This window comes from Sphingomonas sp. IBVSS2 (assembly GCF_002127225.1).
In the GTDB taxonomy this organism is placed as follows: Bacteria; Pseudomonadota; Alphaproteobacteria; order Sphingomonadales; family Sphingomonadaceae; genus Sphingomonas.
The window spans coordinates 225,871-280,694 of the sequence record NZ_NFUR01000003.1 but is presented as its reverse complement, the minus strand read 5'-3'; the positions used below and the strand labels follow the sequence as shown (position 1 = coordinate 280,694).

Below are 54,824 nucleotides of genomic sequence, written 5' to 3'. Positions count from 1 at the left end.
GCCTTCGCGGCGGCGCCGGTCCAGATCTCGAGATAGCCGAGCAGCGGCCAGCCCAGCGGCGAGATCACCACGGCGGCAAGCGCCAGCAACGCGCCCTCGACCGGGTCGGTGCGGCCGCCAAAGGCCGGCGCCGGCTCGTCGAAATACATCACCTTGACGATGCGCAGATAATAATAGGCACCGATCGTCGAGGCTGCCGCGGCCACCGCAGCGAAGACGTACAGGCCCGCATGTACTGCCGCCAGGAACACCTGCAGCTTCGAGAAGAAGCCGAGCAGCGGCGGGATACCGGCCAGGCTGAACATGAAGATCGCCAGCGCCACGGCGAGGCCGGGCCGCGTGCGCGACATGCCCGCCAGGCTCGAGATCGTTTCCACCGGGCGGCCCTCGTGATCGCGCATCTGCAGCACCACCAGGAAGCTGCCCAGCGTCATCACCACATAGATCGCGACGTAGTAGAGCACGCTCGACACGCCCGCCTCGCCGCCGGCGGCAAGGCCGACCAGCGCGAAGCCGACATTGGCGATCGACGAATAGGCGAGCAGCCGCTTGATGTTCTCCTGGCGGATCGCCGCGACCGAACCGAAGATGATGGAGGCCAGCGACGCGAAGATCACGATCTGGCGCCAGTCGGCGATCGCCGGGCCCATCGCATCGATCGCCACGCGCACGGCAAGCGCGATCGCGGCGACCTTCGGCGCCGAGGCGAAGAAGGCAGTCACCGGCGTGGGCGCGCCTTCATAGACGTCGGGCGTCCACATGTGGAACGGCACGGCCGACATCTTGAAGGCGAGACCGGAGAAGACGAACACCAGGCCGAACAGCAACCCGATCTTCTGGTCGCCCGAGGCATAGGCGTCGGCGATGCCCGAGAAGAGCGTCGTGCCCGAGAAGCCATAGACCAGCGAGATGCCGTAGAGCAGGATGCCCGAGGCCAGCGCGCCGAGGACGAAATATTTCAGCCCCGCTTCCGCCGAACGCGTGTCGCGGCGCATGAAGCTGGCGAGGATATAGGCCGAGAGGCTCTGCAGCTCGAGGCCGACATAGAGGCTCATCAGGTCGCCCGCCGAGACCATCATGCCCATGCCCGTCACCGCGAGCAGGATCAGCACCGGATATTCCGGGCGCAGATCGTCACCCGAGGTCTGCTGGAAGAAGCGCGGCGCGATCAGGATCGAGACGCCGGCGGCCAGGAAGATCAGCGCCTTGGCGAAGGCGGCGAACATGTCCGGACGGTAAAGCCCGCCAAAGGCCTCTCCGCCCGCCGAAGCCGGGCCTGCCAGCGCGATGCCCGCGCCGGCCAGCACCGTGATCGCGGTCCAGCTGACCAGCCTGGTCGACTGGGCACCGCCCCATGCGGCAACGAGCAGGAGGAGGATGGCGCCCAAGGCGAGCACCAGCTCGGGCAGCGCCATCATCAGTTGCAGCGAATAGTTCATTAGTGCGCCCCCTTGTGCGCGGAGGCTTCTGCCGGAGCGCCTTCGGGCGCGTGCGCGGCAGGGGCAGCGGCGTGGGATCCGCCATGTTCAGCAGCGGCGGGCGCAGGCCTGCCGACGGTCGGAGCCGAGTCACCGGCGGGCGCGGCGCGCTCGAGACGGGCGACCAGCTTCTGCACGTCGCCGCGCATCGGCTTCATGAAGCTCTCCGGATAGACGCCCATCCAGAGCGTCACCGCCGCCAGCGCGCCGAGCATCGCGAACTCGCGCAGGTCGAGGTCCGGCATCGCCTTCACATCGTCCTTGGTCAGGTCGCCGAACGCCACGCGGCGATAGAGGTACAGCATATAGGCCGCGCCCAGGATGATGCCGGTGGTGCCGAGCAGCGCATAGAGCGTCGAGACCTGGTACAGGCCGGCAAGGCTCAGGAACTCGCCGATGAAGTTGCTGGTGCCCGGCAGGCCGACCGAGGCCATGGTGAACAGCAGGAACAGCACGGCGTAGCGCGGCATGTTGATCGCGAGGCCGCCATAGCGATCGATCTCGCGGGTATGCAGCCGGTCATAGATCACGCCGACGCAGAGGAAGAGCGCGCCCGAGACCACGCCGTGGCCGAGCATCACCATCATCGCGCCCTCGATGCCCTGCGCATTGAACGCGAACAAGCCGAAGGTGACGATCGCCATGTGCGCGACCGACGAATAGGCGATGAGCTTCTTCATGTCGCTCTGCACCAGGGCGACGAGCGAGGTGTAGATCACGGCGACGGCCGACAGGGCGAAGACCAGCCAGATGAACTGGGCCGAAGCCTCGGGGAACATCGGCAGCGAGAAGCGCAGGAAGCCGTATCCGCCGAGCTTCAGCAGCACGCCCGCCAGGATCACCGAACCGGCGGTCGGCGCCTGCACGTGCGCGTCGGGAAGCCAGGTGTGCACCGGCCACATCGGCATCTTCACCGCGAACGAGGCGAAGAAGGCCAGCCATAGCCATGTCTGCACATGCGGCGGGAAATCATGCGCCATCAGCGCCGGGATCGAAGTCGTGCCGGTGGTCAGGATCATGTAGAGGATCGCGATCAGCATCAGCAGCGAGCCGAGCAGCGTGTACAGGAAGAACTTGTACGACGCGTAGATGCGGTTGGCGCCGCCCCAGATGCCGATGATCAGGAACATCGGGATCAGGCCGCCTTCGAAGAAGACGTAGAACAGCATCAGGTCCTGCGCCGCAAAGGTGCCGATCATCAGCACTTCGGTGGCGAGGAAGGCCGCCATATATTCGGGCACGCGCTTCTCGATCGAGAGCCAGCTCGCCCCGATGCAGATCGGCATCAGGAAGACCGACAGCACGATCAGCAGCAACGCGAAGCCGTCGATGCCCAGCGCCCAGGCGAACTCGGCACCGCCGATGCCGAACAGGCGGACATGCTCGACGAACTGCCATTGGGCAGCACCGTCGCCGGTCTGGAACCCGGACCAGAGCAGGATGCCGAGAGCCAGGTCGACAAAGGTGGCGGCAAGCGCCAGCCAGCGGGCCGATTGCGCGTTGAGGAACAGGCAGGCGACTGCGGCGAACGCGGGCACCGCCAGCATGACGGTGAGGATCGGGAAGCCGCTCATCGCGCGATCACCCAGGTCAGCGCGGCAGTGAGGCCGATCAGCATGATGAAGGCATAGGCGTAGACATATCCGGATTGCAGCCGGGCAGCGCCGAAGCTGCCGAGCTGGACGACCCTGGCGGCACCGTTGGGGCCGAACCGGTCGATCGTGGCTTCGTCACCCTTCTTCCAGAACAGGCGGCCGATCGCGAAGGCGGGGCGCACGAACAGGAAGTTGTAGAGCTCGTCGAAATACCATTTGTTGAGCGAGAAGAGGTATAGCGGGCGGAACGCCTCGGCGAACTTCGCGGGGAAGCCCGGCGACACGATATACGCGCCATAGGCGATGGCCAGGCCGCTCAGCATCGCGATCGTCGCGCTGAGCTTCACCCACACCGGCACCTCGTGCATCGCGTGCATCAGATGCTCGTTGAAGGCGATGGCGCCGCGCCAATAGCTCTCGCCCGCGCTCGGCTCGATGAACGCGCCGTGGAAGACGAAGCCGGCGAAGATCGCACCCAGCGTGAGCAGCACCAGCGGGATCAGCATCACGATCGGGCTCTCGTGCGGGTGATAGCCCGCCGTGCCCTCGGCATGATGGCCGTGCAGGATCTCGTCCGCGCTCGGCGCGTGATCGCTGATCTCCGCCTCGCTGTCGTGATGATCATCATGGCCATGGCCGTGATGGTCATGGACGGCATGCTGGATATGCTCCGAGCCTGCCCAGCGCGGCTTGCCGTAGAAGGTCAGGAACACCAGGCGCCAGCTGTAGAAGCTGGTGAGCAGTGCCACGAGCACGCCGACCCAGAAGGCGCTGGTCTGCCCGGCGGCATAGCTCGCCTCGATGATCGCATCCTTCGAATGGAAGCCGGCGAAGCCGAAGGCGACCGGATTGCCGAACAGCGCCGGGATGCCCACGCCGGTGATCGCCAGCGTGCCGAACAGCATCGTCCAGAAGGTGACCGGGATGTGCTTCCTGAGGCCGCCATAGAAGCGCATGTCCTGCTCATGGTGCATCGCATGGATCACCGAGCCGGCACCCAGGAACAGCAGCGCCTTGAAGAAGGCGTGCGTGAACAGGTGGAACATCGCCGCGCCATAGGCGCCGACGCCGGCGGCGAAGAACATGTAGCCGAGCTGCGAGCAGGTCGAATAGGCGATGACGCGCTTGATGTCGGTCTGCGTCGTGCCGACGGTGGCGGCGAAGAAGCAGGTCGCGGCGCCGACGAAGGTCACCACGCCGAGCGCGACGGCGCTCTGCTCGAACATCGGCGACATGCGGCACACCATGAACACGCCGGCGGTCACCATGGTCGCGGCGTGGATCAGCGCCGACACCGGGGTCGGGCCTTCCATCGCGTCCGGAAGCCAGGTGTGCAGGCCGAGCTGCGCCGACTTGCCCATCGCGCCGACGAACAGCAGCAGGCAGAGCACCGTCATCGTGTCGAAGCGGTGACCGAGGAAGCCGATGGTCGAGCCGTGCATGTTCGGCGCGGCGGCGAGGATCGTCGGGATGTCGATCGTGCCGAACACCAGGAAGGTGCCGAAGATGCCGAGCATGAAGCCCAGGTCGCCCACGCGGTTGACCACAAAGGCCTTGATCGCGGCGGCGTTGGCCGACGGCTTGCGGAACCAGAAGCCGATCAGCAGGTAGGACGCGAGGCCCACGCCTTCCCAGCCGAAGAACATCTGGACCAGGTTGTTGGCCGTCACGAGCATCAGCATCGCGAAGGTGAAGAGCGAGAGATAGGCGAAGAAGCGCGGCTGGTCCGGCTCCTCGCTCATATAGCCCCAGCTATAGAGGTGGACGAGCGCCGAGACGCTGGTCACCACCACGAGCATCACCGCCGTCAGGCTGTCGACGCGCAGCGCCCAGTCGACCTGCATCGAGCCGCTCAGCATCCAGGTGAACACCGGCGAAATCGTCGGCTCGGCATTGCCGCCGAGATACTGGAGGAAGATCGGCCACGACAGGGCGCACGCCACGAAGAGCGAACCCGTGGTGATCACCTTGGGGAACGTGCTGCCGAAGGACTTGTTGGAAAGCCCGGCCACGGCTGCCGCGAGCAGCGGCAGGAATACGATGAAATGGATCGCCGACATCAGCCCTTCATCCGATTGACGTCTTCGACCGAGATCGTGCCGCGGCCGCGGAAGTAGATAACGAGAATGGCGAGGCCGATCGCGGCCTCGCCGGCAGCGACGGTGAGCACGAACATCGCGAAGACCTGGCCGACCAGGTCGCCGAGCGCATTCGAGAACGCCACGAGGTTCAGGTTCACGGACAGCAGGATCAGCTCGATCGCCATCAGGATGACGATGAGGTTCTTGCGGTTCATGAAGATGCCGAGCACGCCCAGCGTGAACAGGATCGCGCTGACGACGAGATAGTGCGTAAGGGTGATCACAGCTCGACCCCCTGCCCCACGGGATGGTTCACGTTGCGGGTCGCGTCCTTGGCGCGGCGTTGGACCTGACGGCTGATCTTCTGCGGCTTGACGTCGGTGCGCGGACGCAGCGTCAGCACGATCGCGCCGATCATCGCGACGAGCAGCACCAGGCCGGCGCCTTCGAACACGAACAGGTAGCGGGAATAGAGAAGCTGGCCGATCGCCTCGATGTTGGGCAGCTTGGCGTCGACCGGAGCGACCCGGCGCCCGAGCTGAAGCGCGCCGGCGCTATAGGCGCCCACCGCGATCAGGATCTCGGCGACCAGGGCGACGGCGAGCGCCACGCCCACCGCGGCATAGCGCATCACCCCGGCGCGCAGCTCCGCGAAATCGATGTTGAGCATCATGACCACGAAGAGGAACAGCACCGCGACCGCGCCGACATAGACGATGACGAGCAGCATCGCGATGAACTCGGCATGGGCGAGCACCATCAGGCCGGCGGCGTTGAAGAACGCCAGGATGAGCCAAAGGACGGAATGAACCGGGTTGCGCGACAGGATCGTCATGGCGCCGGAGGCGATGACGACTGCCGCGAACAGGTAAAAGGCGAGAAGCTGGATCACGGAATCGGATGGCCCCTGTAGATTGGCGTGCGCTTAACGGTACGGTGCATCGGCGGCAAGGTTCGCGGCGATGGCGCGCTCCCAGCGGTCGCCGTTCTCGAGCAGCTTCTCCTTCTGGTAGATCAGCTCCTCGCGGCTTTCGGTGGCGAACTCGAAGTTCGGGCCCTCGACGATGGCATCGACCGGGCAGGCCTCCTGGCACAGGCCGCAATAGATGCACTTGGTCATGTCGATATCGTAGCGCGTGGTGCGACGGCTGCCGTCCTCGCGCGGCTCGGCCTCGATCGTGATCGCCAGCGCCGGGCACACCGCCTCGCACAGCTTGCACGCGATGCAGCGCTCTTCGCCGTTCGGATAACGGCGCAGCGCATGCTCGCCGCGGAAGCGGGGCGAGATCGGGTTCTTCTCGTACGGATAGTTGATCGTCGCCTTGGGCTTGAAGAAATACTTCAAGGTCAGCGCGTGCGCCTTGACGAACTCCCAGAGGGTCCAGGTGCGGATGAAATGGGCGACGTTCATGGTATTATCACCATCAAAATTAGGCGTTCGAAGTTTGCCGCGATCAGCACCGCAGCCAAGCAGGCAGTCAAGCACAACATCTTGATCTTGAAGGACATTCGCATCGGCCGACGCCCGTCTTCCATGCGTTTGCGAAGCGATCTCACCATGGCAGCCCCACCCGCTGGATCATCAGCCAGCCAGAGACCAGGAACACGAACAGCAGCGACAGCGGCAGGAAGATCTTCCAGCCCAGGCGCATCAGCTGGTCGTAGCGGTACCTGGGCACCGTGGCCTTCACCCAGCTGAAGCAAAAGAAGAAGAAGCACATCTTGGCGAGCAGCCAGATGATCCCCGGCACATAATAGAGCGGCGCCCAGTCGAACGGCGGCAGGTAACCGCCCCAGAACAGCGTCGCATTCAGCGCGCACATCAGGATGACGTTGGCATATTCGCCCAGCCAGTAGAGCGCGAAGGCCATCGACGAATATTCGGTCTGATAGCCCGCGACGAGCTCGCTCTCGGCCTCGGTCAGGTCGAACGGCGCGCGCTGCGTCTCGGCCAGCGACGAGATGAAGAACACCACCGCCATCGGGAAGAGCAGCGGGTTGGCGAAATAGCCGTTGACCCAGCCAAAGATCGCCGAGCCCTTCTGCGCCTCGACGATCCCGCCGACATTGAAGGTGCCGGCCCACAGCACGACCGAGATCAGCACGAAGCCGATCGACACCTCATAGCTCACCATCTGCGCCGCGGCGCGGATCGCCGAATAGAAGGGATATTTCGAGTTGGACGCCCAGCCCGCCAGGATGATGCCATAGACGCCGAGCGACGAGGCCGCGAGCACGTAGAGCAGGCCGACATTGATGTTCGACAGCACTACCCCGGCCTGGAACGGCACCACCGCCCAAACGATCAGCGCCACGGTGAAGGTGATGATCGGCGCGAGCAGGAACAGCGTCTTGTTGGCGCCCGACGGAATGATCGTTTCCTGCAGGAAGACCTTCAGGCCGTCGGCGAAGGACTGGAGCAGGCCGAGCGGCCCGACCACGTTCGGGCCGCGGCGCAGCGCCATCGCCGCCCAGATCTTGCGGTCGACATAGATGATCATCGCCACGGCGAGCATCAGCGGCAGCGCGATGACCAGGATGCCGACGATCGTCGCCACGAACCACGCCCATTCGAAGGGCAGGCCGAGCCATTCAAAAAACCAGGTCATTCTGCGGCCTCTGCGAAGTCTTCGCCGTGGATCAGTTCGGCCGAGCAGCGCTGCATCGTCGGCGACGCACGGCAGATGGCGTTGGTGAGATAGAAGTCGGCGATCGGATAGCCGAGCGCGCCCTTGGCCTTGGCGGCCAGCTTGGGCGGCGAGAAGTCGTAGCCGGCCAGGCCCTCGCGGCCCAGCGCCGGCACCTCGCCCGCCATTTCCGCACGCAGCTGCTCGAAACTGTCGAACGGCAGCGTATGGCCGAGGCGATCGGAAAGCGCGCGCAGGATCGTCCAATCCTCGCGGGCGTCGCCGGGAGCGAACACCGCGCGATCGGCGCGCTGCACCCGGCCTTCCAGGTTCACATAGGTGCCCGGCTTCTCGGCATAGGTGGCGCCGGGCAGGATCACGTCGGCATGGTGCGCGCCGTTATCGCCGTGATGGCCGATATAGACCTTGAAGCTGGTCTTGAACGCGTCGAAATCGACTTCGTCGGCGCCCAGGAAGAAAGTAAGCTTCGGCGCAGCGGCGACGATGTCCGCAATGCCGCCCTTCTGGGCATAGCCGAGCATCAGCCCGCCCATGCGCGCCGCGGCGGTGTGGACGACGTTGAAGCCGTTCCAGGCGCTTTCGGTTTCGGTAGCGGGCCGCTGGAAAGCCTGGGCCATGGCGAGCGTGGCGCCCTGCCCTTCCTTGAGCGCGCCAGGGCCGACGATCAGCACAGGCTTCTTCGCGGCGTCGATCGCCTCGGCCGCACGGTCCGGCAGCTTGCCGAGGATCGACAGGTCGTTGCCCAGCCACTCGACCTTGTAGGTCAGGTCGGTCTCCGGCCCGATCGCGAACACCTTGGCGCCCCGCTTGATCGCCTTGCGCACGCGGGTGTTGATCAGCGGCGCCTCGAAGCGGAGGTTCGAACCGACCAGCAGGATCGCGTCCGCGTCCTCGATGCCGGCGATCGTGGTGTTGAACGCCACGGAGCCGAGGTTCGACACGTCATAGGCGAGGCCGGTCTGGCGCCCCTCGAGCAGGTCGGAGCCAAGCGCCTTCACCAGCGCCTTGGCGGCATACATCGTCTCGCAATCGACCAGGTCTCCGGCGATCGCGGCAACGCTCGAGCCGGCAGCCTTGGCAGCGGCGGCAATCGCGTCGAACGCTTCGTCCCAGCTCGCTTCGACCAGCTTGCCGTCCTTGCGGACATAAGGCTTGTCGAGGCGGCGGCGGACCAGCGCGTCGACATGGTAGCGGGTCTTGTCGTGCGCCCACTCTTCATTCACGTCTTCGTTGATCCGCGGAAGCACGCGCATCACCTGGCGGCCGCGGCTGTCGAGGCGGATATTGGTGCCGACCGCGTCCATCACGTCGATCGACAGGTTCTTCTTGAGCTCCCACGACCGATATTCGAAGGCCACCGGCTTGTGGGTAAGCGCACCCACCGGGCAAAGGTCGACGGCGTTGCCCGAAAGCTCGCTCTTGAACGCCTTTTCCAGATAGGTGGTGATCTGCATGTTCTCGCCGCGATAGATCGCGCCGATATCCTCCACGCCGGCCACTTCCTCGCCGAAGCGGACGCAGCGGGTGCACTGGATGCAGCGGGTCATGATCGTCTTGATGATCGGACCCATGTACTTCTCGGTCACCGCACGCTTGTTCTCGGTGTAGCGCGAGTGGCCACGGCCATAGGCGACCGACTGGTCCTGCAGGTCGCACTCGCCGCCCTGATCGCAGATCGGGCAATCGAGCGGGTGGTTGATCAGCAGGAATTCCATCACGCCCTCGCGCGCGGCCTTCACCATCGGCGAGTCCGTGCGGATCTCCTGGTTGTCGGCGGCGGGCAGCGCGCACGAAGCCTGCGGCTTGGGCGGCCCGGGCTTCACTTCGACCAGGCACATGCGGCAATTGCCGGCGATCGACAGCCGCTCATGATAGCAGAAGCGCGGGATCTCCTTGCCCGCGGCCTCGCAGGCCTGGAGCACGGTGGCGCCCGCGGGCACCTCCACTTCGATTCCGTCGACGGTTAGCTTCGGCATTCTAGTTCGTTCCCCGCGCGGCCGAACCGCGCATCTTGTAGAGTCCCTCGGCGAGCACGCCGTGGATCTCGGCGCCGCTCAGGTTCAGCTTCTTCCTGCCCGCGCAGGCGTTGATCGCCGGCACGATCCGCTTGAAAGCCGTCGCCTCGGCGGGCGAGCGCCGCGCGCTACGCACAAACGCGTCGCTGGCCACCGGATCGCGCCCCGCCACGCAGGCGCCGAGCGCGCTGCTGCTGGCCGCGCCGTCCGTCACGGCATTGGCCGGCGCAGGCACGGCCGGGCTGGCCAGATAGAGCTGCTCGATCAATGCCCAGCGCACGAAGCGCCCGCCGGCACTGATCTCTTCCGCCCGCGCCCCGCAATTCGCTTCGGCGAACAGGCCCAGCACCGCCGCGGAAGGATGTTCGCCCGGAAAGCCCAGCGCGACCACCCTGCCCGCGTCGCGCGGTTCCTTCGCCACCGCACAGACGGCAAGCGCGTGCAGTCGCGCCTCGCCGGCAGTGCTGACGGCCCAGGCGGCATCCTCTTCAGGCCGGTCGAGGCGCGCATTGCCCTGGGCGGACATCTGGCCCATGTCGACGCCCCAGGGCGTCTGGGCGTGCGCGCTCGCGCCCGCAAGGACGCAAAGGGCCGCAGCCAGGCCGAGAAGCCGCCTCATCGTGCGGCCATGCCCTTGCGATAGGTCCACAGTCCCTCGGCGACCCCGGCGCGAAGCTGCGCCTTGCTGAAGCCGATCTTGGCGCTGCCCGGCGTGCAGCGGCCGACCGCGTTGACGACGGCCGGGAGCGCCGCACGCTCCTCGGCCGAGCCCTCGGCGGTGCGGACCAGCGCATCGGCCGCGACCGGGTCGCGGGTCACGGCGCAGCTGGCGAGATCATATTGGACCAGGTTCGGATCGCCGCTGCCCTGGAAGGGCGCCGGATCGCCGGTCAGCGCCGCCGGAGCAGCCGCATAGGTTTCGGTGTAGAGCTGTCCGGCGATCGCGCCGCGAACGACTTCCTCGCCACGATCGCGGCCGATGATCGCGCCACAGGCGGTCTTCTTGTCCGCCAGCTTCTTCGCCGCGTTCTTCGATTCTCCGCTGCCGATCCTGGTGGCGAGCAGCGCGGTGGCGGCGGCGCGATCGCCATCGACCGCGCATTTGCCAAAGGCCGCGGGGCCCTCGGCGTTCTGCGCATGCGCCGCCGGCAGGATCGCCAGCAGCGCCGGGACGGCGAGCATCATCATGGCCTTGGTCATTCCGCTGCCTCCTGCATGCCGGCACCTGCCTGGCGTTCGTTGATCCGGCGCTCCAGCTCCGGACGGAAATGACGGATCAGGCCCTGGATCGGCCACGCCGCGGCGTCGCCGAGCGCGCAGATCGTGTGGCCCTCCACCTGCTTGGTGACCTGCTGGAGCGTGTCGATCTCGCTGATATCGGCGTCGCCGGTGCGCAGCCGCTCCATCACGCGCCACATCCAGCCGGTGCCTTCACGGCACGGCGTGCACTGGCCGCAGCTCTCATGCTTGTAGAAGTAGCTGAGACGCGAGATCGCGCGGACGACGTCGGTCGACTTGTCCATGACGATCACGGCGGCGGTGCCGAGGCCCGAGCCGAGCGCACGCAGGCCGTCGAAATCCATCGGGCAGTCCATGATCTGCGCCGCCGGCACCAGCGGAACCGATGAGCCGCCCGGGATCACCGCGAGGAGGTTGTCCCACCCGCCGCGGATGCCGCCGCAATGCTTCTCGATCAGCTCGCGGAACGGGATCGACATGGCCTCCTCGACCACGCACGGCTTGTTCACATGGCCCGAGATCTGGAAGAGCTTGGTGCCCTTGTTGTTCTCGTTGCCGAAGCTCGCGAACCATTCCGGGCCGCGCCGCAGGATCGTCGGGACGACCGCGATCGACTCGACGTTGTTCACCGTGGTCGGGCAGCCATAAAGGCCCGCGCCCGCCGGGAACGGCGGCTTCAGGCGGGGCTGGCCCTTCTTGCCCTCGAGGCTCTCGAGCATCGCGGTCTCTTCGCCGCAGATGTACGCGCCGGCGCCGCGATGGACGAACACGTCGAAGTCATAGCCCGACTTGCACGCGTTCTTGCCGAGCAGGCCGGCGTCATACGCTTCCTTCACGGCCGCGAAGAGCGTCTCGGCCTCGCGGATATATTCGCCGCGGATGTAGATGTACGCCGCACGCGCGCGCATCGCGAAGCCGGCGACCAGCGCGCCTTCGATCAGCTTGTGCGGATCGTGGCGGATGATCTCGCGGTCCTTGCACGAGCCCGGCTCGGATTCGTCGGCGTTGATCACCAGGAAGTTCGGCCGGTCCGGGCGCGGCTCCTTGGGCATGAAGCTCCACTTCATGCCGGTCGGGAAGCCGGCGCCGCCACGGCCGCGCAGGCCCGACGCCTTGATCTTGTCGATGATGGCGTCCTGTCCGATCGCCATCAGATCCTTGGTCTTGTCCCAATCGCCGCGCTTCTGGGCAGCCGGCAGGTTCCACGGCTGGAAGCCGTAGACATTGGTGAAGATGCGGTCCTTATCCGCGAGCATTTATCGGCCCTTCCCCACCATGTTCTGAATGAAAATATACGCGAGCACTGCAAGCCCGAGCACGATTGCGATGCCGACCAGCTTGAAGGCGATCTTCAGCGCCCAGCCGAGCACGACGATGCCGCCGATGATCGCGAGAATGACGAAGACGAGGTTCTTGGTCTCGGGCTTCATCACCATTCCCCCCGGTAATCGTGGTTCCCGGTCTCCATCGCGGCCAGGTTGGTCGGCTCGCCGAGCGGTTCCACGGTATGGCGGCCGGGCTCCTGCGTGCCGGTCTTGGGGCTCTCGCCCCGCGCCAGCGCGTCGAGGATCACCAGGGTCCGGTCGTAATCCAGATCCTCATAGTTATCGTCGTTGATCTGCACCATCGGCGCCGAGGAGCAATTGCCCATGCACTCGACTTCGGTGAGCGTGAACAGCCCGTCCTCGGTGGTGTGGCCCTTCTTCAGCCCCCGCGCCTTGCAGGCGGCCATCACGTCGTCCGAGCCGCGCAGCATGCACGGCGTCGTGCCGCAGACCTGCACGTGATAGCGGCCGACCGGCACCAGGTTGAACATGGTGTAGAAGGTCGCGACCTCGAAGATGCGGATATAGGGCACGCCGAGCTCGCGCGCGACGAACTCGATCACCGGGATCGGCAGCCAGCCCTGGGTGTTGGTCTCCGCCCCCACCTGGCGCTGGGCCAGGTCGAGATAGGGGATGCTGCACGAGAGCTGCCGGCCCGCCGGATAGCGGCCCATGATTTCCTGCGCCTTGACGGCATTCTCCGCCGTCCAGGCGAAATTGCCCCAGCGCGCGCGGGTTTCCGCTTCGTTGGGAAGTTCGGGTGCGTCGGCCATTAACGGATGAACTCCACGCGATCGACCAGGTCGTCGGCGAAAGAATAGATGGACATGACTTCGAAAGGCTCGCTCTCGGGCGAGCGGGCGACCTTCTCGTGGAGCACCACGGTGTCGCCCAGCGCATAGCTGCCCAGGATGTCGGCGCGGTTCTGCGGGAATTCGGCGAACATCGCCTTCAGCCCGGAGCGGACGCCTTCCCGGCCCTCGCGCAGCACCGCGCCGCGATAGCCCGCCTCGCAGGCGCTATCGGTCATCAGCGCGACATAGGCGTCGGCGTCCTGCGCGTTGTAGTGCGCGATCATTTCATGCGCGATCGCGATGCGGTCAGCGATCACCGGTCGCACTCCCCGAACACGATGTCGAGCGCGCCCAGGATGGCGGTGATGTCGGCGAGCATATGGCCCTTCGACATGAAGTCCATCGCCTGGAGGTGGCTGAACGCGGTCGGGCGGATCTTGCAGCGATACGGCTTGTTGCTGCCGTCCGACACCAGATAGACGCCGAACTCGCCCTTCGGGCTCTCCGTCGCGACATACACGTCGCCCGCGGGCACGTGATAGCCTTCGCTGAACAGCTTGAAGTGGTGGATCAGCGCTTCCATCGACTGCTTCATCTCGCCGCGGCGCGGCGGCGCGATCTTGCGGTCGAGCGTGAGCACCGGGCCCTCCGGCATCTGCTGGAGGCACTGCTTCATGATGCGCGCGGACTGGTAGACTTCCTCGACGCGGACCATGAACCGGTCATAGCAGTCGCCGCGCGTGCCGACGGGAATGTCGAACTCGACCCGGTCGTACACGTCATAGGGCTGCGACTTGCGGATGTCCCAGGGGATGCCCGCGCCGCGGATCATCGGGCCCGAAAAGCCCCAGGCCACGGCGTCCTCGCGGCTCACCACCGCGATGTCGACATTGCGCTGCTTGAAGATGCGGTTCTCGGCGACCAGGCTGATCGCGTCGCCGAACAGGCGCGGCAGGCGCGTGTCGAGCCATTCCGCGATGTCCGTGAGCAGCTTGAGCGGCACGTCCTGGCGGACGCCGCCGACGCGGAACCAGTTCGAGTGCATGCGCGCGCCCGACGCGCGCTCCAGGAAGTTCAGGCAGTCCTCGCGGATCTCGAACATCCACAGGTTCGGCGTCATCGCGCCGACGTCCATCACGTGCGAGCCGAGGTTCAGCATGTGATTGCAGATGCGGGTCAGCTCGGCGAAGAACACGCGCAGATACTGGCCACGCAGCGGCACTTCGAGGTCGAGCAGCTTCTCCACCGCCAGCACGAAGCTGTATTCCATGCCCAGCGGCGAGCAATAGTCGAGCCGGTCGAAATAAGGCAGCGCCTGGGTGTAGGTCTTGTACTCGATCAGCTTCTCGGTGCCGCGGTGGAGCAGGCCCACATGCGGATCGATGCGCTCGATGATCTCGCCGTCCAGCTCGGTCACGAGACGCAGCACGCCATGCGCCGCCGGGTGCTGCGGGCCGAAGTTGATCGTGTAGTTCGCGATCTCGGTGTCGCCCTTCTCCGGCTTGCCGCCGTCGGTGACGCCTTCGATCTCGTCCAGATAATCAGCCATTACGCTTCACCCTCCGGCGCCTTCTTGGCGCGCGGCTTGCGGGGTTTCTTGACCGGCTCCGCATCGGCGGCGCCGTCGCTGCTCTCGGTCTTGGCAGCCTTTGCCTTGGTCGCCTTGGCGGCGGGTGCCGGCTTGGGAGCTTCTTCCGCGACCGCAGGAGCAGACGCGCCCTTGGCCTCGGGCTGCGGCTTGGGAGCCGGAGCGGGTGCAGGCGCGGGAGCCGGCGCCGCGGGGGCGGCCGCCTTCTCGTCGCCCGGCAGCACGTATTTCGCGCCTTCCCAGGGGCTCATGAAGTCGAAGTTGCGGAAATCCTGGGCCAGCGTGACCGGCTCATAGACCACGCGCTTCGCCTCTTCCGAGTAGCGCAGCTCGACATAGCCCGTCAGCGGGAAGTCCTTGCGCTGCGGATGGCCGACGAAACCATAGTCGGTCAGGATGCGGCGCAGGTCGGTGTTGCCCGAGAAGAGCACGCCGTACATGTCGTAGACTTCGCGCTCGAGCCAGCCCGCGACCGGCCAGATCCCCGTCACGGACGGAACCGGCTTTTCCTCGTCGGTGCTGGTCTTCACCTTGATGCGGTGGTTCCGCGTCAGGCTGAGCAGGCAATAGACCACTTCGAACCGCTCCTCGCGGTCCGGATAGTCGACGCCGGCGATCTCCATGAGCTGCTGATATTCCAGCCCCGGCGTGTCGCGCAGCAGCGTCAACCCCTCGACCAGGCGAACCCGGTCGAGGACCAGGTTCACTTCGCCGACGCTGTCCTCGGCGAACAGCAGGATGCCGCCGAGCGCGGCCCTGGCCCTGTCGATCACGCCCTCGTTCGAGGCGAAGCGCGGCGCGGAGGTCTTCACTACGCTCATCGCTCGATCGTCCCGACGCGGCGGATCTTGCGCTGGAGCTGCATCACGCCATAGAGCAGCGCCTCGGCAGTCGGCGGGCAGCCCGGGACATAGATGTCCACCGGCACGATCCGGTCGCAACCGCGCACGACGCTGTAGCTATAGTGGTAATAGCCGCCGCCATTGGCGCAGCTGCCCATTGAGATGACGTATTTCGGCTCCGACATCTGGTCATAGACGCGGCGGAGCGCCGGGGCCATCTTGTTGCAGAGCGTGCCGGCCACGATCATCACGTCCGACTGGCGCGGAGACGCGCGCGGCGCGGCGCCGAAGCGCTCCATGTCGTAGCGCGGCATGTTGACGTGGATCATCTCGACCGCGCAGCAGGCGAGACCGAAGGTCATCCACCACAGCGAGCCGGTACGGGCCCATTGGAACAGCTCCTCGGTGGAGGTGACCAGGAAGCCCTTGTCGCCGATCTCGGCGTTGATGTCGTTCAGGAAGCCGACGTCCGGGAGCGTTCCCGGCGGCGGCGCGCCGATCAGGCCGCTGCCCGGCAGAGGCGACGACGACGGGGCGAGTTCTACTCCCATTCGAGCGCTCCCTTCTTCCAGGCGTAGACGAGGCCGAGCGTGAGCTCGGCGATGAAGATCATCATCGAGATCCAGGCGGTCCAGCCCAGCGAGAAGACCGAGACGGCCCAGGGGTAGAGGAACGCGGCTTCGAGATCGAAGATGATGAACAAGATGGCGACGAGGTAGAAGCGCACGTCGAACTGGCTGCGCGAATCCTCGAAGGCCGGGAAGCCGCACTCATACTCGCTGAGCTTGGCCTCGGTCGGCTTGTGCGAACCCGTCAGCCGGCTGACCAGCATGGGCAGGAACACGAAGGCGCTGGAAAGCGCGAGAGCGACCCCGAGGAACAACAGGATCGGCAGATATTGTGACAGGTCGACCAAGGGCCTTCTCTTCTCGCGGATGCGGAATCTGAGGGGGCTTCTAGGACTCACTTCCCCGGGACGCAACGCCTCGACGGGTGAGAATGACTCGCAAGAAGAACCGGTTGTGGATGCCTTGCCCCCGAAGCCTTTCGAAACGGCGCTCCGGACGGCTCCGGTATCGTGCAAACCGCACCGCAGCGGCACAATCACCGGTTGCCAGCAGGTGACTTATGTGCACAATACACTGGCTATTGTGAAATATTGTGAACGGGGGTTTCTTCACATGATCGCACGGAATCTGCTGCTCGGGATCGGGCTGGCAATGGCGGCCTGCCCGGCCATCGCCCAGCCGGGCGCGGCGACGAAACAGGCGGCGGCGCTCGACGAACGCGAGATCGCGGGCTTCCCGCATGCGCGGCTCTATCGGATCGCCGGCGAGGCGCGCCGCCCGGTGGTGGTGATCCTGCCCGGCGCCGAGGGCGGCGACGAAGCCGGCCGCCGCTTCGGGCCCGTCCTCGCAAGGCTCGGCTATGCCGCGGTGAGCCTGCCCTATTATTCGCCCAACTGGGGCAAGTTCGCCCCGGCGCCGGCATTCCCGGACCTGCCGGGCAGCTTCATCGACATCCGCGTGGACCAGTTGGCCGATCTCCGCGCCGCGCTGGCCAAGTTCCCCGGCGTCGACGTCGAGCGATTCGGCCTGTTCGCCGGATCGAAGGGGTCTGAGTTCGCGCTGATCGCGGCCAGCCATTATCCCTGGATCGACGCAGTGGTCGCCTACACCCCGTCGGACCTGGTGTGGGAAGGCTGGGGCCTGGAAATGCTGGAAGCGGAAGGCACCCGCTCCTCCTTCTCCCTTGGCGGGAAGCCGCTCGCCTTCATGCCCTATCGCGGGTTCGTCGCGGGATTGCAGGCCGGGCCCGCCGCCGATCTGCGCGCGATCCACGAGAATGGCCGCGCCGATCACCCCGATCGCGAGGCCGCCGCCCGCATCCCGGTCGAGGCGTATCGCGGCGCCCTGATGCTGATCACCGGCGACGCGGATCGCCTGTGGAATTCGGGCCGAATGGCGCGCAACATCGTTGCGGCGCGCAAGGCGAAGGGGCTGGAAACCCAGGCGCTGATCTATCCGGAGGCCGGGCACGACCTAGGCGGCGGATCGGCGGAACCGCGTGCGGACCCGCGCGGCGGCGGCACGCCCGAGGCGAATGCCAAGGCACGCGCCGATGCCTGGCCCAGGATGCTGGCTTTCCTGGCGGCGACGCTTCGCCCTTAGACTGGGAATCCGGGCAAGTCTTTGAAACTGCCTCCGTCATCCCCGTCAAGGCGGGGATGACGGCGACGAACATAGACCCGCCGCTCAGCGCAGCGCGTTCGCCACCAGCTTGTGCAGCTTGGAATGCAGCACGTCATTGGCCGCGAGATACTGGTTGCGCTCGCGCGACAGGTCCTGTCCGCGATAATCGGTCACGAAGCCGCCGGCCTCGCGGATCAGCAGCATGCCCGCCGCCACGTCCCAGGGCTTGAGGTTCGATTCCCAGAAACCGTCGAACCGGCCCGCGGCGACCCAGGCAAGGTCGAGCGCCGCCGAGCCCAGCCGGCGGATACCGGCCACCTCGGGCGCCACCGCGCCGAAGATGCGGCTCCATTCGGCAAAGTCGCCATGGCCGAGGAACGGGATGCCCGTCGCGATCAGCGCTTCGTCGAGATGACGGCGCGCCGAAACGCGCAGGCGCTGGTCCTGAAGCCAGGCGCCACGGCCCTTTTCCGACCAGAAGCTCTCGTCGGTGAGCGGCTGGTAGATATAGCCGTGCGTCACCTCGGGCTTGCCCTGGGCGCCGTGCGGATCCTCGACCGCGATCGAAATGCAGAAATGCGGGATGCCGTGCAGGAAGTTGCTGGTCCCGTCGAGCGGATCGATGATCCAGCGGGGCTTGTTCGGATCGCCCGCGATCTCGCCCCGCTCCTCGACCAGGAATCCCCAGTCCGGCCGCGCCTTCTGGAGTTCCTCGATCAGCGTGTCCTCGGCGCGCTTGTCGGCGAGGCTGACGAAGTCCGCCGGGCCCTTGCGGCTGACCTGAAGGTGCTGGACTTCGTTGAAGTCGCGACGCAGGCGCGGACCGGCCTTGCGGCAGGCGCGCTCCATGACGGTGATGAGGCCGGAATGCGAAACCATTAGACGGAGCCCTTACGCTCGAAAACCAGGATGCGGGCTTCGCCCACGGGGTGCGCGACATGCTCGTCGCCGATCTCGGCCACGAACATGTCACCGGCAGTCAGGCGCGCCACATGCTCGGTACCGTGCAGACGATAGTGCATGTCGACTTCGCCATCGAGGACGCAGAACAGCTCGGCGCCGTCATTCACGTGCCAGCGATAGGGCTGGTCCGTCCAATGCAGGCGCGCCGTCGCACCCTCGATCTCGACCAGATCGCGCGCGCCCCAGGGCCGGTCGGCCCGGAAGCTGCGCGCATCTCTGATCACGCTGGGCATCAGTCCGCGCGGCGGACGTAAGTCTGCTCGTACACGTCGACGACGATGCGCGTGCCCGAGGCGATGTGCGGCGGCACCATGATGCGCACGCCATTGTCCAGCACGGCCGGCTTGTACGACGACGAGGCCGTCTGCCCCTTCACCACCGCGTCCGCCTCGACGATCGTCGCTTCGATCGTGTCGGGCAGCTGCACGCTGATCGCTTCTTCGTCATAGAGTTCCATGATCACGTCCATGCCGTCCTGCAGGAAGGCGGCGGCATCGCCGAGCAGGTCGCGCGGCAGCGTGGTCTGGTCGTAGGTTTCCTTGTCCATGAACACCAGGCTGTCGCCCTCGGGGTACAGGAACTGGAAATCCTTGGTGTCGAGGCGCACGCGCTCCACCGTCTCCGCCGAGCGGAAGCGGACGTTGTTCTTGCGGCCGTCGCGCAGGTTCTTGAGCTCGACCTGCATGTACGCACCGCCCTTGCCGGGCTGCGTGTGCTGGATCTTCACGGCACGCCAGATGCCGCCTTCATATTCGATGATGTTGCCGGGACGGATGTCCACGCCGCTGATCTTCATGGTCGAGACCTACTGGAACTGAGAAAGAGCTGAGCCGGCGCCTTTAGCCGTGCGCGAGGACTTGGGCAAGCCACCCCGGCCCTTCTCCGGCCGCGCCGGAGGAAGCCGGGGTCTCGTGCCGCATGCTGTCCGATTTGCCGCACGAGATCCCGGCTTCCGACGAGAGGACGGATCACGGCCCGGCATTCCGCAGCAGCGGATAGGGGTTGACGTTCTGCCCCTGCCACCAGCCCTCGCCCGGCCGCATGCGCTTGATCTCGAAATGGAGGTGCGGCGCGCCGCCCGCGGCACTGCCGCTATCGCCCACCGCCGCGATCCGCTCGCCCTGGCGCACCGCCTGCCTCTCTTCCACCTGCCAACTGTCCAGATGCGCATAATAGTGGATCGTTGCGCCGTCCCGGGTGCGGACATAGAGGGTATGCCCGCCGTTCACGCTGTCGAAGACCTTCTCGACCGTGCCGGATGCCGCGGCGAGCACAGGCGTGCCCCTGGGAGCCATGATGTCGATCGCATGATGCGCGCGCGAACCATTGCCGCGGCTCTGGCCCCAGCTGTCGCGCAGCTCGCTCGCGGCCACGCCTTCCACCGGAATGATCAGCGCGGTCGAATCGTCCGGGCCGGCACCGGCCGCGTCCTGGGGGGCGGCAAGCTCCGGCAGGGCGATCGGCGCGGCGGGCTGCACCGTGACCCGCACCAGCGACAGGAACCCCATCGCCAGCAGCGCCAGCAACGCACCCAGACCCCAACCGGCCCGCTTCGCCCAGGGCCGCACGGCCCCTACTCCCGGAACACTGCCCGGGTGCCCGGCTTGACCATCAGCGCGAGCCGGGCCGCATCCCAGTTGGTCAGGCGGATGCAGCCGTGACTCTCGGTGCGGCCGATCAGCTGCGGCTCGGGCGTGCCATGGATGCCGTAATGCTCCTTGGAAAGGTCCAGCCACACCACCCCCACCGGGCCGTTCGGTCCCGGCGGCAGCATCGCCGGGTCACTGCCCTTTTTCGCGTCCCAGAACAGCTTGGGGTTGTAATGGAATTTCGGATTGGTGTCCGCCCCGTTGATCTTCCAGGTGCCGATCGGCAGCGGATCGTGCGCGCTGCCCATGGTCGCGCTGAACTGGGCGACCAGGCGTTCCTGCCTGTCGTACACCTTGAGCACCTTCTCGCTCTTGTCGACCACGATGTGATCGGCCTCGGGCACCCTGGCCTCGACGTTGAGCATGCCGAGCGTCCGCCGCCATTCCGGCTTCAGGTCCGCCGGATAGTCGCGCGAGGCCGGGAGCGCGTTGGGGAAGACGAATTCGGCACCCGGCGCGATCCGACCGCCGCCCGGATTCAGTTCCACCAGCACCTCGGGCGTGGTGTGGAACATCTCCGCCAGCTTCTCGAGCGGGCGCGTATAGGCGAGCGAGGGCAGCTTTGCCTGCTTCTCGGGGTCCCTCGGAATCGGATTGACATACGGCCCCTGGAGCGTGCCGGCGTCGAGCGTCAGCCGGCGGACCGGACGCAGCGAGGCATAGGGCGCAAGCGCGCGCACCGTCGCCGGATCGAGCTTGCCGGTGGCCGGCAGCCCGCGCGCGGTCTGGAACCCCTTCAGGGCCGCGGTGAGCGACTGGCCTTCGCGCCCGTCGAGGATGCCGGGCGAGAAGCCGAGATGATCGAGGATCACCTGGGCATGCAGAATAGAATGATCGAGCGGCGGCCTGCCGGAGGTTCCCGCCTGCCCCGCCGCGGCGGGACCGACCGGGGCAGAGGCGAGGCAAGCTGCTAGTCCGAGAAATTTCCGCACCGAATCAAGCTCCTGCAGATGACGTTCCGCAAGAACAACGGCTGGAACCCGGAGTGTTTCCGTCAGCCCAGGACTTGGGCGAACGCCTTCACCGCAGCTTCCTCGTCCCCGCCCCACACGGCGTTGGACACCGCGAGGAAGTCCGCGCCCGCCTTCACCAGCGGCGGGGCGTTCTCCGGCGTGATCCCGCCGATCGCGACGCAAGGCAGCTCGAACAGCGCCGACCACCAGCTGAGAATCACCGGCTCGGGGCGATGCCGGGTCTCCTTGGTCGTGGTGGGGTAGAAGGCGCCGAAGGCGACATAGTCCGCCCCCGCCTCGCCGGCTTCCATCGCCAGGTGGCGGCTATCGTGACACGTCACGCCGATCTGCACCTGCGGGCCGAGCACCGAGCGCGCCTCACGCGGATCGCCGTCTTCCTGGCCCAGATGCACGCCGTCGGCGCCCAGTCGCTTGGCCAGGCTCACGCTGTCGTTGACGATGAAGGCGACATCGGCATCGGCGCAGATCTTCCGGAGAGGCTCGGCAAGGCGGGCGGCCTCGTGCTGGTCGACCCCCTTCACCCGAAACTGGAACGCCGCCACCGCGCCGGCACCGAGCGCGCGCTTCAATCGCTCCGGGAAGGAGCCCCCCACCTCGAGCGGCGAGATCAGGTAGAGCTGGCAGGGCGGGCGGCGCACGTCCCGTTGGAACTGCGCGGCGAAATTCGGGTCGAGCGGCGGCAGGCCGTCTTCATCCAGGTCGATCATCGCGGGAGCCTTAGCCCAGCTTTCAGCGCTTCACCACTGCCAGCAGGAAGCCATCCCAGCCCTTGTCCCCCACGGTCTGGATCGCGGTGGCATCGAGGCGCGGCTCGGCTGCGACCGCGTCGAACAGCGCCCGCGTGCCGACCACGCTGCGATCGGTGCTGTCCGCCTCCAGCACCCGGCCGCCCCGGACCACATTGTCGACGACGATCACGCTACCCGGCCGGGCCAGCTCCAGCGCGGCTTCCAGATAGGCGACGTTGCCCGGCTTGTCGGCATCGATGAATACCAGGTCGAACGGCCCCTCGCCCGCCGCGATCATCGCCGCGAGCGTTTCCGCCGCCGGCCCGACCCGCACCTCGCAGCGACCGCCGAGCCTGGCCCGCTCCAGATTGGCCCGCGCCACCTCGGCATGATGCGGATCAAGCTCGAGCGTCACCAGCTGCCCGTCCCCGGGCAGGGCGCGGGCGAGGCAGATCGTCGAATAGCCGCCCAGGGTTCCCACTTCGAGGATGCGGCGCGCCCCGGTCATCCGTGCGAGCAATTCGAGCATCCGGCCCTGCGCCGCCGATACGTCGATCGCCGGCAGCCCGCCCGCGGCATTGGCGGCGAGCGCAGCGTCGAGCACCGGGTCCGCGCCGATCAGCTTGCCGGCGATATAGCCGTCCACTGCGGTCCAGTCCTGCGTCATGCCCGTCTCCGTCGCGCCGATTGCCACTTGGCCCAGGATGACCCAAAGTTGCCCCGATGGGGAGAGGCTTGCGCGGATTTGGTCGACGGGGTGCCCTGGCGGGGTCGCTCGCGCTTGCCGCCTGTGGCGCTCCCACGCCCGAGAGATACCCCGCGCCGGTGCCCGCGGCGGAACTGGCCAAGCTGCTGCCCGGGCATCTCATCCGCATCGAACCCATGGCCCCCTGCGATACGGGACCGCTCAGCTTTCCCGCGCCGGGCAAGTTCCTCGCGTACAATGGCTTCGGCAACGCGTCCGGAACCTATCGCGTCGTCGATGGAGGGGTAGAGCTCGACGGCATTTTTGGCGGTCAGCGGGATCGATTTCGGATCCGCTTCGCCCGGGATCCGAAGGGCACCCTCCTCCACGCCTATCCCGGCAACGCATTGCGCCCGGCAGTCCTCGATCCGATCGATGCCAAGACCATGGCGACCGGATGCCACTAGCGCCTAGCCCTTGATCCGGATTCCCGTCACGGGCCGCGTCTCGACATGGGTTTCGAACCCCGCGATCAGCGGCCGCCCCTTGGCAATCGCCGCCTGCACCGCGGGCAGCTTGAGCGAGTCGGCGTGGAACTGCCTGGTCTTCCAGATCTCGGTTATCCAGATGCCGTCGGCATCTTTCAGATCCTCGGCGATCAGATAGGCCAGGCAGCCCGGCATGTCGCCGGTGCCGCCGGAGAGCAGCGCGACCAGCTCGGCCCGCGTGCCCGGCTTGGCCTTGATCTTGCCGATCAGGCCATAGGGTTCGACTTCTTCCATCCGCTTTCCCCGTGCCAGCGCGGGCCCGCCCAGCATCGCCATGGCGAGCCCTGCCAGCACGGGTCGACGACCGATCATTCCTCGTTCTTGTAGATGCGCACGAGCTTGTCGAGCATCGCCAGCGCCTCGTCGCGGGGGCGCTGGAAGGTGTTGCGGCCGATGATCGAACCGTTGCCGCCGCCGTCGCGGATATCGCGCGCATCCTGGTAGACGGCGTCGGCACCCTTCGCCGCGCCACCCGAGAAGACGACGATGCGGCGGCCGGCGAAGCAGCTCTGCGCCACATGCTTCACGCGGTCCGACTGCGCCGACCAATCGGTGCCCTCATAGGCCTTCTGCGCGTCCTTCTGCTCGATATGCGCGCTCGGCAGCTTCACCTTGATGATGTGCGCGCCGAGCAGCGCCGCCATGTGCGCGGCATAGGCACCGACGTCGAGCGCCAGCTCGCCGTCCTTCGAGAGCTTGCCGCCGCGCGGGTAGGACCAGATCACCGTGGCGATGCCGACCGAGGCGGCCTCCGCCCGCAGCTCCTTGATCTCCTCCATCATGCCGAACACGTCGTCGGCGCCCGGATAGATGGTGAAGCCGATCGCCGAGCAGCCGAGCCGCAGCGCATCGTCGACGCCGCCGGTGACGGCCTGGTCGATCGAGGTCGCCCAGCTGTTCGAGCTGTTGACCTTGAGGATGGTGGGAATCTGGCCGGCGAACGTGTCGGCCCCGGCCTCGATCATGCCGAGCGGCGCTGCATAGGCGCTGAGGCCCGCGTCGATCGCCAGCTGATAGTGGTAGTGCGGATCATAGGCCGCGGGGTTCACCGCGAAGCTGCGTGCCGGGCCGTGCTCGAAGCCCTGATCCACCGGCAGGATGATCAGCTTGCCGGTGCCACCCAGCTTGCCCTGCATCAGGATGCGGGCGAGATTGGCCTTCACGCCGGGATTGTCGGACTCGTAATTGGCGAGGATGGCTTTGACAGCGGGCGTGATCGACATGGATTTTCCCTTGTTCGTGTAGTGCTGAACGAGCCCCTATCGCCCGGTTTCGCAAGCGAAAAGCCTGACAACGCTGCCACCGCACGGGCTTTTAGGGGAAGCACCACGAACAGGGGCCCCTGGCCCGTGCTTGACGCCTCCCCCTGCCCGCTACAGCATGAAGCCGGGCAACAGGGGACGGAACATGGGGATCTCTTCGCTTTCCAGGCGACTGGCACTCGCCGCGCTGCCACTGGCGCTGCTCGGTGCGGCGCCGGCCCCGCGGCCGATGTTCGCGACAGTCAAGGAAGGTCAGGCGGCGCCGCCTTTCACCCTGCGGCTGATCAATGGCGGCAAGATCTCGTTCGACGAATTGCGCGGCAATGTGGTCGTGCTCAATTTCTGGGCGACCTGGTGCGTCCCCTGCCGCACGGAACTGCCGACGCTCGATCGCTATTACGAGCTGCGCAAGGACGCCGGCCTTCGCGTCTACGCGGTCACCACCGAGGATTCGCTCAAGCCCTATCAACTCAAGAAGCTGTTCGACGTGATGCACATCGAGCCGGTCCGCTCGATCAAGGGGCCCTATGACGTGCTCGGAGGCGCGGTGCCCACCAACATCGTGATCGATCGCAACGGCGTGGTCCGCTATGCCAAGGCCGGCGCCTTCACGCTGGAGAGCCTCAACAGCCTGCTGGTCCCGCTGCTCAACGAGAAGGCGAAATAGCGCCCCTCCCCGTTCAGTCGCCCGTCCGATGCAGCGCGGCGACGCCCGGCAGTTCCTTGCCTTCCATCCATTCGAGGAAAGCGCCGCCCGCCGTGGACACGAAGGTGAAGTCGCCCGCCACGCCGGCCTGGTTGAGTGCCGCCACCGTGTCGCCGCCGCCGGCGACCGAGACGAGCTGGCCCTCCTTGGTGAGCGCCGCCGCGGTCTTGGCGAGGCTGATGGTCGCCGCGTCGAACGGCGGCGTCTCGAAGGCGCCGAGCGGGCCGTTCCACACCAGGGTGCGGCAGGTCTTGAGCACGTCCGCCAGCGCCTCGGTCGCGGCCGGGCCGATATCGAGGATCATCTCGTCGGGCGCGACTTCATGGACGTTGACCGTGCGCAGGCTGGGCGGATTGGCCGCGAACTCCTTCGCCACCACCACGTCATAGGGCAGGTGCACGGTGCAATTGGCACGATCGGCCGCGTCGAGGATCTCCTCGGCGGTGCCGGCCAGGTCGTGCTCGCACAGGCTCTTGCCCACATCGACACCGCGCGCGGCGAGGAAGGTATTGGCCATGCCGCCGCCGATGATCAGGTGATCGACCTTGTCGACCAGGTGCTTGAGCACGTCGAGCTTGGACGAGACCTTGGCGCCGCCCACCACTGCCGCCACGGGATGCTCGGGATTGCCGAGCGCCTTGTCGAGCGCGTCGAGCTCGGCTTCCATCTGGCGGCCGGCGAATGCGGGCAGCCTGTGGGCCAGCCCCTCGGTCGAGGCATGGGCGCGGTGCGCGGCGGAGAAGGCGTCGTTGACGTAGAAGTCGCCCAGCGCGGCAAGCGCGGCGACGGTCCCGGGTGCGTTCTTCTCCTCGCCGGCGTCGAAACGGGTGTTCTCGAGCAGCGCGATATCGCCCTCACCCATCGCATCGATCGCTTCCGCCGCGCCATCGGTGTCGATGAAGCGGACTTCGCGGCCGAGCACATGGCTGAACGGCCGGGTGACGAGCGACAGGCTCATCTCCGGGTTGCGCTGGCCCTTGGGGCGCCCGAAATGCGCGAGGACCACGACCTTGGCGCCCTTGTCCGCCAGCTCGGCGACGGTCTGCACCGCGGCACGCAACCGGGTATCGTCGGTCACCTGGCCGTCGGCCATCGGCACGTTCAGGTCCTCGCGGACCAGCACGCGCTTGCCGGCGATCTCGCCCATGTCGTCGAGCGTCTTGAAGGGGCGGGTCATGTGCTTCCTCGCAATTGGTCGTTGATGCGGGGGGCGACATGGCCTCCCCTCCCACCGTCACCCTGAACTTGTTTCAGGGTCCAACTCTCCACGGACGATACCGCTTGAGGCGCGTTGGATGCTGAAACAAGTTCAGCATGACGGCAGGTACTGAAGGTGGCGGTTAACCCAGCTTCGCCATCGCGCTGGCGGTGTCCACCATGCGGTTCGAGAAGCCCCATTCATTGTCGTACCAGCTGACGACGCGCACCAGCTTGCCGTCGATCACCGCGGTCTCGAGGCTGTCGACGGTCGACGAGGCCGAGGTGTGGACGATGTCGATCGAGACCAGGGGCTCGTCCGAATACCAGAGGATGCCCTTGAGCGGGCCGCTCTCGGACGCCGCCTTCAGCACCGCGTTGACTTCCTCGACGGTGGTGTCGCGCTTCGGCGTGAAGGTCAGGTCCACCAGCGAGCCGTCCGGAACCGGCACGCGGATCGCCGAGCCGTCCAGCTTGCCCTTCAGCTCGGGCAGCACCTCGGACACCGCGCGGGCGGCGCCGGTGGTGGTCGGGATGATGCTCATGGCGGCGGCACGGGCGCGGCGCAGGTCCGGATGGATCTGGTCGAGGATCTTCTGGTCGTTGGTATAGGCATGGACCGTGGTCATCAGGCCGCGCTCGATGCCGATCGTGTCGTTCAGCACCTTGGCGACCGGCGCTAGGCAGTTGGTGGTGCACGACGCGTTCGAGACGATCGCGTGGCCAGCCTCGAGCTTGTCATGGTTCACGCCGAACACGACGGTGAGGTCGACATTCTTGCCCGGGGCCGAGATCAGCACCTTCCTGGCGCCGGCATCGATGTGCTTCTGCGCCGAGGCACGGTCGGTGAAGAAGCCCGTGCACTCCAGCACCAGCTCCACGCCATTCTCGGCATGCGGCAGGTTGGCGGGGTCGCGCTCCTTGGTCACCTTGATGTGCTTGCCGTCGATGACCAGGTCGTCGCCCTCGGCGGTGACGGTGCCCGGATATTTGCCGTGCACGCTGTCGCGCGAGAACAGCCACGCGTTCGACTTGGCATCGGCCAGGTCATTGATCGTGACCAGCTCGAGCCCGCTGTCGGGGCGCTCGAGGATCGCGCGCGCCACCAGCCGACCGATGCGCCCGAACCCGTTGATCGCAACCTTCGTCATGCCTGTTCTCCGTTCAACTTTTCGACGATCCGCGGCACGATGGCTCCCGCGGTGAGCCCGAAATGCTCGTAGAGCTTCAGATAAGGGCCCGAGGCGCCGAATCCATCCACGCCGAAGTTCAGCCCGTCCAAGCCCGTATATCGCTCCCAGCCCAGCGTCGCGCCGGCCTCGATCGAGACCTTGAGCGCATGCGCCGGCAACAGGTCGCGCTTGTACTGCGCATCCTGTGCGTCGAAGCGCTCCCAGCACGGCATCGAGACGACATCGGCGCCGATGCCCTGGGCTTCCAGTTCATCCCGAACCGCAACGGCGATCTCGACTTCGGAGCCGCTGGCGATCAGCACCACCTGGCGGGGCGCCTCGGCCTCGCGAATGGCATAGGCGCCGCGCGCCGAGCGGTTCTCGGCGGCCTCGGTGCGCAGCTGCGGCAGGTTCTGGCGGCTGAGTGCGAGCAGGCCCGGGCCATCCTGGCGCTGGAGCGCGAGTTCCCAGCATTCGGCGGTCTCGACCACGTCGCACGGGCGATAGACGTCGAGATTGGGGATCAGGCGCAGGCTGGTCAGGTGCTCGACCGGCTGGTGGGTCGGGCCGTCCTCGCCCAGGCCGATCGAATCGTGGGTCATCACATAGACGACACGCGCCTGCTGGAGGGCCGAGAGGCGAATCGCCGCACGGGCATAGTCGGCAAAGACCAGGAACGTGCCGCCATAGGGGATCACGCCGCCATGCAGCGCCATGCCGTTCATCGCCGCCGACATGCCGAACTCGCGGATGCCGTAATAGACATAGCGGCTGGCATAGTTGCCGGCGCTGAACGTGCCCAGGCCCTTGGTCAGCGTGTTGTTCGAGCCGGTCAGGTCGGCCGAGCCGCCGACGGTGTCGGGGATCTGCGCGTTGATCGCCTCGAGCGCCATTTCGCTCGCCTTGCGGGTCGCGACCTTTTGCGGCGCGGCCAGCAGGCCCTGGACATGGTCGGCCATCGAGAACCAGGCCGGCAGCTCGCCGCGCATCCGGCGCTCGAACTCGGCGCGATCCTCATGCTCCGCGAGGCGCTGCTTCCACGCAGCGTGCGGCACGGCGCCGCGCTTGCCGGCTTCCAGCCAGGTCTCGCGGATATCGGCCGGAATCTCGAACGCCGGGTGGTCCCAGCCCAGCGCGGCCCGTGCGGCGGCGACTTCGTCCGCCCCCAGCGGCGAGCCGTGCACCTTGGACGAGCCCTGCTTGTTCGGGGCGCCGAAGCCGATGATCGTGCGGCACTTCACCAGCGACGGCAGGTCGCTGGCAAGCGCTTCGTCGATCGCACGGGCGATATCGGCCCGGTCATGGCCGTCGCATTCGACGACCTGCCAGCCGGACGCACGGTAACGCGCCGGAATGTCCTCGCTCGACGAGAGCGAGACGGCGCCGTCGATCGTGATCTTGTTGTCGTCCCACAGCACGATCAGCTTGCCGAGCTTCAGGTGCCCGGCCAGGCCGACCGCCTCATGGTTGATGCCTTCCATCAGGCAGCCGTCGCCGGCGATCACCCAGGTGCGGTGGTCGACCAGGCCATCGCCGTAAACGGCGTTCAAATGCCGCTCGGCAGCGGCCATGCCGACCGCCATCGCGAAGCCCTGGCCGAGCGGGCCGGTGGTGCATTCGACGCCCGGCAGCTCGAAATTCTCGGGATGGCCGGCGCAGGGGCTGCCGATCTGGCGGAAATCGCGGATGTCCCGCAGGGTTGGCTGCGCATAGCCGGTAAGATAGAGCGTGGAATAGAGCAGCATCGAGCCATGCCCGGCCGAGAGCACGAAGCGATCGCGGTCCGCCCATTTCGGATCGGCCGGATCGAACTTCAGATACTCCTGGAACAGCACCGTGGCCACGTCGGCCATGCCCATCGGCATGCCGGGATGCCCCGAATTGGCCGCCTCCACGGCGTCCATCGACAATGCCCGGATGGCATTGGCGCAATCGGCGAAGCTTGCGGTCACTTGGAGTCCCCTGATGCTGGCGCGGACGCCTTTGGTCACCTTGGACCGCCACGTCAACCGCCTCGACACCTCGACCCCCGGGCCGAACACCGGGCGGACTCGGGCCGGCGCTGCTCCGGTCCACCTCGTCGAACCCGCCCGGCAGCCATTGCCATTCAGGGGTTGCTAGGTTCCGATGGGGTGCGTAACGCTTGCGGCATGGCAAGTACGCCCGCCGATCGTATCGAACAGGCCCTCGTCCGCATCGAGAAAGCCGCCGCAGCGCGGGCCTATGCCTGCGAACGGATCACCCAGCGCCACGCCAAGCTGCGCGCCCGCATCGAGGATGCGGTGAGCTCGCTCGACGCGCTGATCGCGCGCGAAGCCGGGGCGGAGCAGGACTGATGGCGGACATCGACATCTCCGTCGCGGGCCGCAGCTATTCGGTCGCCACGCGCGAGGGCGACGAAGGGCATATCCGCCACCTCGAATCGATCCTGCAACGCCATGCCGACACCGCCCTGCGCGCGTCGGGCGGGCTGAATGCCGAGCGCACGCTCGTCTATCTCGCGCTGATCCTCGCCGACCTGCTCGACGAGACCGAACGCAATCCGCCCGAGGGCGTCTCGCCGCTGCTGCTGGAACGCATCGCCGATCGGCTGGAAGCGGTTGCAGCGGCGCTCGAAGAGGATGCAGGCGAAGCATAGGCTTCCCCTCCGTCATCCCAGGCCACGGAGAAGAAAGCGGGATGACGATTTTGGGCGAAGCCGTTGCGAAGGCCCCGCGAAACTCCTACATCCGTCCATGGCGGGCACTGCCCGGTACGAGCCATAGCAATTATCCCTGAGGCTATTCATCATCCATGGGGGCTGTCCCTGTGCGGATCCTGGTCCGCGGCACATGGTCCCCACCTGACGTAACGGGCGTCAGTGGATATTCTGGCAAACGGCCATGGCGGTCCCGCCACCGCTCCCCTAGAAGCGTGGCATGATCGACAAGCTAGCCTTGCGGGCCCAGCTCCGCGCCGAGCGCGACGCCTTCGCCATCGAAGCGAGCGAAGCGATCCTCGCGCCCGAGGCGTTCGTCGATCGCCTGGCCGCCGGGGCGACCGTCGCCACCTATGTCGCCATCGGCAGCGAAGCCGATCCCACCCAGCTCGCCGCTGCCGCCGCGGAGAAGGGTTGCGCGCTCGCCCTCCCCTTCGTCGTCGATCGCGCGGCGCCGATCCGGTTCCTGGCTTGGCGGATGGGCGAGCCGCTGGTCGATGGCCCGTTCGGCCTGCGCCAGCCACGCGCCGAGAGCCCGGAAATGGCGCCCGACGTGATCCTCACGCCCCTTGTCGGTTTCGACGCCCGCCTCAACCGCCTCGGCCAGGGCGCCGCGCATTACGACCGCGCCTTTGCCCGCTATCCCGATGCCTGGCGCGTCGGCGTCGCCTGGGCGATGCAGGAGGTGCCGGCCATCCCGTCCGACATCTGGGACGTGCCGCTCCACGCCGTGATCACCGAGAAAGGCATGACATGGCACGCCGGGAGGTAGCGCCGAGCTGGCGCAAGCCGGCGGGGGCGCTGGGCATCGTCGCCTGGATCCTGGCGTGGATCATACTGGTGGCGAGCTTTTCGCACTGGATCGGGCAGTTGCACGTGCTCGCCCAGCTGCCGATCTACGTCGTGACCGGCATCGTCTGGATCCTGCCGCTCGGCGGAGTGCTGCGCTGGATGGAGACGGGGCGCTGGCGCCGCGCCTAGCCTTTCCCGCCGTCCTTCGCTTCATCTTTCCCAGCGCCCTGGTCGCCGCGACCGCCGAATTTCCTGATCCCCAGCCAGACGGCACCGGCAGCGCCGATCACGGCCGCCAGCGCGACGAGCATGCCTTTCAGGCTGGTGAGGAATTTCGCCATGTCGTCGAAGAATTCGGGCCAGGTCCGCGGACGCGCCTGCACGTCGATCTCGAACGTCTTGGGCTCGAGCACCGGCTGCCAGACTTCCCCGGCACTCCCCAGAATCGGCACGCCCACGGTCAGGGTCAGCTTGTGCTTACCGGGGACGAGCGCCTCCACGCTCCATTGCCAGACCTGCCGACCCCGGCCCGGCATCGCCTTCACCACGCGCCCTTCGGGGGCGATCTTGAACATGCTGCTGGGAGACGTCAGCTCGGCCGAGACATTTTCGCCGATCGATACCTTTTCGGTCCGGATACTGTCCCCGCCGCCCGCAGCGTCGACAACGTCGACCATGGCATTGCGCACCGCCTCCGCTTCGGCCGCCTTCCCGACCACCAGCGTGATGGTCTCCGGAGCCCCCATCCGCATCGTGCTGGGCGGATCGAACGCGGCGATGCCGTCGGTCAGCGCATTCGCCTGCCGGGTATATTCGTCGCACTGCGCCGGGGAGGCCATCCTGCCGCCAATCGCCTTACAGGCGATTGGCGTGGAATCTACGGCAGCATTGCCCTCCGTAGCCGTCACGTCGATGACATTCTCGCTGGCGACATTCGACGTTCCACCCGCGCAGCCAGAGACGGCGAGCAGCGCAAATACGATCGGGAACATGAGACGGCGCATGGCTTCCTCCATAGGCACAGGGGAAACACGCGACCGTTCGTTGATCTGAGAATGTTTGGGCAAGTCTATGCGCCGCTCGCATCAAGCGCAAGCGCATGGCGCGAGTGACGGGGCTCGAACCCGCGACCTCCGGCGTGACAGGCCGGCGCTCTAACCAACTGAGCTACACCCGCATCTGCGCACGAGAAGGGACCATCCCTGCCACGGCATCGGTCCGCCGGGCTCCGCACGAGCGGCGCCTTTCCGGTCCGGCAATGGGGAATGGCGCGAGTGACGGGGCTCGAACCCGCGACCTCCGGCGTGACAGGCCGGCGCTCTAACCAACTGAGCTACACCCGCTCTCTCGAAGCGAGGAGGCGGGCACTAGACGCGAGATTCGGGGGTGTCAACCGGATTGGTCGCGACTTTTTCGCCGCAGCGGCCGATTATCCACAGGATCGTTCACCAAGGTCCCGTGCTCGAAGAGAAAACCGGCAATGTCCGGCTTGCCCGCCGCATTCACCACCGTCTGGATGATGATCAGCAGCGGCACCGCGAGCAGCGCCCCGGTAGTGCCCCATACCCAGCCCCAGAAGCTCAGCGAGATCAGGATCATGATCGGGCTGATCGTCAGCCGGTGCCCCACGATCAGCGGCGTCACCACATTCGCCTCGATCAGGTGGCAGGCGATCATCACGATCGGCGGCACGAACGCCCAGCCCAGGTCCGGAAAGGTCATCAGCCCGCCCATCGCCAGCAGCAGCGCGGCGAAGACCGGCCCGAAATAGGGGATATAGTTGAGCAGCGCGACGATGCCGCCCCACATCAGCGGTGTCGGCATGCCGATCGCCCACAGCACGCCCGCCACGATCAGCCCCAGCGTCAGGTTGATCAGCGTGATCGTACCCAGATAGGCCGAAGTGTCGTCCACCACGTCCTGGATCACGCGCGCCGTCGCCATCGCGCCGCCGAAGCTCGCCCGGCTGGTGATTGCGTTGCGCCGCAGGCGGGTCCAGCCCGAGAGGAAGAAATAGATGACGAGGATGGCGAAGAACATCTCCACCAGCGCCGAGGGAGCCGAGGTGGCGAACAGGTCGATCAGCGAGCGCGGCGGGGTCGCCGCCATCACTTCGGGCTGCTTCATCGGCGCCGAGGCGAAGTTCATCACCGTCTTGTTCACGAAACTGTCGAGATTCGCATAGAACTCGATCAGCGGCTTCAGATTCTCCTGGATCTGCGGGATCTTGGCGGGAAGATCGCGGATCCACTGCCAGGCCGGCACCACGATCGAGGCCAGCGCCACGTTCGCCGCGATCAGGAACAGCAGCACGCAGATGAACGCCGCGATCGGCGCGGGCACGCGGTGGCGCTCCAGCCATTCGAGCAGGGGCACCAGCGCGATCGCGATCACCAGCGCGGTGGTGAGCGGCAGGAAGAACACCGCGCCCGCCTGCAGCGCGAAGGGCAATGCCAGCAGCAGGCCGATCCCCGCCATCAGCGCCAGCGCCGCCATCAGCCGGTCGCGCTTCTGGCCGTCCCCCATGCTCTCCTGGCTCGAGGGCCCCAGCAGGGGCACCCTTGCCGGTCCGGACGACGTGCCGTCGTCCAGGGGTTCGCCGCCGATGCTGCCGGATCGATCGCTCACTTCTGCCCTTCCCTTTCGCGGCCGACCCTAGCGCGGATTGCAACGGATGTAATCCCGGCTAGTCTGGTGGGGATGGGCGAAAACATACTGGTCATCGACGAGGGCACCACCTCCACCCGCGCGATGCTGTTCGCGCCGTCGGGCAAGTGCCTGGGCAGCCACAGCGCCGACCTTACCCAGCATTATCCCGGCCCGGGCCTGGTCGAGCATGATGCCAACGAGATCTGGCGCCGCTCGCTCGAATGCGCGATGGCCATGGTCCAGCAGGCCGGCGGCGCCCAGGCGATCGCCGCGATCGGCATCACCAACCAGCGCGAGACCATCGTCTTCTGGGACAAGACCACCGGCGAGCCGCTGGCGCCGGCCATCGTCTGGCAGGACCGCCGCTCGGCCGCGATGTGCCGCGCCTGGCGCGAGGCGGGCGAGGAACCGGGCGTCCAGGCGCGCACCGGGCTGCTGCTCGATCCCTATTTCTCCGGCACCAAGATCGCCTGGGCGATGCGCAACTGGCCGCAACTGAAGGGCGTCGGCGATCGCCTCGCCATCGGCACGATCGAGAGCTGGCTGGTGTGGAAGCTCACCGGCGGCCTGCACGTCACCGATGCCACCAACGCTTCGCGCACCCTGCTGATGGGGCTCGGCTCCGGCGGATGGAGCGACGGGCTGCTCGACATGTTCTCCGCCCCGCGCGACGCGCTGCCGGAGATCGTCGATTGCGCCGGCAGGTTCGGCACCACCAGATTGTTCGGCGGCGAGATCCCGATCTGCGGCCTGGCCGGCGATCAGCAGGCCGCGACGATCGGCCAGGCCTGTCTCGAGCGCGGCGACACCAAGGCGACCTATGGCACCGGCGCCTTCGTGCTGACCAATGCCGGCAGCGCCCCGCCCTCCTCCAGGAACCGCCTGCTCGCCACCGTGCTCTGGCAACTGGGCGGGCGGCGCACCTATGCGATCGAGGGTTCCGTGTTCGTCGCCGGCAGCCTGGTCCAGTGGCTGCGCGATTCGGTGAAGCTGATCGAGACCGCGCAGGAGACCGAGGCGCTGGCCCGCTCGGTCAAGGACAATGGCGGTGTATATCTCGTCCCCGCCCTTAGCGGCCTTGGCGCGCCCTGGTGGGAACCGGAGGCCCGCGCCGCGATCTCGGGCCTCAGTTTCGCCGCCACCCGTGCCCATGTCGTCCGCGCCGCGCTGGAGGCGACGGCGCACCAGAGCCATGACCTGAAGGCCGCCTTCGCCGCCGACGGCACCGACTGGTCGCGCCTGCGGATCGATGGCGGCATGGTCACCAACGACTGGATCGCCCAGGACCTGGCCGACATCCTCGCGATTCCCGTGGACCGCCCCGACTTCGCCGAGACCACCGCGCTGGGAGCGGCGATGCTGGCGGGCGTCGGCTGCGGGATGTTCCGCGGGCTGGAGGACGCGGCGGCGATGCGGGGGGCCGGCGTGACGTTCGAGCCGAGGCTGGGTGGCGACGCCCGGCGATCCCGCCTTGAGGGCTGGCGCCAAGCCGTCCTCTCCGTCGTCACCCCCGCCAAAGCGGGGGCCCATCTCCCGGACTGACCGCGGGGGCGACGAAGGGGTTGGCGGGATGCCGCCCCTACCCCAGGAACATCCGTACATATTCCTCGACCGGGCGCCGCAGCAGCGTCTCGTTGACGAAGAACGGGATCGACCCCTTCTCCCATCGCCCGATCCGCACGCCGGCAGCGCGCCCGCGCTCGAGCGCCGCTTCGGCCAGCGCCTGCGGCATCTCCAGCCGGTAGATGTTCGACGCATCCGGGTTCGGCGCGCGCTTCACCTTGCCGCTGTGCTCCAGCGCCGCGAACAGTGCTTCGGCGGCGCCATGCGCCTTGGCGATGCTCTCGGGAAAGCGTTGCAGCCCGTCGAGCGCAAGCAGGGCCGGTGCCCAGCCCTGATAGATCAGCCCGCCATAGAGGTGCCGCCATTCGCGCGCCCGGGCGATCGTCGCCGCCGGCCCGGCCAATACCGCGCCGAACGGGGCCCCCAGATATTTGTAGAGCGAGACATAGACCGTCTCGAACGGCGCCACATACGCCTTGCGGTCGAGCGCGGGCGGCGCAAGCAGCAGCCGCGCGGCGTCGAGGTGCATCCGCGTGCCGTGCGCCGCCGCCAGCGCCGCGATCTCGGCGATGCGCTTCGGCGGGATCAGCTGCCCATCCAGCCGCCGCACGGGACTCTCCAGCGAGATCGCGCCGACCTTCAGCGCATAGGGCCCCTTTTCGGCGGCATCGAACGCCGCCACCAGTTCGTCCTGCGTCGGGGCCACCCGCCCCGCCGCCAGCGGCACCAGGTTGATGCCCGCCAGGCGCTGCGCCATGTTGCTCTCGTCGCGGTAGAGATGGCTGTCATATTGGCAGAGCGCATGCGGCGCGTCACCGCACAGCACCCGCAGCGCGACGTTGTTGGCGAGCGTGCCCGTCGGGAAAAAGGCACAGGCCTCCTTGCCGAGATAGTCCGCAAAGGCCTTTTCCAGCGCCTCGACCGCGCCGCCGTTCAGATAGCCGTCGCGCACCGATCCGCTGCCGGCCAGCGCCGCCAGTCGCGCCGACATGGCGACAGGGTCCGGAGGCGCGGAATCGCCGACCAGCCAGACGCTGCGCGCATCGACGGGAGGAAAGGCCGGTGCCGACTGCCAGCCTGCCGCCCGGGCCAGTGGCGGCATGGCCATGGCGGCAGCGGCGAGCCCCAGGAACGCGCGGCGATCGGAATGCATCGGGTGTCTCCCTTCGGATGCCGATCCTAGCGCGCGCCGCTGCTTCCGCCAGCGCCATTGCGCCTCAGGCCGCGGTCTCTCCGACGAACAACGCCCGCAGGTCCTTCTTCAGGATCTTGCCATTGGCGTTGCGGGGCAGCGTGTCGGCCGCGAAGCGCACCTGCACCGGCACCTTGAACGCCGCCAGCCGCTCGCGGACGAAGCCTTGGAGCTCCGCCTCGGTCGCGCTGGCGCCCGGCGCCATATGGACCACCGCCACCGGCTCCTCGCCCAGGATCTTGTGCGGCACGCCGATCAGCGCCGCGTCCATCACCCCGGGAAAGGCGTAGAGCACATCCTCCACTTCGCTCGAATAGATGTTCTCGCCGCCGCGGATCACGATGTCCTTGGCCCGGTCGACGATGAAGAGGAAACCTTCCTCGTCGAGCCTGGCCAGGTCGCCGGTGCGCACCCAGCCGTCGACAAAGGTCTCGGCGGTCGCCTCGGGCTTGCCCCAATAGCCCTTCACGATCATCGGCCCCTTGGCCCAGAGCTCGCCCACTTCCCCGACGGGGAGCTCGCGATCGCCCTCGACGGTCATGATCTTGAGGTCCGCGGTCGCTACCGGCTGGCCCGCGCTGGTCGGCCGGGTGAGATAATCCTCGCCGCTGTGCTGGGTTACCGTCGCCATCGTCTCGGTCATGCCCCAGCCATTGCCGGGCAGCGCGCCGAATTCCTCATAGATGCGCTTCACCAGCTCCGGAGCCGAGGGCGCGCCGCCATAGGAGATCGCCTCCAGACTGGAGAGGTCGTATTTCTCGCGCGCCGGATGCTCGAGCAGCTGCCAGGCGATCGTCGGCACGCCGCCGGTGAACGTCACCTTCTCGCGCTCGATCAGTCCCATCGCCTGCTCGGCGTCCCAGCGGCGCATGAACAATATCGTCTGTCCGGTCGCGATACCGGTCATCAGGGCGGCGCTGCACGCCGTGACGTGGAACAGCGGGATCACCAGCAGGCCCACCTTGTGCGGGATCACCGCCGGCGGCACCTCGCCCCGCCGCAGCATCGCGCGGGCCGCGCTGTACCCGCTCGACAGGATGTTGGTGCAGATGTTGCGGTGCGTGCCGAGTGCACCCTTGGGGTTTCCCGTGGTGCCGCTGGTGTAGAAGATCGTCGCATCGTCCTCGGGCGAGACCGCCACCTGCGGAAAGGGAATGTCGGGCAGGCCGGCCCAGTCCTTCCGCGTACCGATCAGCACCTCCAGGCGGCTGGCGTTGCCGCCCAGCTCCTCGTCGCAGCGGCTCACCACCACGCGCTCCAGCTCGGGCAGATGCGCGTAGCAATCCTTCAGCCGCGCATGCCGCTCGGCATCGACGAAGAGGATCTTCGCGCCCGAGTCCTTCAGCCCATATTCGAGCTCGCCGCCCGTCCACCATGCATTGAGCGGCACGATGATCGCGCCCAGGCTGGTCACCGCGAAGAAGATCGTCGGCCATTCCGGCAGGTTGCGCATCGCCAGCGCGACGCGGTCTCCCTTCCCCACCCCCATCTCGCTCAACCATTGCGCGAGGTGGCAGACCGCGCGGTAGTTCGCGTCATAGGTGACCCGCTCGTCCTCATAGATGGTGAAGACGCGGTCGCCATAGAGCCGCACCAGCTGCTGGAGCACGCCGAGCGTGGGCGGCGCGTTCTTCCAGATCCGCGTCGGCACGCCGCGAATGTCCACCTCGTCCATCTCGAAGCGCGCGCCCGGCGCGGTGAGCGCGGCCTTCACCTGCGCCAGCGACATCGCCGGCCAATTGGGGTCGAGCGGGACGATCGGTTCGGGGGCCAAGGCGATTCTCTCCAATCTATATGCGTCATGTTTCTAGAATGTTGGGTTTGGCACCGGATGCCGTACCGTAAACAACGTTAGTGTTGATTCATCGCGCGCTCAAGGCAATAGGGGAACCGCATCCGCGCGAAGATGCGAGTCACTGGTTTCGAATGAGAGGTATGCCAGCCGCATGAAACTTGCCAAGCCCGAAAACCAGGGTTTCGATGCTGGCCGGCTGGCGCGGATCGATCCGTATCTGAAGGCCCGCTATCTCGACTCGGGCAAGCTTCCGCACGCCCAGCTGCTGATCGCGCGGAAGGGCGAGATCGTGCACTTCTCCAGCCAGGGTGCTGCCCGCGAAGGCGGCGCGCCGGTGGACGAGGGCACCATCTTCCGCATCGCCTCCATGACCAAGCCGGTCACCAGCCTCGCCTTCATGATGCTGGTCGAGCAGGGGCTGGTCGGCCTTGACACCCCCGTCCACCACGTGCTGCCGGAGCTGAAGAATCTCGGCGTGTTCAAGGCCGGTGGCGACAAGGCGCCGTTCCAGGTCACCCCCACCGAGGAGCCGATGCGGATGGTGGACCTGCTCCGCCACACTTCGGGCTTCACCTACAGCTTCCAGAACCGCACCAATGTAGACGCCGCCTATCGGGCGGGCCGGATCGAGGACTGGCACGGCAATCTCGATCTCGACGGCTTCATCGCGGCCCTGGGCCAGATCCCGCTCGAATTCTCGCCGGGCGCCGAATGGAACTATTCGGTCTCCACCGACGTGCTCGGCGCCGTGGTCGAGCGCGCATCGGGCATGGCGCTCGCCGACTTCTTCCAGGAGCGCATCTTCGCGCCGCTCGGCATGCACGATACCGGCTTCACCATCCCCGCCGGCAAGGCCGATCGCCTCGCCGATTGCTGGGCCATGGTGCAGGGCAAGGGCCGGGTGATGTACGATCGCGGCGCGGAAAGCGCCTGGGCGCACGCCCCACGCCTGGTCTCGGGCGGCGGCGGCCTCCTCTCGACCGCGCTCGACTATCACCGCTTCTGCACCTTCTTCCTGAACAAGGGGCAGCTCGACGGCATCCGCCTGGTCAGCCGCAAGACGGTGGACCTGATGACGGTCAACCACCTGCCCGGCGGCTCGGACCTTCATGCCATGTCGCAGTCGCTGTTCAGCGAGACGACCAATGCCGGCACCGGCTTCGGCCTGGGCTTCGCGATCACCATGGACCCGGCCAAGGCGATGATCCCCGGCTCGGCCGGCGAATATTACTGGGGCGGGATGTTCTCCACGTCCTTCTTCATCGATCCCGTCGAACAGCTCTCGATGGTCTTCATGACGCAACTTTCCCCGTCGATGCTCTACCCGATCCGGCGCGAGCTGAAGACGCTGATCTATTCGGCACTGGCGGACTGATGATGTTTCTCACGCGAAGGCGCGATGGCGCGAAGATCCTGGCTCGCGCAGAGGCGCGGAGGATGCAGAGAGGAAGTCTTGCCGCGCAAGCGACAACCTTCGTCTCGGCCTCCCAGCCTGATCGGCCGCCGACGCGGCGGAATGCCGCCGCCGTGAGCCCATCACCTCTGCGCGAACAATCTCACTTTCTTCTTCGCGTCTTCGCGCCTTCGCGTGAATCAAACTCACACTCTCCACGCCGTCGCGTGAACCATTAACTGGAGACGAACATGACCTCCCCCATCACCACCACTCGCCAGGGCGACGTCCTGATCATCACTTCGGACAATCCGCCGGTGAACGCACTCGGCGCGGCGGTCCGCCAGGGCATCCAGGCCGGCATTCAGGAAGCCAAGGGCGACGACGGCATCAAGGCGGTCGTGATCACCTGCGCCGGCAAGACCTTCTTCGCGGGCGCCGACATCACCGAGTTCGGCAAGCCGATGCAGGAGCCGTCGCTCCCGGTGCTGGTCGACGAGATCGAAGCGCTCGACAAGCCGGTGATCGCCGCCGTCCACGGCACTGCGCTCGGCGGCGGCTGCGAAGTCGCCCTCGCCTCGCACTATCGCATCGCCGTCCCTAGCGCGAAGTTCGGCCTGCCCGAGGTGAAGCTCGGCATCCTGCCCGGCGCCGGCGGCACCCAGCGCATGCCGCGCGTGGCGGGCGTCGAAGTCGCGCTCGAAATGGCGAGCAAGGGCGACCCGATCTCGGCCGAGCAGGCCAAGGCCGCCGGCCTGGTCGATCGCCTCGCGGCCGAGGGCAATCTCGTTGCCGACGCCGTCGCCTTCGCGCAGGAAGTGATCGGCAAGCCGGTCTCGCGTTCGTCCGAGCGTCCGATCACCGTCGATCCGGCGGTGTTCGAGGCATTCCGCGCCAAGAACGCCAAGCGCTTCCGCGGCATGGACGCACCGAACACGATCGTCGACCTGATCGAGCAGACCGCCGGCAAGCCCTATGCCGAAGGCGTCCAGGCCGAGCGCATGGGCTTCATGAAACTGATCATGGGCACCCAGTCCGCGGCGCTCCGCCACATCTTCTTCGCCGAGCGCAAGGCGGCGAAGATCGACGGCATCGCCGAGGACATCGCGCTGCGTGACATCAAGCGCGTCGGCGTGATCGGCGCCGGCACGATGGGCGGCGGTATCTCGATGAACTTCCTGTCGGCCGGCGTGCCGGTGACCATCGTCGAGATGGCGCAGGAAGCGCTCGATCGCGGCACCGGCGTGATCCGCAAGAATTACGAGGCGACCGCCGCCAAGGGCCGCATGACTGCCGAGCAGGTGGAAGGCGCGATGGGCCTGCTCAACCCGACGCTCGATTTCGATGCGCTCGGCGCGTGCGACCTGATCATCGAGGCCGTCTATGAGAATATGGACGTCAAGAAGGACATCTTCGGCAAGCTCGACAAGATCGCCAAGCCGGGCGCCATCCTCGCCTCGAACACCAGCTATCTGAACATCGACGAGATCGCCGCGGCCACCTCGCGTCCGCAGGACGTGCTCGGCCTGCACTTCTTCTCGCCGGCCAACGTGATGAAGCTGCTCGAGATCGTCCGCGGCGCCAAGACCGCCGACGACGTGCTCGCCACCGCCATGGCCGTGTCGAAGAAGATCAAGAAGGTCGCCGTCATCGCCGGCGTCTGCTACGGCTTCATCGGCAACCGCATGCTGATGCCGCGCCAGGTCGAGGCGAACAAGATGCTGCTCGAAGGCGCCACGCCCGAGCAGATCGACAAGGTCCATGTCGCCTTCGGCATGCCGATGGGCCCGTTCCAGATGGCCGATCTCGCCGGTGTCGACATCGGCTGGCACCGCGATCCGAACCGGATCGAGAATATCCGCGATGCGCTCGCCGCCGAGGGCCGCTGGGGCCAGAAGAAGAGCGCCGGCTTCTACGATTATGACGAGAAGCGCACCCCCTCGAACTCGCCGCGCGTCGCCGAGCTGATCGCCGAGTGGCGCGAGAAGCTGGGCGTGCCGCAGCACGAAGTAACCGAGGAGGAGATCGTCGTCCGCACGCTCTACACCATGGTCAACGAAGGCGCGCTGATCCTCGCCGAGAAGATGGCCCAGCGCGCGTCGGACATCGATGTGGTGTGGGTCTATGGCTATGGCTGGCCCCCGTATCGCGGCGGCCCGATGTTCTGGGCCGATACCGAGGGTCTCAAGAAGATCGTCGAGGGCCTGGAGAAATACGGCTTCGAAGTCGCTCCCTTGCTCCGCGAAAAGGCGGAAAAGGGCGAGAAGTTCAACAAGTAAGAGGAACCGTCACCCCGGCGAAAGCCGGGGTCTCGGGGCCCAAGCGCACAGCGAGCGGCACGAGATCCCGGCGTCTGCCGGGGTGACGAGGAGAGGATGAATGGCAGAGGATCTGGACACCTTCCGCGCCGAAACCCGCGCCTGGCTGGAGGAAAACTGCCCGGCGGAAATGCGCACCCCGCCCAAGTCGGAAAAGGAAACCACCTGGGGCGGCCGCAATCCCGAATATGCGCATCCGGACCAGAAGGTCTGGCTCGATCGCATGGCGTCGCGCGGCTGGACCGTGCCCGATTGGCCCAAGGCCTATGGCGGCGGCGGGCTCTCGCCGGCGGAGACCAAGATCCTCCGCGAGGAGCTGAAGGCAATCAAGGCCCGCAACCCGCTCAACTCGTTCGGCATCTCGATGCTCGGCCCGGCGCTGCTCAAATACGGCACCGAGGAGCAGAAGCTCGAGCATCTCCCGAAGATTGCACGCGGCGAAATCCGCTGGTGCCAGGGCTATAGCGAGCCCAATGCCGGCTCGGATCTGGCCGGACTGCAAACCTCCGCGGACGATGCCGGCGATCACTTCGTCGTCAACGGCCAGAAGGTGTGGACCAGCTATGCCGACAAGGCCGACTGGATCTTCTGCCTCGTCCGCACCGACAAGAGCGTCAAGCAGGCCGGGATCAGCTTCCTGCTGTTCGACATGGCTTCGCCTGGCGTCAGCACCAAGCCGATCCTGTTGATCAGCGGCAATTCGCCCTTCTGCGAGACCTTCTTCGACAATGTCGAAGTGCCCAAGGGCAACCTGCTCGGCACGCTCAACAAGGGCTGGGACGTCGCAAAGTATCTGCTCGGCCATGAGCGCGAGATGATCTCGGGCTTCGGCCTGGGCGGCGCTGGCAAGGACCCGCTGGTCGAGGCGGCGCGCAAGGGCGTCGATCCGATCCTGCGCGCCCAGATCGCGCTGTTCGAGGTGCGCTCCAAGGCATTCACCGCGATGTCGGAGAAGTTCATCGACGAGCTGAAGGCCGGCCAAGCGCATCCGGCCCAGCCTTCGATGATGAAATATTACGGCACCGAGCTGAACAAGGCCCGGCACGAGTTGCAGATGGCCGCCGGTGGATCGGATGCGCTGGAATGGGAAAGCGACGCCAGTCATCAGGGCGCCGCGGCGCGCACCTGGCTGCGCACCAAGGCCAATTCGATCGAAGGCGGCACCAGCGAGATCCAGCTCAACATCATCGCCAAGCGGATCCTGGATCTGCCAGCATAGCCGTCATCCCGGCGAAGGCCGGGATCCCAGGCGGCAAGCGAACGACATTCGGCACGAGATCCCGGCTTTCGCCGGGATGACGGAGTGAGAAATGCCCCTCTACCTCAACGACGACCAGACGATGCTCCGCGACACCGCAAAGGATTTCGTCGCCTCGGAAGCCCCGATCGCGCATATGCGCGCGCTGCGCGATGCCGATGACGCCACCGGCTTCTCGCGCACGCTGTGGAAGCAGTTCGCCGAGATGGGCTTCACCGGAATCCTGATTCCCGAAGCGGATGGCGGCCTCGGCCTCGGCCATGTCGAGGCGGGCGTGGTGCTCGAGGAGATCGGCCGCAACCTCTCGCCTTCCCCCTTCCTCGCCACCGCCGTGGCGGCGGTCGAGGCACTGAGGGGCACTGCTGCGGCAGCCCAATGGTATCCCGGCATCCTCTCTGGCGAGACCGTCGCCGCGCTCGCGATCGACGAAGGCGCCAAGCACAACGGCAGGATCGCGATGCAGGCCGAGCGCTCGGGCAACGGCTTCCGCCTCACCGGCGCCAAGCAGTTCGTCACGCATGGCCATGTCGCCGACCTGCTGCTCGTCGCGGCGAAAACCGAGAACGGCACCACGCTGTTCGCCGTCCCCAATGACGCGGCCCACCTCACCGTCACGCCCGAGCGGTTGGCGGATTCGAGCATCGCCGCCCGCCTTCGGTTCGACGGCGTGGAAGTCGATGCCGATGCGGTGATCGGCGAAGTCGACCAGGGCAACGGCCCGCTCGCCCGCCTGCTCGCCGCGGGCCGTACCGGCGCCTCGGCCGAGATGATCGGCGTCGGCGGCGGTGCGATGGACATGACCGTGTCGTATCTGCGCGAGCGCAAGCAGTTCGGCGTCGCCATCGGCAGCTTCCAGGCGCTCCAGCATCGCGCCGCGCATCTCTACAGCGAAATGGAAGTCGCCCACGCCGCCGTGCTCAAGGCGCAGCAGCTGCTCGATGCCGGCCCGGAATACGCCGCCGCCGCGGAGGCCGTCGCCGTCGCCAAGGCGATGACGGGGCTTGCCACCACGCTCGCCGTGCAGGAGGGTGTCCAGATGCACGGGGGCATCGGCATGACCGACGAGTTCGACATCGGCTTCTTCATGAAGCGCGCCCGCGTCCTCGCCGAGATGTTCGGCGACAGCAACTTCCACGCCGATGCGCTGGCGGAAGCATCCGGCTACTAACCCTTCACCGTTCGCCCTGAGCTTGTCGAAGGGCCGTCTTTCTTCTGAGCGGGAAAGAAGAACGGTGCTTCGACAGGCTCAGCACGAACGGTTTTGATCGAATGTCCGAAGACACCCCGGAACGCGCCACCGAGCCTCAGGCCCTGGTCGATCAGCTCACCCGGCTGCTCGACGTCGAGCGCATCGACACCGATCTCTATCGCGGGCCCCGCCAGCCCGGCGGCGTCGGCCGCGTGTTCGGCGGCCAGGTGGTCGCCCAGGCGCTCCAGGCCGCACAGCGCTCGGTCGAGGACGACAAGCTCGCCCATTCGCTCCACGCCTATTTCATGCGCCCGGGCGACGAGAACCATCCGATCATCTACCGCGTCGTGCGCGATTTCGACGGGCGCAGCTTCGCCAATCGCCGGATCATTGCGATGCAGGGCGGCCAGCCGATCCTCAACATGACAGCGAGCTTCCAGCTGCCCGCCGACGGCCTGCACCATCAGTTCGACATGCCCGACGTGCCCGATCCGGACAGCCTCGTCTCCGAACGCGACCTGCGCGAGGCGATCCGCGACGAGGTGCCCGAGAAATTCCGTCGCTTCTTCCTGCGCGCACGGCCGATCGAGATCCGCCCGGTCAACCCGCGCAACTGGTTCAAGCCGGTGAAGAGCGAGCCCGTCCAGCACAGCTGGTTCCGCGTCGTGGCGCCCTTGCCCGACGATCCCGCGCTCCACCGCGCGATGCTCACCTACGCCACCGACATGACGCTGCTCGGCACGTGCATGCTGCCGCACGGCGTCAGCTGGATGAACGGCGGGGTGCAGACCGCCAGCCTCGATCATGCCGTCTGGCTGCACGAGCCGTTCCGTTTCGACGAATGGCTGCTCTATACCACCGACAGCCCCTGGGCCGGTCACTCGCGCGGCTTCAACCGCGGCCGCATCTATGCGCGCGACGGCCGGCTCGTCGCCAGCGTGGCGCAGGAGGGGCTGGTCCGCGTCAAGGACTAAGCCCTTCCCCCGGGTCTAGTCCGGGTGGACGTCCACGCCCAGCGCCGTCAACAGCGCGAACTGCTGATCGGCCGAGACCATCATTCCATCGACGCTGCCGAGCTCCCGCAGCACCATCCCGGCCAGGTCCCCCCCGCGCAGATCGGCTCGCGCAAGCTTCGCGCCGGCGAGCTGGGCGTTGGTGAAATCGCAGCCGCGCAGGTCCGCGCCCTCCAGTTCGGCGTCGAACAGCAGCGCTTCGCGGAGCCGCGAGCCGGTCAGCGTGCAATCGGGCATGCGCAACTCGCTCAGGTCGGCGAGCTCCAGATTGCAATCGGCGATCACCCCGGCCCATTTCACCAGCCGGCGCCCCAGCGCATGGCCGAAATCCACTTTCTGGAAGACCGCGCCCCGCAGGTTGCAGCCCCGGATCTGGGCGGCATGGAGGCTCGATCGCTCGATCCGGGCGAAGGAAAGGTCGCAATGCTCGAACCGTACCTGGTCGAGCTGCGAGAAGGCGAACTGCACGCCGACATGCCCTGCATCGTCGGCGAAGCTGCAATTCTCGAACATGGCGTCGCGCAGATCGGCATTGGCAAAGCGGCACCGGATGATCCGGCAATCGCGGAACCGTGCGTCCTGCAGGCAGGTCCCGGTGAGCCGTACGTCGCGCAGCACGCAGTTCTCGAACCGCGTCCCGGCCAGATCGGCATCGCCGAAATCGCCTGCGGACAGATCCTCGCCCTGCGCCATGCCGCCCGCCTCGAATACCATGCCGATCCCTCTCTTCGCGCACCGGACTAGCCGGCTCACACGAACATATCAAGAACGGGCGCCGGATAGGTGCTCGGACGACAGGGCGACGCCTCCGGAACGTCTCGTTCGATCCGGACGTTGGCAACAAAGGCGTTACGGCAGGGAGCTCTGCAAAATGGCGATCGGCATGTTGCTGGCGGCGCTGCTCGCGCAGGATCTGGCGGTGGTCACCGCCGATGCCGCCGATCCCGTGGCCGTTGCCACCAGGCTCGACATCACGTCCTTCCCCAATTCGATCGGCCCGCGCCGCAAGGAGGGCCTGCGGACGTTCGCCGACTATGACTTCACCAGCGTGGTGCGTGACGGCAACGCCGCCGTGCTCGACGCCGCCGACAAGAGCTGGACCTTCCGGGTCAGTATCCTCGATCGCAGCGACAGGACGATGAAGCTCTGCATCCTCGATCGCGCGCTGAACGGCGGCAGCTATTTCAGCGTGAAGCCGATCGAAGTGGCCCAGGGCAAGGACGGCCTGTTCCGCGCCACCGGAAATTCCGTCGCCGATCCCAATTGCGCCTGAGCCGGGAAGCATTAGATCGCGGAGCATGGAAACCGCCCCGCGCCACTTCGCCTATGTCACGCTCGACGTGTTCACCGACACGCGCTTCGGCGGCAATCCGCTCGCCGTGTTCACCGATGCCCGGGGCATGACCGATGCCGAGATGCAGGCCCTCGCCGCCGAAATGAACTATAGCGAGACGACCTTCGTCCTGCCCCCCGTCGATCCGGCCAACACCGCCCGCGTCCGCATCTTCCACCGCACCGCCGAGATGCCCTTTGCCGGCCACCCCAATGTCGGCACCGGCTTCGTCCTCGCAGGCCTGCGCCCCGATGCGGGCGACACGCTCCGCTTCGAGGAGATCGCCGGGCTGGTCGAAGTCCGCATCGCGCGCGACGATGCGGGCCGTCCGCTCGGTGCCGAGATCGACGCGCCCCAGCCGCTCCAGCTGCTCGGCACGCTCCCGCTGGCCGATATCGCCGCTTGTATCGGCCTCGACATGGCGGACCTGGTCACCACCACCCATGTTCCGACGCGCGCCAGCCTGGGCGTGGATTTCGTCTTCGTCGAAGTGACCGAGGAGGCGCTCGGCCTCGCCCGGCCCGACATCGCCGCCTATCAGCGCCTCGCCGATGCCGAGCGCGACAGCGCCGCGCGCCTCTCGATCTTCCTCTATGCCCGTGAGGGCAATCGCGTCCGTGCCCGTATGTTCTCCCCGCTCACCGGCACCTGGGAAGACCCTGCGACCGGCAGCGCCAACGCCACGCTCGGCGCGCTGCTGCTGTCGCTCGGCGGCGAGGAGGCCGCCCGTTTCGACATCCGCCAGGGCGTGGAGATGGGTCGGCCGAGCAACCTTGCCGTCCGCGCCTGGCGTGCGCCCGGGGGCATCCGCGCCAGCGTGGCCGGCCGCTGCGTGCCGGTGTTCAGCGGCAGCGTCGCGCTCTAGTTCCTCGGCCGCACCACATAGGCGCTGGGCAGATACAGGAATACCTCGGTCAGGCTGGCCCGCGCCCATTCGACCGGCCGGTCCAGGCCCCGCACTTCCACGCCATAGCCCGTGCCGAACTTCGCCGCCGTCGCCTCTGCATCCGCTGCGATCAGCCCGATGATCTGCGGGCGATACTGGTCGGGATTGACCACCGACAAGGTGAGATCCCCCTTCTCGGTCATCTCCGCCCGGCCGACGCTCGGCACCGCCTTCAGGAAGCGCGTGATCCGGTCGAGCGCGGTCTTGGCGTCGACACCGGGCGCGAGGCGCGTCTTGACCAGGAACACCGTCTTGTCGGTGTCCGGCCGCCCGTCGTTCGACAAAGGGAGGTTCCGGTAGTTGGCCGCCGTCAGCGGCTCGACGACATACTCGCCCGTCGCCAGCTCCACGTCATATCTGCCGGCCAGGTCGATCGCGCCGCGGATCATCGCATAGATCTCGTCGCGCCGCTTGCCCGCCTCGCGCGTATCGCCGGCCACCCTGACTTCCTGCACCGCGAAGTCCGCGGTGCGGCGCAGGGTGATGATCGGCATGGTATCGGAATAATCATCCGCCTCGCGCCGCGAGCCGGTCACCACGATCTCCTGCGCGCTCGTGACCGGAGCCCCTTGCTGCGCGAAGGCCGGCGTGACCGATATCAGTGAAAATGCCGCCAACAGCCATTTCATGCCCGCTCTCCCTCTGTTGATCGGAAGAGTGCGAAGCGGCCCGCCCCAAGTCAATCAGAAGGCCGGCTTGCCGAATTCCTGTCGCGTCACCGGGTGGCTCGACGAAAGCCCGCCATCCACTACCCAGGCCTGGCCGTTGACATAGCTCGCCGCGTCGCTCGCCAGGAACAGCGCCACGCGGGCGATCTCTTCCGGCACGCCGGCACGGCGCAACGGGTTCAGGCGCCCCAGCTTGTCTTCCTTGCCGTTCTCGCGCGCATAGTCGAACGCGCGCTGCGTCATCCCCGTCTCGATCAGCCCCGGACAGATCGCGTTCACCCGCACGCCCGATCCCGCGAATTGCTGGGCCGCGGTCTGGACCAGGTTGATCACGCCGGCCTTGCTCGCCGAATAGGCCGGGCCGCCGGCGCCCGATCGCAGTCCGGCCACGCTGGCGGTGCAGAGGATCGCGCCGCCGCCCCGCTCCACGATCCGCGGCCCGGCATGCTTGATCGCCAGCGCCGGGCCGATCAGGTTCACGCGCAGCACTTCGGTCCATAGTTCCACCGGAGTATCGAAGATGCCCGTGGCGCCACCCGAGATTCCGGCATTGGCATAGAAGATGTCGAGCCCCCCGAACCTGTCGACCGCGGTGGCGACCAGTTGCTCGACATCGGCCTCGTCGCCCGCATCCATGCGCACCGCGATCATCCCCTCGCGGCCCGCCACCGTCTCGTCGACCGAGGCGCTCAGATCCGCCGCAACCACCCTGGCGCCTGCCTCGGCGAACGCCCGTGCCGTCGCCCGCCCGATCCCCGAGCCGGCGCCGGTGACGATCGCAACCCTGCCTTCGAACTGCATATTCAACTCTCCGTCATCGGACGTCGCGGGCATCAGATCGTCACGCCCCCGTCGATCACCATCGCCTGCCCGGTCATGAACGCACTGGCCCGGCTCGCCAGATACACCACCGCGCCGGCAATCTCCTCCGGCTCGCCGATGCGGCGCAGCGGCGTGGTCGCGTTGGTCGCCCTGGCCCGCTCGGGATCCTCCCACAGCGCCCGGGCGAAGTCGGTCCGGATCAGGCCCGGCGCGATGCAGTTCACCCGCACATTGTCCGGCCCGAACTCCACCGCATAGTTGCGCGCCAGCTGCAGGTCCGCCGCTTTGGAGACATTGTACGCGCCGATCACCGGCGATCCGCGCAGGCCGCCGATCGACGAGACGATGACGATCGATCCCTCGCGCCGGGCCCGCATCTCCGGCGCCACCATCTGGATCAGCCAGTGGTTGGAGAGGATGTTGTTGTCGAGGATCTTGCGGAACTGGTCATCCGCGATCCCCTCGAGCGGCCCGTAATAGGGGTTGGACGCCGCATTGCAGACCAGCACGTCGATCCGGCCGAACACCCGCCGGGTCTCGTCGACGAGATGCCGGAGCGCCGTCTTGTCCGAGATGCTCGCCGCCACCGCCAGCGCGGTTCCCGCGCCGTGCCTTGCGTCGAGGTCGGCCGCCACCGCGTCGCACGCGTCCTGCTTGCGGCTGGAGATCACCACCTTCGCGCCGTGCCCGGCCAGCGCCTCCGCCGATGCCCTGCCGATCCCGCGCGAGGATCCGGTGACGATCGCCACCTTGCCGGCCAGGTCGAACAATGTGCTCATCCTTCCTCCAACTCTGTCCGTCATCCCGGCGAAAGCCGGGATCTCAGGCGATGGCGGGAAAAGAGCCGCACGAGACCCCGGCTTTCGCCGGGATGACGATCAGGCCCCCGCCTCCCGCGCGAAATGCCAGGCCGCCGCCACCAGTCCGGGAAGCCGCTCCACCGTCGCCGCCGCCTGGGCGCTGGAGGCGTTGCCGTCGATCATCCGCTTCTTGATCCCCTGCACGATGCCGGTCAGCCGGAAGAGGTTATAGGCGAAATACCAGTTGAGATCGGGCACCCCGTCGCGCCCGGTCGCCGCGCAATAGCGCGCGACCACCTGTTCGATCGTCGGGATGCCGGTCTGCGGACCCGTCAGCCCCTTCACGCCCGATCGCCCTTCCGGCTCGGTCACCCAGCTCATCAGGAAATAGGAGAAGTCCGCCAGCGGATCCCCCAGCGTCGACAGCTCCCAGTCGAGCACGGCCGATATCCGAGGTCCCTCGGGCGCGAAGATCATGTTGTCGATGCGGAAGTCGCCATGGACGATGCTGGTGCGCGTCTGCTCGGGCACGGTGCGCGGCAGCCATTCGATCAGCCGCTCCACTTCGAGCAGGTCGTCGGTCTGGCTCATCCGATATTGTTTCGACCAGCGCTCGACCTGCCGCGCGAAATAATTGCCCGGCTTGCCATAGCTGCCCAGGCCCACCGCCTCATAGTCCACTGCATGCAGCGCGGCGAGCGTGTCGACGATCGCATCATAGTGCGCGGTCCGCTCCGCCGGTGCCATGCCCGGCAGCGCGCCGTCCCACAAGGTCCGCCCCTCCACCATCTCCATGATGTAGAAGGGCGCGCCGATCACTCCGGGATCCTCGCACAGCCCATAAGGCCGGGCGACCGGGAAGCCCGTCGGGTGCAGCGCCGCGATCAGCGCATATTCGCGCTCCACCGCATGCGCGGAAGGGAGGATCGGCCCGAACGGCTTGCGCCGCAGCACATAGGCGCCCGCGCCGGCATCGATCCGATAGGTCGGGTTGCTCTGCCCGCCCGGGAACTTGGTCACCGCGATCGGCCCGGCGAACCCGGCGACGTTCGCGGCCAGCCAGTCTGCCAGCCGGGCCTCGTCCAGATCGCTCATGCGAATTCGATCACCGAGCGCACGCTGTCGCCCTTGCGCAGCTTGTCGAGCGCTTCGTTGACCTCCTCCAGCCGGATCCGCTCGGCCACCATGGTATCGAGGTCGAGCAGCCCGTCGAGATACATCTGCACCAGCCGCGGCATGTCGATCGGGAAACGCGTGCTGCCCAGCAGCGAGCCCTGGATCTTCTTGCCGGTCAGGAAGGTCGGCCCGGGCAGGCTCACGCTGTTCCCCGGCGCGATCATCCCCAGGATCGTCGCGGTGCCGCCGCGGCGCAGGATGTTCCAGGCCAGCTCGGCGGTGTTCGGCCGGCCGACCGCCTCGATCGCGTAATGGACGCCGCCGCCGGTCAGCTTGAGCACGTCCTTGGCCAACCCGTCGGCCATCGCGTCCAGCGCATGCGTCGCGCCCAGCTTCAGCGCCAGTTCGCGCTTCTCCGCCACCGGGTCGATCGCCAGGATCATGCCCGCGCCCGCGATCTTCGCGGCATTGATCGCCGCCAGCCCGATGCCGCCCGCGCCGATCACGGCGACGCTCTCGCCAGGGCGGACCCGGCTGTCGTTGAACACCGAGCCCGCGCCGGTGATCACCGCGCAGCCGAGCAAGGCGGCCCGATCGAGCGGCATCTCCTTCGAGATCGCGACACAGGCATTTTCGTGCACCAGCATCTGCTCGGCAAAGGCGGAGAGGTTTAGGAACGGCGCCAACGCGGTCCCGTCGCCCAGGCTCAACCGGGGCTCGGCATCCGCCGGGCGCCGCGTGGAGGGATCGACGCAGAGCGAGGGCCGCCCGGTCACGCACATCTCGCAGCTGCCGCAGAATGCAGTGAAGAAGGTGATGACGTGGTCGCCCACCTTCAGATGCGCGACGTCGCTGCCGACCGCCTCGATCACCCCCGCAGCCTCATGCCCCGGCACCGTCGGCACCGGATGTGGAAAGGCGCCGTCGACGAAGTGCAGGTCCGATCGGCACACGCCCACCGCCTTGGTACGGATCAGCACTTCGCGCGGCCCGGGCTTGGATACGCGGATATCGGTGATCTCAAGCGGCTTGCCCGCTTCGTAGAGAACGGCTGCTTTCACACTACCTCCACTCAATCCGTCATCCCGGCGAAAGCCGGGACCTCGTGCGGCTCTTTCCCGCGCCTTCGCCTGAGACCCGGGCTTTCGCCAGGGTGACGCTCAGCGGCTCACGCCGATCTCGCCGGACGAGGTCCGGTCCGCCTTGAACTCGGCATATTTGCCGAACTCGTTACGCGCGATCGCCCGGCAATGCACTTCGTCCGGCCCGTCCGCCAGGCGCAGCGTGCGGATGCCCGCCCAGTCGTGCGCCAGCGCGAAATCGCCCGAGACCCCGGCCCCGCCATGCGCCTGGATCGCGTCGTCGATGATCTGCAGCGCCATTTGCGGCGCCTGCACCTTGATCATCGCGATCTCGAGCTGCGCGGCCTTGTTGCCGGCCTTGTCCATCATGTCCGCCGCCTTCAGGCAGAGCAGCCGCGTCATCTCGATGTCGATGCGGGCGCGGGCGATGCGCTGCTCCCAGATCGAATGGTCCGAGATGCGCTTGCCGAACGCCACGCGGCTGACGAGCCGCCTGGCCATCGCCTCGATCGCTTCCTCCGCCACGCCGATCGTCCGCATACAATGATGGATCCGCCCCGGCCCGAGCCGCCCCTGGGCGATCTCGAAGCCGCGCCCTTCGCCCAGCAGCACATTCTCCGCCGGCACGCGGACATTCTCGAGCACCACTTCGCCGTGCCCGTGCGGCGCATGATCATACCCGAAAACCGAAAGCATCCGTTCGATCTTCACGCCCGGGGCATCCATCGGCACCAGGATCATGCTCTGCTGGGCATGCTTGGCGGCGCCCGCATCGGTCTTGCCCATCACGATCGAGACCGCGCAGCGCGGGTCGCCCACGCCGGAACTCCACCATTTCCGCCCGTTGATCACATAATGATCGCCGTCGCGCACCATGCTGGTCTGGATGTTGGTCGCATCCGAGCTCGCCACCGCCGGTTCGGTCATCAGGAAGGCCGAGCGGATCTCCCCCTCCATCAGCGGCGCGAGCCACCGGTCCTTCTGCGCCCGCGTGCCATAGCGGTGGAGCACTTCCATGTTGCCCGTGTCCGGTGCCGAGCAGTTGAAGCATTCGGACGCCCAGCCCAGCCGCCCCATCTCCTCGGCGCACAGCGCATATTCCAGGTTGGTCAGCTGCGTGCCCTGGAACGCGAAGCTGTCGTCGACAGGGGCCTGGCCCGAATGCGGCGGCATGAAGAAGTTCCACAGGCCCGCGGCCTTGGCCTCGGCCTTCACTTCCTCGATCACCGGCAGCACCTTCCAGCGATCGCCCTCCTTCTGCTGGGCGCGATATTCGCCGTCGCGGGGGCGGATGCGCGCGTCTATGAACGCCTTCACCCGGTCGCGGAAATAGGTCTCGCGCTCGCTCAGCGTGAAATCCATGGCGCATCCTCTCCGATCTGAGTTTCGCCGACCGGAGTAGAGCATACCGGATATTCGGTAAAGTCGGGCCAGCGCGAAAATCGGCACAACCGCGATTCGAAAAAACGCTTTGGCTTCACACCAAATCCGTTAGACTGGTTGCAATGAATGCACCGGGGAAAGTCGAAATCGCAAGCGCGACGAAACGCTTCCAGGCCAAGCGGGATGCGATCCTCGCCGCGGCCGCGGACGCGATCAACGAGCAGAGCGCCAAGGGCATGACCTTCGCCGACGTGGCCCGCCGCGTCGGCCTCAACACCACGTCCGTAACCTATTATTTCAAGCGCAAGGAAGACCTTGCCGCCGCCGCCTTCGAGCAGACGCTCGACCGGCTGGAGGCGATGCTCGAGGATGCGGCGCGCGAGCCCACGCCCGAGGCCCGGGTCGCGCGCTATCTGAACATCAACATGGAGCGGCTCGCCCGCATCCGCCGCGGCGCCGAGCGCGACTTCGCCATCCTGTCCGACCTGCGCGCCATGGAAGACCCGATCAAGCGCGAGTTGCTCGACCGCTGGCGCGACGTGTTCCGCAAGACGCGCGCGCTCTGGGGCCCCGCCGCCAGCCGGGCCGAGACCGACCTCCACGGCGCCCGCGCGCACGTGCTGCTCGAGAACACCTTCTGGCTCACCGCCTGGCTGCCGCGCTACGAGGTGGACGAATATCCGCGCGTCGAGGCGCGCCTGATGGACGTGTTCCGCACCGGCATCGCCGCCCCAGGCGAAGCCTGGACGCCGGCGATGCTCGACATCGAGCATGACGAGCCCGAGCCTGGCCGCGAGGCCTTCCTGCTCGCCGCCACCCGGCTGATCAACGAACTCGGCTATCGCGGCGCCTCGGTCCAGAAGATCGCCAGCGAGCTCAACGTCACCAAGGGCAGCTTCTACCACCATCTCGACGCCAAGGACGAGCTGGTCATCGCCTGCTACAAGCGCAGCTTCGACATCATCGCCGACGCCCAGCGCCTGGCCGAGAATGCCGGCGGCACGCATTGGGAGCAGCTGGAGAGCACGATCGCCACGCTGCTCGACTATCAGTTCAGCGAGCGCGGGCCGCTGCTGCGCACCACCGCGCTCTCCGGCCTGCCGCCCCAGGTCCGCTCGACGATGATCGACCGC

At 67.1% G+C, this 54,824-nt stretch carries 57 protein-coding genes and 2 tRNA genes (2 of these 59 only partly in view); 16 read left to right on the top strand and 43 right to left on the bottom strand.

Going from position 1 to position 54,824, the window contains the following annotated elements; genetic code table 11:
* From nuoN to CAP40_RS11420, 18 genes are all read right to left on the bottom strand, one after another.
* Nucleotides 1–1,439, bottom strand: the 5' portion of a protein-coding gene (gene nuoN, locus CAP40_RS11505; RefSeq protein WP_086129655.1) for an NADH-quinone oxidoreductase subunit NuoN. Its footprint begins 10 nt before the window's first position; 1,439 of the gene's 1,449 nt are visible here — the first part of the coding sequence; the start codon lies at nt 1,437–1,439; its stop codon lies beyond the left edge, outside the window.
* On the bottom strand, nt 1,439–3,052 hold the full coding sequence (locus CAP40_RS11500) for an NADH-quinone oxidoreductase subunit M (protein WP_086129654.1): 1,614 nt from the start codon (nt 3,050–3,052) through the stop codon (nt 1,439–1,441). The genes nuoN and CAP40_RS11500 overlap by 1 nt, the downstream gene beginning before the upstream one ends.
* Complete coding sequence (gene nuoL, locus CAP40_RS11495) at nt 3,049–5,133, bottom strand: NADH-quinone oxidoreductase subunit L (protein WP_086129653.1); 2,085 nt, start codon at nt 5,131–5,133, stop codon at nt 3,049–3,051. The genes CAP40_RS11500 and nuoL overlap by 4 nt, the downstream gene beginning before the upstream one ends.
* Entirely contained in the window at nt 5,133–5,438 is a 306-nt protein-coding gene (gene nuoK / locus CAP40_RS11490) for an NADH-quinone oxidoreductase subunit NuoK (protein WP_086129652.1), read from the bottom strand. The genes nuoL and nuoK overlap by 1 nt, the downstream gene beginning before the upstream one ends.
* On the bottom strand, nt 5,435–6,046 hold the full coding sequence (locus tag CAP40_RS11485; RefSeq protein ID WP_086129651.1) for an NADH-quinone oxidoreductase subunit J: 612 nt from the start codon (nt 6,044–6,046) through the stop codon (nt 5,435–5,437). The genes nuoK and CAP40_RS11485 overlap by 4 nt, the downstream gene beginning before the upstream one ends.
* A 33-nt stretch (nt 6,047–6,079) precedes the next feature.
* On the bottom strand, nt 6,080–6,565 hold the full coding sequence (gene nuoI, locus CAP40_RS11480; RefSeq protein WP_086129650.1) for an NADH-quinone oxidoreductase subunit NuoI: 486 nt from the start codon (nt 6,563–6,565) through the stop codon (nt 6,080–6,082).
* 142 nt (nt 6,566–6,707) lie between these two features.
* Nucleotides 6,708–7,763 (bottom strand): NADH-quinone oxidoreductase subunit NuoH, encoded by a 1,056-nt coding sequence (gene nuoH, locus CAP40_RS11475; RefSeq protein WP_086129649.1) that lies wholly within the window; start codon nt 7,761–7,763, stop codon nt 6,708–6,710.
* Nucleotides 7,760–9,778 (bottom strand): NADH-quinone oxidoreductase subunit NuoG, encoded by a 2,019-nt coding sequence (gene nuoG / locus CAP40_RS11470; protein WP_086129648.1) that lies wholly within the window; start codon nt 9,776–9,778, stop codon nt 7,760–7,762. The genes nuoH and nuoG overlap by 4 nt, the downstream gene beginning before the upstream one ends.
* A 1-nt stretch (nt 9,779) precedes the next feature.
* Nucleotides 9,780–10,436: a hypothetical protein gene (locus CAP40_RS11465; RefSeq protein WP_086129647.1), complete on the bottom strand. Its 657-nt coding sequence runs from the start codon at nt 10,434–10,436 to the stop codon at nt 9,780–9,782.
* Nucleotides 10,433–11,017 (bottom strand): hypothetical protein, encoded by a 585-nt coding sequence (locus CAP40_RS11460; RefSeq protein ID WP_086129646.1) that lies wholly within the window; start codon nt 11,015–11,017, stop codon nt 10,433–10,435. Before CAP40_RS11460 ends, CAP40_RS11465 begins: the two co-directional genes overlap by 4 nt.
* Nucleotides 11,014–12,312, bottom strand: a complete 1,299-nt coding sequence (gene nuoF / locus CAP40_RS11455) for an NADH-quinone oxidoreductase subunit NuoF (RefSeq protein WP_086129645.1) — start codon at nt 12,310–12,312, stop codon at nt 11,014–11,016. Before nuoF ends, CAP40_RS11460 begins: the two co-directional genes overlap by 4 nt.
* Nucleotides 12,313–12,486, bottom strand: a complete 174-nt coding sequence (locus tag CAP40_RS20465; RefSeq protein WP_167298867.1) for a hypothetical protein — start codon at nt 12,484–12,486, stop codon at nt 12,313–12,315.
* Entirely contained in the window at nt 12,486–13,154 is a 669-nt protein-coding gene (locus CAP40_RS11445) for an NAD(P)H-dependent oxidoreductase subunit E (protein ID WP_086129643.1), read from the bottom strand. Before CAP40_RS11445 ends, CAP40_RS20465 begins: the two co-directional genes overlap by 1 nt.
* The gene (locus CAP40_RS11440) at nt 13,154–13,459 is read right to left on the bottom strand and encodes a nuclear transport factor 2 family protein (protein WP_373384947.1); all 306 of its coding nucleotides are present in this window, start codon (nt 13,457–13,459) and stop codon (nt 13,154–13,156) included. Before CAP40_RS11440 ends, CAP40_RS11445 begins: the two co-directional genes overlap by 1 nt.
* A gap of 29 nt (nt 13,460–13,488) precedes the next feature.
* Nucleotides 13,489–14,724 carry an NADH-quinone oxidoreductase subunit D gene (locus tag CAP40_RS11435; protein WP_086129641.1) on the bottom strand — a complete coding sequence of 412 codons (1,236 nt, stop codon included), beginning with the start codon at nt 14,722–14,724 and terminating at the stop codon, nt 13,489–13,491.
* Nucleotides 14,724–15,584 (bottom strand): NADH-quinone oxidoreductase subunit C, encoded by an 861-nt coding sequence (locus CAP40_RS11430; RefSeq protein ID WP_275912908.1) that lies wholly within the window; start codon nt 15,582–15,584, stop codon nt 14,724–14,726. Before CAP40_RS11430 ends, CAP40_RS11435 begins: the two co-directional genes overlap by 1 nt.
* Entirely contained in the window at nt 15,581–16,156 is a 576-nt protein-coding gene (locus CAP40_RS11425; RefSeq protein WP_086129640.1) for an NADH-quinone oxidoreductase subunit B family protein, read from the bottom strand. The genes CAP40_RS11430 and CAP40_RS11425 overlap by 4 nt, the downstream gene beginning before the upstream one ends.
* Nucleotides 16,147–16,521, bottom strand: a complete 375-nt coding sequence (locus CAP40_RS11420; RefSeq protein ID WP_086129639.1) for an NADH-quinone oxidoreductase subunit A — start codon at nt 16,519–16,521, stop codon at nt 16,147–16,149. The genes CAP40_RS11425 and CAP40_RS11420 overlap by 10 nt, the downstream gene beginning before the upstream one ends.
* A gap of 265 nt (nt 16,522–16,786) precedes the next feature.
* Between CAP40_RS11420 and CAP40_RS11415 the strand changes: the two genes are divergently transcribed.
* On the top strand, nt 16,787–17,776 hold the full coding sequence (locus CAP40_RS11415; protein ID WP_144034330.1) for a dienelactone hydrolase family protein: 990 nt from the start codon (nt 16,787–16,789) through the stop codon (nt 17,774–17,776).
* A gap of 84 nt (nt 17,777–17,860) precedes the next feature.
* Here the strand turns inward: CAP40_RS11415 and CAP40_RS11410 are convergent, their stop codons facing one another.
* The 7 genes from CAP40_RS11410 to CAP40_RS11380 all read right to left on the bottom strand — a co-directional run bounded on the left by CAP40_RS11410 (nt 17,861) and on the right by CAP40_RS11380 (nt 22,778).
* Complete coding sequence (locus CAP40_RS11410) at nt 17,861–18,676, bottom strand: inositol monophosphatase family protein (protein WP_086129637.1); 816 nt, start codon at nt 18,674–18,676, stop codon at nt 17,861–17,863.
* Nucleotides 18,676–18,993 (bottom strand): cupin, encoded by a 318-nt coding sequence (locus CAP40_RS11405; RefSeq protein ID WP_086129636.1) that lies wholly within the window; start codon nt 18,991–18,993, stop codon nt 18,676–18,678. The genes CAP40_RS11410 and CAP40_RS11405 overlap by 1 nt, the downstream gene beginning before the upstream one ends.
* Entirely contained in the window at nt 18,993–19,556 is a 564-nt protein-coding gene (efp, locus tag CAP40_RS11400; RefSeq protein ID WP_086129635.1) for an elongation factor P, read from the bottom strand. The genes CAP40_RS11405 and efp overlap by 1 nt, the downstream gene beginning before the upstream one ends.
* A gap of 172 nt (nt 19,557–19,728) precedes the next feature.
* Nucleotides 19,729–20,328, bottom strand: coding sequence for a M23 family metallopeptidase (locus CAP40_RS11395; protein ID WP_256924151.1), 600 nt, complete (start codon nt 20,326–20,328; stop codon nt 19,729–19,731).
* A 5-nt stretch (nt 20,329–20,333) separates the two neighbouring features.
* The gene (locus CAP40_RS11390) at nt 20,334–21,341 is read right to left on the bottom strand and encodes a L,D-transpeptidase (RefSeq protein WP_086129634.1); all 1,008 of its coding nucleotides are present in this window, start codon (nt 21,339–21,341) and stop codon (nt 20,334–20,336) included.
* A 62-nt stretch (nt 21,342–21,403) separates the two neighbouring features.
* On the bottom strand, nt 21,404–22,090 hold the full coding sequence (gene thiE / locus CAP40_RS11385; protein ID WP_086129633.1) for a thiamine phosphate synthase: 687 nt from the start codon (nt 22,088–22,090) through the stop codon (nt 21,404–21,406).
* A 22-nt stretch (nt 22,091–22,112) separates the two neighbouring features.
* Nucleotides 22,113–22,778: an O-methyltransferase gene (locus CAP40_RS11380; RefSeq protein WP_086130075.1), complete on the bottom strand. Its 666-nt coding sequence runs from the start codon at nt 22,776–22,778 to the stop codon at nt 22,113–22,115.
* Between the two features lie 56 nt (nt 22,779–22,834).
* On the opposite strand from CAP40_RS11380, the gene CAP40_RS11375 reads away from it, so the two are divergent.
* The gene (locus CAP40_RS11375) at nt 22,835–23,263 is read left to right on the top strand and encodes a hypothetical protein (protein ID WP_179188116.1); all 429 of its coding nucleotides are present in this window, start codon (nt 22,835–22,837) and stop codon (nt 23,261–23,263) included.
* Nucleotides 23,264–23,266: 3 nt separating this feature from the next.
* Here the strand turns inward: CAP40_RS11375 and CAP40_RS11370 are convergent, their stop codons facing one another.
* Nucleotides 23,267–23,656 (bottom strand): putative quinol monooxygenase, encoded by a 390-nt coding sequence (locus CAP40_RS11370; RefSeq protein WP_086129631.1) that lies wholly within the window; start codon nt 23,654–23,656, stop codon nt 23,267–23,269.
* Nucleotides 23,653–24,567 (bottom strand): class I fructose-bisphosphate aldolase, encoded by a 915-nt coding sequence (locus tag CAP40_RS11365; protein WP_086129630.1) that lies wholly within the window; start codon nt 24,565–24,567, stop codon nt 23,653–23,655. The genes CAP40_RS11370 and CAP40_RS11365 overlap by 4 nt, the downstream gene beginning before the upstream one ends.
* A gap of 184 nt (nt 24,568–24,751) precedes the next feature.
* Between CAP40_RS11365 and CAP40_RS11360 the strand changes: the two genes are divergently transcribed.
* A complete protein-coding gene (locus CAP40_RS11360; RefSeq protein WP_086129629.1) occupies nt 24,752–25,273 on the top strand; it encodes a TlpA disulfide reductase family protein in 522 nt (173 codons plus the stop codon).
* A 13-nt stretch (nt 25,274–25,286) separates the two neighbouring features.
* Here CAP40_RS11360 and pgk read toward each other — a convergent pair whose 3' ends face one another.
* The 3 genes from pgk to tkt form a co-directional block, all read right to left on the bottom strand.
* Nucleotides 25,287–26,489 carry a phosphoglycerate kinase gene (gene pgk / locus CAP40_RS11355; protein WP_086129628.1) on the bottom strand — a complete coding sequence of 401 codons (1,203 nt, stop codon included), beginning with the start codon at nt 26,487–26,489 and terminating at the stop codon, nt 25,287–25,289.
* Between the two features lie 163 nt (nt 26,490–26,652).
* Nucleotides 26,653–27,660: a type I glyceraldehyde-3-phosphate dehydrogenase gene (gap, locus tag CAP40_RS11350; RefSeq protein ID WP_086129627.1), complete on the bottom strand. Its 1,008-nt coding sequence runs from the start codon at nt 27,658–27,660 to the stop codon at nt 26,653–26,655.
* Nucleotides 27,657–29,633 (bottom strand): transketolase, encoded by a 1,977-nt coding sequence (tkt, locus tag CAP40_RS11345; RefSeq protein ID WP_086130074.1) that lies wholly within the window; start codon nt 29,631–29,633, stop codon nt 27,657–27,659. Before tkt ends, gap begins: the two co-directional genes overlap by 4 nt.
* 198 nt (nt 29,634–29,831) lie before the next feature.
* On the opposite strand from tkt, the gene CAP40_RS11340 reads away from it, so the two are divergent.
* The 4 genes from CAP40_RS11340 (at nt 29,832) to CAP40_RS11325 (ending at nt 31,360) form a co-directional block, all read left to right on the top strand.
* Complete coding sequence (locus CAP40_RS11340) at nt 29,832–30,017, top strand: hypothetical protein (protein WP_086129626.1); 186 nt, start codon at nt 29,832–29,834, stop codon at nt 30,015–30,017.
* Nucleotides 30,017–30,319, top strand: a complete 303-nt coding sequence (locus tag CAP40_RS11335) for a cell division protein ZapA (protein ID WP_086129625.1) — start codon at nt 30,017–30,019, stop codon at nt 30,317–30,319. Before CAP40_RS11340 ends, CAP40_RS11335 begins: the two co-directional genes overlap by 1 nt.
* Before the next feature lie 280 nt (nt 30,320–30,599).
* Nucleotides 30,600–31,151, top strand: coding sequence for a 5-formyltetrahydrofolate cyclo-ligase (locus CAP40_RS11330; protein ID WP_086129624.1), 552 nt, complete (start codon nt 30,600–30,602; stop codon nt 31,149–31,151).
* Nucleotides 31,133–31,360 carry a DUF2842 domain-containing protein gene (locus CAP40_RS11325; protein ID WP_086129623.1) on the top strand — a complete coding sequence of 76 codons (228 nt, stop codon included), beginning with the start codon at nt 31,133–31,135 and terminating at the stop codon, nt 31,358–31,360. The genes CAP40_RS11330 and CAP40_RS11325 overlap by 19 nt, the downstream gene beginning before the upstream one ends.
* Here CAP40_RS11325 and CAP40_RS11320 read toward each other — a convergent pair.
* The 4 genes from CAP40_RS11320 to CAP40_RS11305 all read right to left on the bottom strand — a co-directional run bounded on the left by CAP40_RS11320 (nt 31,357) and on the right by CAP40_RS11305 (nt 33,799).
* Nucleotides 31,357–32,175: a hypothetical protein gene (locus CAP40_RS11320; RefSeq protein ID WP_144034328.1), complete on the bottom strand. Its 819-nt coding sequence runs from the start codon at nt 32,173–32,175 to the stop codon at nt 31,357–31,359. The two genes, CAP40_RS11325 and CAP40_RS11320, sit on opposite strands and share 4 nt — an antisense overlap.
* A 96-nt stretch (nt 32,176–32,271) precedes the next feature.
* A tRNA-Asp gene (locus tag CAP40_RS11315) sits at nt 32,272–32,348 on the bottom strand.
* 89 nt (nt 32,349–32,437) lie between these two features.
* Nucleotides 32,438–32,514, bottom strand: a tRNA-Asp gene (locus CAP40_RS11310).
* Nucleotides 32,515–32,560: 46 nt separating this feature from the next.
* Nucleotides 32,561–33,799 (bottom strand): AI-2E family transporter, encoded by a 1,239-nt coding sequence (locus CAP40_RS11305; protein WP_373384903.1) that lies wholly within the window; start codon nt 33,797–33,799, stop codon nt 32,561–32,563.
* Nucleotides 33,800–33,871: 72 nt separating this feature from the next.
* Here CAP40_RS11305 and CAP40_RS11300 point away from each other — a divergent pair, with 72 nt between their 5' ends.
* On the top strand, nt 33,872–35,362 hold the full coding sequence (locus tag CAP40_RS11300; protein WP_086129621.1) for a glycerol kinase: 1,491 nt from the start codon (nt 33,872–33,874) through the stop codon (nt 35,360–35,362).
* 37 nt (nt 35,363–35,399) lie between these two features.
* On the opposite strand, the gene CAP40_RS11295 is transcribed toward CAP40_RS11300, so the two are convergent.
* Nucleotides 35,400–36,536 (bottom strand): low specificity L-threonine aldolase, encoded by a 1,137-nt coding sequence (locus tag CAP40_RS11295; RefSeq protein ID WP_086129620.1) that lies wholly within the window; start codon nt 36,534–36,536, stop codon nt 35,400–35,402.
* 64 nt (nt 36,537–36,600) lie between these two features.
* The gene (locus CAP40_RS11290) at nt 36,601–38,304 is read right to left on the bottom strand and encodes a class I adenylate-forming enzyme family protein (RefSeq protein ID WP_086130072.1); all 1,704 of its coding nucleotides are present in this window, start codon (nt 38,302–38,304) and stop codon (nt 36,601–36,603) included.
* Nucleotides 38,305–38,521: 217 nt separating this feature from the next.
* Here CAP40_RS11290 and CAP40_RS11285 point away from each other — a divergent pair, with 217 nt between their 5' ends.
* The 5 genes from CAP40_RS11285 (at nt 38,522) to CAP40_RS11265 (ending at nt 45,502) form a co-directional block, all read left to right on the top strand.
* On the top strand, nt 38,522–39,745 hold the full coding sequence (locus CAP40_RS11285) for a serine hydrolase (RefSeq protein WP_086129619.1): 1,224 nt from the start codon (nt 38,522–38,524) through the stop codon (nt 39,743–39,745).
* A gap of 269 nt (nt 39,746–40,014) precedes the next feature.
* Nucleotides 40,015–42,042, top strand: coding sequence for a 3-hydroxyacyl-CoA dehydrogenase NAD-binding domain-containing protein (locus CAP40_RS11280; protein WP_086129618.1), 2,028 nt, complete (start codon nt 40,015–40,017; stop codon nt 42,040–42,042).
* A 100-nt stretch (nt 42,043–42,142) separates the two neighbouring features.
* Nucleotides 42,143–43,300 (top strand): acyl-CoA dehydrogenase family protein, encoded by a 1,158-nt coding sequence (locus CAP40_RS11275; RefSeq protein ID WP_086129617.1) that lies wholly within the window; start codon nt 42,143–42,145, stop codon nt 43,298–43,300.
* Between the two features lie 91 nt (nt 43,301–43,391).
* On the top strand, nt 43,392–44,507 hold the full coding sequence (locus CAP40_RS11270) for an acyl-CoA dehydrogenase family protein (protein WP_086129616.1): 1,116 nt from the start codon (nt 43,392–43,394) through the stop codon (nt 44,505–44,507).
* A gap of 101 nt (nt 44,508–44,608) precedes the next feature.
* A complete protein-coding gene (locus tag CAP40_RS11265) occupies nt 44,609–45,502 on the top strand; it encodes an acyl-CoA thioesterase II (RefSeq protein ID WP_086129615.1) in 894 nt (297 codons plus the stop codon).
* Between the two features lie 15 nt (nt 45,503–45,517).
* Here the strand turns inward: CAP40_RS11265 and CAP40_RS11260 are convergent, their stop codons facing one another.
* On the bottom strand, nt 45,518–46,255 hold the full coding sequence (locus tag CAP40_RS11260; RefSeq protein WP_086129614.1) for a pentapeptide repeat-containing protein: 738 nt from the start codon (nt 46,253–46,255) through the stop codon (nt 45,518–45,520).
* A gap of 157 nt (nt 46,256–46,412) precedes the next feature.
* On the opposite strand from CAP40_RS11260, the gene CAP40_RS20175 reads away from it, so the two are divergent.
* Together CAP40_RS20175 and CAP40_RS11250 are read left to right on the top strand one after the other, a co-directional pair.
* Nucleotides 46,413–46,814, top strand: coding sequence for a hypothetical protein (locus CAP40_RS20175; protein WP_144034327.1), 402 nt, complete (start codon nt 46,413–46,415; stop codon nt 46,812–46,814).
* Between the two features lie 25 nt (nt 46,815–46,839).
* The gene (locus CAP40_RS11250) at nt 46,840–47,739 is read left to right on the top strand and encodes a PhzF family phenazine biosynthesis protein (protein WP_086129613.1); all 900 of its coding nucleotides are present in this window, start codon (nt 46,840–46,842) and stop codon (nt 47,737–47,739) included.
* On the opposite strand, the gene CAP40_RS11245 is transcribed toward CAP40_RS11250, so the two are convergent.
* The 6 genes from CAP40_RS11245 to CAP40_RS11220 form a co-directional block, all read right to left on the bottom strand.
* Nucleotides 47,736–48,449, bottom strand: a complete 714-nt coding sequence (locus CAP40_RS11245) for a hypothetical protein (RefSeq protein ID WP_086129612.1) — start codon at nt 48,447–48,449, stop codon at nt 47,736–47,738. The two genes, CAP40_RS11250 and CAP40_RS11245, sit on opposite strands and share 4 nt — an antisense overlap.
* Nucleotides 48,450–48,503: 54 nt before the next feature.
* A complete protein-coding gene (locus CAP40_RS11240) occupies nt 48,504–49,289 on the bottom strand; it encodes an SDR family NAD(P)-dependent oxidoreductase (RefSeq protein WP_086129611.1) in 786 nt (261 codons plus the stop codon).
* A gap of 32 nt (nt 49,290–49,321) precedes the next feature.
* The gene (locus tag CAP40_RS11235; RefSeq protein ID WP_086129610.1) at nt 49,322–50,089 is read right to left on the bottom strand and encodes an SDR family oxidoreductase; all 768 of its coding nucleotides are present in this window, start codon (nt 50,087–50,089) and stop codon (nt 49,322–49,324) included.
* A gap of 99 nt (nt 50,090–50,188) precedes the next feature.
* Nucleotides 50,189–51,205 carry a phosphotransferase family protein gene (locus tag CAP40_RS11230; protein WP_086129609.1) on the bottom strand — a complete coding sequence of 339 codons (1,017 nt, stop codon included), beginning with the start codon at nt 51,203–51,205 and terminating at the stop codon, nt 50,189–50,191.
* Nucleotides 51,202–52,287 carry a Zn-dependent alcohol dehydrogenase gene (locus CAP40_RS11225; protein ID WP_086129608.1) on the bottom strand — a complete coding sequence of 362 codons (1,086 nt, stop codon included), beginning with the start codon at nt 52,285–52,287 and terminating at the stop codon, nt 51,202–51,204. The genes CAP40_RS11230 and CAP40_RS11225 overlap by 4 nt, the downstream gene beginning before the upstream one ends.
* Before the next feature lie 99 nt (nt 52,288–52,386).
* Complete coding sequence (locus CAP40_RS11220; protein WP_086129607.1) at nt 52,387–53,670, bottom strand: acyl-CoA dehydrogenase family protein; 1,284 nt, start codon at nt 53,668–53,670, stop codon at nt 52,387–52,389.
* A 143-nt stretch (nt 53,671–53,813) separates the two neighbouring features.
* On the opposite strand from CAP40_RS11220, the gene CAP40_RS11215 reads away from it, so the two are divergent.
* Nucleotides 53,814–54,824, top strand: the 5' portion of a protein-coding gene (locus CAP40_RS11215) for a TetR/AcrR family transcriptional regulator (RefSeq protein WP_086129606.1). 228 nt of this gene lie beyond the right edge of the window; only the first 1,011 of its 1,239 coding nucleotides appear in the window; the start codon lies at nt 53,814–53,816; its stop codon lies off the right edge, out of view.

Excerpts from the sequence above, each read along its gene's own strand:
- CAP40_RS11365 (WP_086129630.1), bottom strand. The coding sequence starts at position 24,567 with ATGTCGATCACGCCCGCTGTCAAAGCCATCCTCGCCAATTACGAGTCC.
- CAP40_RS11375 (WP_179188116.1), top strand. The coding sequence starts at position 22,835 with ATGGGGAGAGGCTTGCGCGGATTTGGTCGACGGGGTGCCCTGGCGGGG.
- CAP40_RS11445 (WP_086129643.1), bottom strand. The coding sequence starts at position 13,154 with ATGGCCGACGCACCCGAACTTCCCAACGAAGCGGAAACCCGCGCGCGC.
- CAP40_RS11290 (WP_086130072.1), bottom strand. The coding sequence starts at position 38,304 with ATGTCGCTGGCGCAGGTGAAGGCCGCGCTCACCGCGCCGGGCGCGCGC.
- CAP40_RS11335 (WP_086129625.1), top strand. The coding sequence starts at position 30,017 with ATGGCGGACATCGACATCTCCGTCGCGGGCCGCAGCTATTCGGTCGCC.
- CAP40_RS11465 (WP_086129647.1), bottom strand. The coding sequence starts at position 10,436 with ATGAGGCGGCTTCTCGGCCTGGCTGCGGCCCTTTGCGTCCTTGCGGGC.
- CAP40_RS11220 (WP_086129607.1), bottom strand. The coding sequence starts at position 53,670 with ATGGATTTCACGCTGAGCGAGCGCGAGACCTATTTCCGCGACCGGGTG.
- nuoG (WP_086129648.1), bottom strand. The coding sequence starts at position 9,778 with ATGCCGAAGCTAACCGTCGACGGAATCGAAGTGGAGGTGCCCGCGGGC.
- CAP40_RS11460 (WP_086129646.1), bottom strand. The coding sequence starts at position 11,017 with ATGACCAAGGCCATGATGATGCTCGCCGTCCCGGCGCTGCTGGCGATC.
- CAP40_RS11285 (WP_086129619.1), top strand. The coding sequence starts at position 38,522 with ATGAAACTTGCCAAGCCCGAAAACCAGGGTTTCGATGCTGGCCGGCTG.
- nuoI (WP_086129650.1), bottom strand. The coding sequence starts at position 6,565 with ATGAACGTCGCCCATTTCATCCGCACCTGGACCCTCTGGGAGTTCGTC.
- CAP40_RS11260 (WP_086129614.1), bottom strand. The coding sequence starts at position 46,255 with ATGGTATTCGAGGCGGGCGGCATGGCGCAGGGCGAGGATCTGTCCGCA.
- CAP40_RS11230 (WP_086129609.1), bottom strand. The coding sequence starts at position 51,205 with ATGAGCGATCTGGACGAGGCCCGGCTGGCAGACTGGCTGGCCGCGAAC.
- CAP40_RS11250 (WP_086129613.1), top strand. The coding sequence starts at position 46,840 with ATGGAAACCGCCCCGCGCCACTTCGCCTATGTCACGCTCGACGTGTTC.
- CAP40_RS11330 (WP_086129624.1), top strand. The coding sequence starts at position 30,600 with ATGATCGACAAGCTAGCCTTGCGGGCCCAGCTCCGCGCCGAGCGCGAC.
- gap (WP_086129627.1), bottom strand. The coding sequence starts at position 27,660 with ATGACGAAGGTTGCGATCAACGGGTTCGGGCGCATCGGTCGGCTGGTG.
- CAP40_RS11245 (WP_086129612.1), bottom strand. The coding sequence starts at position 48,449 with ATGAAATGGCTGTTGGCGGCATTTTCACTGATATCGGTCACGCCGGCC.
- CAP40_RS11425 (WP_086129640.1), bottom strand. The coding sequence starts at position 16,156 with ATGGGAGTAGAACTCGCCCCGTCGTCGTCGCCTCTGCCGGGCAGCGGC.
- CAP40_RS11295 (WP_086129620.1), bottom strand. The coding sequence starts at position 36,536 with ATGCATTCCGATCGCCGCGCGTTCCTGGGGCTCGCCGCTGCCGCCATG.
- thiE (WP_086129633.1), bottom strand. The coding sequence starts at position 22,090 with ATGATCGACCTGGATGAAGACGGCCTGCCGCCGCTCGACCCGAATTTC.
- CAP40_RS20465 (WP_167298867.1), bottom strand. The coding sequence starts at position 12,486 with ATGAAGCCCGAGACCAAGAACCTCGTCTTCGTCATTCTCGCGATCATC.
- nuoL (WP_086129653.1), bottom strand. The coding sequence starts at position 5,133 with ATGTCGGCGATCCATTTCATCGTATTCCTGCCGCTGCTCGCGGCAGCC.
- efp (WP_086129635.1), bottom strand. The coding sequence starts at position 19,556 with ATGAAGATCAGCGGCGTGGACATCCGTCCCGGCAACATCATCGAATAT.
- CAP40_RS11325 (WP_086129623.1), top strand. The coding sequence starts at position 31,133 with ATGGCACGCCGGGAGGTAGCGCCGAGCTGGCGCAAGCCGGCGGGGGCG.
- pgk (WP_086129628.1), bottom strand. The coding sequence starts at position 26,489 with ATGACCCGCCCCTTCAAGACGCTCGACGACATGGGCGAGATCGCCGGC.
- CAP40_RS11265 (WP_086129615.1), top strand. The coding sequence starts at position 44,609 with ATGTCCGAAGACACCCCGGAACGCGCCACCGAGCCTCAGGCCCTGGTC.
- CAP40_RS11415 (WP_144034330.1), top strand. The coding sequence starts at position 16,787 with ATGATCGCACGGAATCTGCTGCTCGGGATCGGGCTGGCAATGGCGGCC.
- CAP40_RS11410 (WP_086129637.1), bottom strand. The coding sequence starts at position 18,676 with ATGGTTTCGCATTCCGGCCTCATCACCGTCATGGAGCGCGCCTGCCGC.
- nuoH (WP_086129649.1), bottom strand. The coding sequence starts at position 7,763 with ATGACCTGGTTTTTTGAATGGCTCGGCCTGCCCTTCGAATGGGCGTGG.
- CAP40_RS11435 (WP_086129641.1), bottom strand. The coding sequence starts at position 14,724 with ATGGCTGATTATCTGGACGAGATCGAAGGCGTCACCGACGGCGGCAAG.
- CAP40_RS11440 (WP_373384947.1), bottom strand. The coding sequence starts at position 13,459 with ATGATCGCGCACTACAACGCGCAGGACGCCGACGCCTATGTCGCGCTG.
- CAP40_RS11405 (WP_086129636.1), bottom strand. The coding sequence starts at position 18,993 with ATGCCCAGCGTGATCAGAGATGCGCGCAGCTTCCGGGCCGACCGGCCC.
- CAP40_RS11235 (WP_086129610.1), bottom strand. The coding sequence starts at position 50,089 with ATGAGCACATTGTTCGACCTGGCCGGCAAGGTGGCGATCGTCACCGGA.
- CAP40_RS11340 (WP_086129626.1), top strand. The coding sequence starts at position 29,832 with ATGGCAAGTACGCCCGCCGATCGTATCGAACAGGCCCTCGTCCGCATC.
- CAP40_RS11320 (WP_144034328.1), bottom strand. The coding sequence starts at position 32,175 with ATGCGCCGTCTCATGTTCCCGATCGTATTTGCGCTGCTCGCCGTCTCT.
- CAP40_RS11300 (WP_086129621.1), top strand. The coding sequence starts at position 33,872 with ATGGGCGAAAACATACTGGTCATCGACGAGGGCACCACCTCCACCCGC.
- CAP40_RS11500 (WP_086129654.1), bottom strand. The coding sequence starts at position 3,052 with ATGAGCGGCTTCCCGATCCTCACCGTCATGCTGGCGGTGCCCGCGTTC.
- CAP40_RS20175 (WP_144034327.1), top strand. The coding sequence starts at position 46,413 with ATGGCGATCGGCATGTTGCTGGCGGCGCTGCTCGCGCAGGATCTGGCG.
- CAP40_RS11270 (WP_086129616.1), top strand. The coding sequence starts at position 43,392 with ATGCCCCTCTACCTCAACGACGACCAGACGATGCTCCGCGACACCGCA.
- CAP40_RS11275 (WP_086129617.1), top strand. The coding sequence starts at position 42,143 with ATGGCAGAGGATCTGGACACCTTCCGCGCCGAAACCCGCGCCTGGCTG.
- CAP40_RS11360 (WP_086129629.1), top strand. The coding sequence starts at position 24,752 with ATGGGGATCTCTTCGCTTTCCAGGCGACTGGCACTCGCCGCGCTGCCA.
- CAP40_RS11370 (WP_086129631.1), bottom strand. The coding sequence starts at position 23,656 with ATGATCGGTCGTCGACCCGTGCTGGCAGGGCTCGCCATGGCGATGCTG.
- CAP40_RS11380 (WP_086130075.1), bottom strand. The coding sequence starts at position 22,778 with ATGACGCAGGACTGGACCGCAGTGGACGGCTATATCGCCGGCAAGCTG.
- nuoF (WP_086129645.1), bottom strand. The coding sequence starts at position 12,312 with ATGCTCGCGGATAAGGACCGCATCTTCACCAATGTCTACGGCTTCCAG.
- CAP40_RS11280 (WP_086129618.1), top strand. The coding sequence starts at position 40,015 with ATGACCTCCCCCATCACCACCACTCGCCAGGGCGACGTCCTGATCATC.
- CAP40_RS11430 (WP_275912908.1), bottom strand. The coding sequence starts at position 15,584 with ATGAGCGTAGTGAAGACCTCCGCGCCGCGCTTCGCCTCGAACGAGGGC.
- CAP40_RS11240 (WP_086129611.1), bottom strand. The coding sequence starts at position 49,289 with ATGCAGTTCGAAGGCAGGGTTGCGATCGTCACCGGCGCCGGCTCGGGG.